This is a genomic window from Pseudomonas sp. EA_35y_Pfl2_R111, from assembly GCF_963970955.1.
GTDB lineage: Bacteria > Pseudomonadota > Gammaproteobacteria > Pseudomonadales > Pseudomonadaceae > Aquipseudomonas.
Window position 1 is genome coordinate 106702 of record NZ_CAXAOM010000001.1, and the last position, 57671, is coordinate 164372.

The 57671-nt window shown below is 62.3% G+C and carries 51 protein-coding genes and 1 pseudogene (2 of these 52 only partly in view); 27 read left to right on the top strand and 25 right to left on the bottom strand.

Annotated elements, in window-relative coordinates:
• The 4 genes from AACY25_RS00690 to aroC form a co-directional block, all read right to left on the bottom strand.
• Positions 1-142: the 5' portion of a PLDc N-terminal domain-containing protein gene (locus AACY25_RS00690; protein ID WP_275961538.1), read on the bottom strand. The gene continues 50 nt to the left of window position 1, outside the view; 142 of the gene's 192 nt are visible here — the first part of the coding sequence; it begins with the start codon at positions 140-142; its stop codon lies off the left edge, out of view.
• Positions 143-216: 74 nt separating this feature from the next.
• Positions 217-765 (bottom strand): acireductone dioxygenase, encoded by a 549-nt coding sequence (locus AACY25_RS00695; protein ID WP_339521908.1) that lies wholly within the window; start codon positions 763-765, stop codon positions 217-219.
• Positions 766-818: 53 nt separating this feature from the next.
• A complete protein-coding gene (locus AACY25_RS00700; RefSeq protein WP_339523774.1) occupies positions 819-1970 on the bottom strand; it encodes an MFS transporter in 1152 nt (383 codons plus the stop codon).
• A 58-nt stretch (positions 1971-2028) separates the two neighbouring features.
• Positions 2029-3120: a chorismate synthase gene (gene aroC / locus AACY25_RS00705; RefSeq protein ID WP_339521910.1), complete on the bottom strand. Its 1092-nt coding sequence runs from the start codon at positions 3118-3120 to the stop codon at positions 2029-2031.
• A gap of 162 nt (positions 3121-3282) precedes the next feature.
• Here aroC and AACY25_RS00710 point away from each other — a divergent pair, with 162 nt between their 5' ends.
• Both AACY25_RS00710 and AACY25_RS00715 read left to right on the top strand, forming a co-directional pair.
• Positions 3283-4275 carry an alpha/beta hydrolase gene (locus AACY25_RS00710; protein WP_339521912.1) on the top strand — a complete coding sequence of 331 codons (993 nt, stop codon included), beginning with the start codon at positions 3283-3285 and terminating at the stop codon, positions 4273-4275.
• Positions 4276-4339: 64 nt separating this feature from the next.
• Positions 4340-5131, top strand: a complete 792-nt coding sequence (locus tag AACY25_RS00715; protein ID WP_339521914.1) for a hypothetical protein — start codon at positions 4340-4342, stop codon at positions 5129-5131.
• On the opposite strand, the gene AACY25_RS00720 is transcribed toward AACY25_RS00715, so the two are convergent.
• Both AACY25_RS00720 and AACY25_RS00725 read right to left on the bottom strand, forming a co-directional pair.
• Positions 5128-5961 (bottom strand): helix-turn-helix transcriptional regulator, encoded by an 834-nt coding sequence (locus AACY25_RS00720; RefSeq protein WP_339521916.1) that lies wholly within the window; start codon positions 5959-5961, stop codon positions 5128-5130. The two genes, AACY25_RS00715 and AACY25_RS00720, sit on opposite strands and share 4 nt — an antisense overlap.
• A 3-nt stretch (positions 5962-5964) precedes the next feature.
• Entirely contained in the window at positions 5965-6534 is a 570-nt protein-coding gene (locus tag AACY25_RS00725) for a GNAT family N-acetyltransferase (protein WP_339521917.1), read from the bottom strand.
• Between the two features lie 243 nt (positions 6535-6777).
• Between AACY25_RS00725 and AACY25_RS00730 the strand changes: the two genes are divergently transcribed.
• Positions 6778-10254, top strand: a complete 3477-nt coding sequence (locus AACY25_RS00730; RefSeq protein WP_339521919.1) for a hybrid sensor histidine kinase/response regulator — start codon at positions 6778-6780, stop codon at positions 10252-10254.
• Here AACY25_RS00730 and prmB read toward each other — a convergent pair whose 3' ends face one another.
• Both prmB and AACY25_RS00740 read right to left on the bottom strand, forming a co-directional pair.
• A complete protein-coding gene (gene prmB, locus AACY25_RS00735; protein WP_339523776.1) occupies positions 10255-11163 on the bottom strand; it encodes a 50S ribosomal protein L3 N(5)-glutamine methyltransferase in 909 nt (302 codons plus the stop codon).
• Between the two features lie 109 nt (positions 11164-11272).
• Positions 11273-11407 (bottom strand): hypothetical protein, encoded by a 135-nt coding sequence (locus AACY25_RS00740; RefSeq protein WP_339521921.1) that lies wholly within the window; start codon positions 11405-11407, stop codon positions 11273-11275.
• A 157-nt stretch (positions 11408-11564) separates the two neighbouring features.
• Here AACY25_RS00740 and AACY25_RS00745 point away from each other — a divergent pair, with 157 nt between their 5' ends.
• The 4 genes from AACY25_RS00745 to folE all read left to right on the top strand — a co-directional run bounded on the left by AACY25_RS00745 (position 11565) and on the right by folE (position 13873).
• Positions 11565-12161 (top strand): cysteine hydrolase family protein, encoded by a 597-nt coding sequence (locus AACY25_RS00745; protein ID WP_339521923.1) that lies wholly within the window; start codon positions 11565-11567, stop codon positions 12159-12161.
• A 123-nt stretch (positions 12162-12284) separates the two neighbouring features.
• Positions 12285-12605 (top strand): hypothetical protein, encoded by a 321-nt coding sequence (locus AACY25_RS00750; RefSeq protein WP_339521925.1) that lies wholly within the window; start codon positions 12285-12287, stop codon positions 12603-12605.
• Positions 12606-12665: 60 nt separating this feature from the next.
• Complete coding sequence (locus AACY25_RS00755; RefSeq protein WP_339521927.1) at positions 12666-13238, top strand: Smr/MutS family protein; 573 nt, start codon at positions 12666-12668, stop codon at positions 13236-13238.
• A gap of 86 nt (positions 13239-13324) precedes the next feature.
• Positions 13325-13873 (top strand): GTP cyclohydrolase I FolE, encoded by a 549-nt coding sequence (gene folE, locus AACY25_RS00760; protein ID WP_339413745.1) that lies wholly within the window; start codon positions 13325-13327, stop codon positions 13871-13873.
• Positions 13874-14057: 184 nt separating this feature from the next.
• Here folE and AACY25_RS00765 read toward each other — a convergent pair whose 3' ends face one another.
• From AACY25_RS00765 to AACY25_RS00775, 3 genes are read right to left on the bottom strand one after another with little or no spacing between them, the layout of a single operon-like run.
• A complete protein-coding gene (locus tag AACY25_RS00765) occupies positions 14058-16259 on the bottom strand; it encodes a xanthine dehydrogenase family protein molybdopterin-binding subunit (RefSeq protein WP_339521929.1) in 2202 nt (733 codons plus the stop codon).
• Positions 16256-17245, bottom strand: coding sequence for an FAD binding domain-containing protein (locus tag AACY25_RS00770; protein ID WP_339521931.1), 990 nt, complete (start codon positions 17243-17245; stop codon positions 16256-16258). Before AACY25_RS00770 ends, AACY25_RS00765 begins: the two co-directional genes overlap by 4 nt.
• On the bottom strand, positions 17245-17751 hold the full coding sequence (locus AACY25_RS00775) for a (2Fe-2S)-binding protein (RefSeq protein WP_339521933.1): 507 nt from the start codon (positions 17749-17751) through the stop codon (positions 17245-17247). The genes AACY25_RS00770 and AACY25_RS00775 overlap by 1 nt, the downstream gene beginning before the upstream one ends.
• A gap of 205 nt (positions 17752-17956) precedes the next feature.
• On the opposite strand from AACY25_RS00775, the gene AACY25_RS00780 reads away from it, so the two are divergent.
• The 10 genes and pseudogenes from AACY25_RS00780 (at position 17957) to AACY25_RS00825 (ending at position 26625) form a co-directional block, all read left to right on the top strand.
• Positions 17957-18109, top strand: coding sequence for a PSPA7_2676 family Cys-rich small protein (locus AACY25_RS00780; protein WP_339521935.1), 153 nt, complete (start codon positions 17957-17959; stop codon positions 18107-18109).
• Entirely contained in the window at positions 18102-18959 is an 858-nt protein-coding gene (gene ku, locus AACY25_RS00785) for a non-homologous end joining protein Ku (RefSeq protein WP_339521937.1), read from the top strand. Before AACY25_RS00780 ends, ku begins: the two co-directional genes overlap by 8 nt.
• Positions 18960-18974: 15 nt before the next feature.
• Positions 18975-21497, top strand: a complete 2523-nt coding sequence (ligD, locus tag AACY25_RS00790) for a DNA ligase D (protein ID WP_339521939.1) — start codon at positions 18975-18977, stop codon at positions 21495-21497.
• A 17-nt stretch (positions 21498-21514) separates the two neighbouring features.
• A complete protein-coding gene (locus AACY25_RS00795) occupies positions 21515-22558 on the top strand; it encodes an acyl-CoA dehydrogenase (protein WP_445262104.1) in 1044 nt (347 codons plus the stop codon).
• A complete protein-coding gene (locus AACY25_RS00800; RefSeq protein ID WP_339521941.1) occupies positions 22555-23319 on the top strand; it encodes a PIG-L deacetylase family protein in 765 nt (254 codons plus the stop codon). Before AACY25_RS00795 ends, AACY25_RS00800 begins: the two co-directional genes overlap by 4 nt.
• On the top strand, positions 23316-23915 hold the full coding sequence (locus AACY25_RS00805) for a class I SAM-dependent DNA methyltransferase (RefSeq protein ID WP_339521943.1): 600 nt from the start codon (positions 23316-23318) through the stop codon (positions 23913-23915). Before AACY25_RS00800 ends, AACY25_RS00805 begins: the two co-directional genes overlap by 4 nt.
• Positions 23912-24592, top strand: a complete 681-nt coding sequence (locus AACY25_RS00810) for a glycosyltransferase (protein WP_339521945.1) — start codon at positions 23912-23914, stop codon at positions 24590-24592. The genes AACY25_RS00805 and AACY25_RS00810 overlap by 4 nt, the downstream gene beginning before the upstream one ends.
• Before the next feature lie 204 nt (positions 24593-24796).
• The gene (locus AACY25_RS00815) at positions 24797-25702 is read left to right on the top strand and encodes an SDR family oxidoreductase (protein ID WP_339521947.1); all 906 of its coding nucleotides are present in this window, start codon (positions 24797-24799) and stop codon (positions 25700-25702) included.
• A 78-nt stretch (positions 25703-25780) separates the two neighbouring features.
• Positions 25781-26105: pseudogene (locus AACY25_RS00820) on the top strand (thiamine pyrophosphate-binding protein); the annotation flags it as partial.
• A 148-nt stretch (positions 26106-26253) separates the two neighbouring features.
• Positions 26254-26625, top strand: a complete 372-nt coding sequence (locus tag AACY25_RS00825; protein WP_339413734.1) for a glutaredoxin family protein — start codon at positions 26254-26256, stop codon at positions 26623-26625.
• Between the two features lie 70 nt (positions 26626-26695).
• Here AACY25_RS00825 and AACY25_RS00830 read toward each other — a convergent pair whose 3' ends face one another.
• Both AACY25_RS00830 and AACY25_RS00835 read right to left on the bottom strand, forming a co-directional pair.
• Entirely contained in the window at positions 26696-27199 is a 504-nt protein-coding gene (locus AACY25_RS00830) for a cupredoxin domain-containing protein (protein ID WP_339521949.1), read from the bottom strand.
• Positions 27200-27281: 82 nt separating this feature from the next.
• Complete coding sequence (locus AACY25_RS00835; RefSeq protein WP_339521951.1) at positions 27282-27725, bottom strand: hypothetical protein; 444 nt, start codon at positions 27723-27725, stop codon at positions 27282-27284.
• 84 nt (positions 27726-27809) lie between these two features.
• On the opposite strand from AACY25_RS00835, the gene AACY25_RS00840 reads away from it, so the two are divergent.
• On the top strand, positions 27810-28211 hold the full coding sequence (locus AACY25_RS00840) for a hypothetical protein (protein WP_339521952.1): 402 nt from the start codon (positions 27810-27812) through the stop codon (positions 28209-28211).
• A 128-nt stretch (positions 28212-28339) separates the two neighbouring features.
• Here AACY25_RS00840 and AACY25_RS00845 read toward each other — a convergent pair whose 3' ends face one another.
• Together AACY25_RS00845 and fhuF are read right to left on the bottom strand one after the other, a co-directional pair.
• On the bottom strand, positions 28340-29218 hold the full coding sequence (locus AACY25_RS00845) for a YihY/virulence factor BrkB family protein (protein ID WP_339521953.1): 879 nt from the start codon (positions 29216-29218) through the stop codon (positions 28340-28342).
• A 218-nt stretch (positions 29219-29436) separates the two neighbouring features.
• On the bottom strand, positions 29437-30276 hold the full coding sequence (gene fhuF / locus AACY25_RS00850) for a siderophore-iron reductase FhuF (protein WP_339521954.1): 840 nt from the start codon (positions 30274-30276) through the stop codon (positions 29437-29439).
• A gap of 109 nt (positions 30277-30385) precedes the next feature.
• Between fhuF and AACY25_RS00855 the strand changes: the two genes are divergently transcribed.
• The 6 genes from AACY25_RS00855 to AACY25_RS00880 all read left to right on the top strand — a co-directional run bounded on the left by AACY25_RS00855 (position 30386) and on the right by AACY25_RS00880 (position 37582).
• Positions 30386-31606 carry an MFS transporter gene (locus tag AACY25_RS00855; RefSeq protein ID WP_339521955.1) on the top strand — a complete coding sequence of 407 codons (1221 nt, stop codon included), beginning with the start codon at positions 30386-30388 and terminating at the stop codon, positions 31604-31606.
• 62 nt (positions 31607-31668) lie between these two features.
• Positions 31669-33657 carry a TonB-dependent receptor domain-containing protein gene (locus AACY25_RS00860; RefSeq protein ID WP_339413723.1) on the top strand — a complete coding sequence of 663 codons (1989 nt, stop codon included), beginning with the start codon at positions 31669-31671 and terminating at the stop codon, positions 33655-33657.
• Positions 33658-33728: 71 nt separating this feature from the next.
• Positions 33729-34766 carry a FecCD family ABC transporter permease gene (locus AACY25_RS00865; protein ID WP_339413722.1) on the top strand — a complete coding sequence of 346 codons (1038 nt, stop codon included), beginning with the start codon at positions 33729-33731 and terminating at the stop codon, positions 34764-34766.
• Between the two features lie 2 nt (positions 34767-34768).
• On the top strand, positions 34769-35812 hold the full coding sequence (locus AACY25_RS00870) for a FecCD family ABC transporter permease (protein ID WP_339521956.1): 1044 nt from the start codon (positions 34769-34771) through the stop codon (positions 35810-35812).
• Positions 35812-36636 carry an ABC transporter ATP-binding protein gene (locus tag AACY25_RS00875; protein ID WP_339521957.1) on the top strand — a complete coding sequence of 275 codons (825 nt, stop codon included), beginning with the start codon at positions 35812-35814 and terminating at the stop codon, positions 36634-36636. Before AACY25_RS00870 ends, AACY25_RS00875 begins: the two co-directional genes overlap by 1 nt.
• A 4-nt stretch (positions 36637-36640) precedes the next feature.
• Positions 36641-37582, top strand: a complete 942-nt coding sequence (locus AACY25_RS00880; RefSeq protein WP_339521958.1) for an iron-siderophore ABC transporter substrate-binding protein — start codon at positions 36641-36643, stop codon at positions 37580-37582.
• Between the two features lie 134 nt (positions 37583-37716).
• Here the strand turns inward: AACY25_RS00880 and AACY25_RS00885 are convergent, their stop codons facing one another.
• The 10 genes from AACY25_RS00885 to AACY25_RS00930 all read right to left on the bottom strand — a co-directional run bounded on the left by AACY25_RS00885 (position 37717) and on the right by AACY25_RS00930 (position 55606).
• The gene (locus tag AACY25_RS00885) at positions 37717-39201 is read right to left on the bottom strand and encodes an amino acid adenylation domain-containing protein (protein WP_339521959.1); all 1485 of its coding nucleotides are present in this window, start codon (positions 39199-39201) and stop codon (positions 37717-37719) included.
• Positions 39198-43760, bottom strand: a complete 4563-nt coding sequence (locus AACY25_RS00890) for an amino acid adenylation domain-containing protein (RefSeq protein ID WP_339521960.1) — start codon at positions 43758-43760, stop codon at positions 39198-39200. The genes AACY25_RS00885 and AACY25_RS00890 overlap by 4 nt, the downstream gene beginning before the upstream one ends.
• Before the next feature lie 10 nt (positions 43761-43770).
• Entirely contained in the window at positions 43771-44529 is a 759-nt protein-coding gene (dhbA, locus tag AACY25_RS00895) for a 2,3-dihydro-2,3-dihydroxybenzoate dehydrogenase (protein ID WP_445261885.1), read from the bottom strand.
• 180 nt (positions 44530-44709) lie between these two features.
• Complete coding sequence (locus tag AACY25_RS00900) at positions 44710-47811, bottom strand: amino acid adenylation domain-containing protein (RefSeq protein WP_339521961.1); 3102 nt, start codon at positions 47809-47811, stop codon at positions 44710-44712.
• Positions 47808-48680: an isochorismatase family protein gene (locus AACY25_RS00905; RefSeq protein ID WP_339521962.1), complete on the bottom strand. Its 873-nt coding sequence runs from the start codon at positions 48678-48680 to the stop codon at positions 47808-47810. The genes AACY25_RS00900 and AACY25_RS00905 overlap by 4 nt, the downstream gene beginning before the upstream one ends.
• 13 nt (positions 48681-48693) lie before the next feature.
• A complete protein-coding gene (locus AACY25_RS00910; RefSeq protein WP_339521963.1) occupies positions 48694-50319 on the bottom strand; it encodes a (2,3-dihydroxybenzoyl)adenylate synthase in 1626 nt (541 codons plus the stop codon).
• Entirely contained in the window at positions 50316-51488 is a 1173-nt protein-coding gene (locus tag AACY25_RS00915; protein WP_339521964.1) for an isochorismate synthase, read from the bottom strand. Before AACY25_RS00915 ends, AACY25_RS00910 begins: the two co-directional genes overlap by 4 nt.
• Before the next feature lie 272 nt (positions 51489-51760).
• Complete coding sequence (locus AACY25_RS00920; RefSeq protein WP_339521965.1) at positions 51761-53695, bottom strand: DEAD/DEAH box helicase; 1935 nt, start codon at positions 53693-53695, stop codon at positions 51761-51763.
• 115 nt (positions 53696-53810) lie between these two features.
• Positions 53811-54413, bottom strand: coding sequence for a glutathione S-transferase family protein (locus tag AACY25_RS00925; RefSeq protein ID WP_339521966.1), 603 nt, complete (start codon positions 54411-54413; stop codon positions 53811-53813).
• 32 nt (positions 54414-54445) lie between these two features.
• Positions 54446-55606: an aminotransferase-like domain-containing protein gene (locus AACY25_RS00930; protein WP_339521967.1), complete on the bottom strand. Its 1161-nt coding sequence runs from the start codon at positions 55604-55606 to the stop codon at positions 54446-54448.
• Positions 55607-55687: 81 nt separating this feature from the next.
• Here AACY25_RS00930 and AACY25_RS00935 point away from each other — a divergent pair, with 81 nt between their 5' ends.
• The 3 genes from AACY25_RS00935 to AACY25_RS00945 all read left to right on the top strand — a co-directional run.
• Positions 55688-56119 carry a MarR family winged helix-turn-helix transcriptional regulator gene (locus AACY25_RS00935; RefSeq protein ID WP_339521968.1) on the top strand — a complete coding sequence of 144 codons (432 nt, stop codon included), beginning with the start codon at positions 55688-55690 and terminating at the stop codon, positions 56117-56119.
• 170 nt (positions 56120-56289) lie between these two features.
• Positions 56290-56901: a LysE family translocator gene (locus tag AACY25_RS00940; RefSeq protein WP_339521969.1), complete on the top strand. Its 612-nt coding sequence runs from the start codon at positions 56290-56292 to the stop codon at positions 56899-56901.
• Positions 56901-57671: the 5' portion of a benzoate/H(+) symporter BenE family transporter gene (locus tag AACY25_RS00945; protein ID WP_339521970.1), read on the top strand. The gene runs 426 nt beyond the window's last position; only the first 771 of its 1197 coding nucleotides appear in the window; it begins with the start codon at positions 56901-56903; the stop codon falls past the right edge of the window. Before AACY25_RS00940 ends, AACY25_RS00945 begins: the two co-directional genes overlap by 1 nt.

Consider the following 57671-nt stretch of genomic DNA (forward strand, 5'->3'; position numbering starts at 1 on the left):
CGATCACCGGCAGCAAGACGATCAGCAAGATCCACAACACCTTGATGCCCGTTTCTGCGTTGCTTTTGATGACACTGAGAATCGCCCAGATATCCAGCGCCAGAATGACCAGCCCCAATAAACCGTTGAATGTTGAACCCATTATTTGCCGCTCCTATGCGAAGGTTTCGCTTAACTAGGATAGACGCTAGTTATAAGAGTTCAGCGCTACGGCAATCAGCAGTCATCCAAGCCAGCAAACGCGGCCGCAAAATCACCGGCTAGCGGGGTAAAAACCGCTACCTGCGGACTATCAAACAGGCGCAATACCGCAAAGCGCGGGTGTTCACCGCCATCAAACCAATGCGCCGTGCCAGCTGGCAGCAGCAGCAAGTCGCCCTTCTCGCCCAACAGGCTGTAGACGTACTCGCCGATATGCAGCGCCAGCAGGCCGCGTCCAGCCAGGTAGTAATGCAGATGCGCCGGCTGACAGCTTTGCTCCACACGCAGGGCACGGGCCAGCTCACTGCCCTCGCCGCGCTCATCACATAGGCTCAGGGCCTCGGCGCTGGCATAGCCATGCTGGGTCATCAACTGGTCAGTCTGCACGCGGCTGGCCGCCAGCAGTTCATCACTGGCGGCGCCGGCCATGACTGGCTGCGCTACCGGCACCTGACTGAACTGCACGCCGACGGCGGCCAGGGTGCTGGCGATGTCTTCGACATGGGTCAGCAGCTTGTTCGGGTACTCGGGCGAGGACTGGTGGTAGACGGTCAGGCTGCTCATGGTCAGGACTCTCGTACGGTTTTAATTCAGGTGTTCAATTCGACGAATAAAAGCTAGGGCCGCTCATCACGCATATAGCACGCGGTGATCACCGCAGCCGCCAGGGCAATCACGCTGGCGATGGCAAAGGTCCAGGCGGCGCCGAGGCTGTGCCAGCTATAACCCGAATAGAGCGCCCCCAGCGCCCCGCCCACGCCCGCCAGCGCAGCATACAGCGCCTGGCCCTGGCCCTGCTGACGGTCGGCAAAGCTGCGTTGAACAAAATGCATGGCCGCTGCGTGGAAGCTGCCGAAGGTCGCTGCGTGCATCAGCTGAGCAAGCAGCAGCACCGGCAGATGTCCGGCCAGGTTGCCCAGCAGCAACCAGCGCAGTGCAGTAATCAGAAAACTCGCCAGCAGCACGGTACGCAGTGAATAGCGCGCCAGCAACCGGGCCATAACCATAAACAGCACGATCTCAGCAACCACGCCCAGCGCCCACAGCTGGCCGATCACCCCGCGCGGATAACCCAGGGATTCCAGGTGCAGGCTGAGAAAGGTGTAATACGGGCCGTTGCTCAGTTGCATCAGGCCGACGCTGAGGTAGAAGGCGAGAATCCCCGGCCGCCGCAGTTGCTGGAGAAAGCCGCCTTGGTCCTGGGTATTGGGGCGCATCTGCGGTTGCGCATTGGGCACCCACCAACTGCTCAGCACGATGCCGCCCATGATCAGGATCAGCGCCCAGGGATAGGCGTCCAGGCTAAGCACCTCGAACAGCTTGCCCAGGCCCACCACCGCGACGATAAAACCGATGCTGCCCCACAGGCGAATCTGGCTGTAGCGCGCGGCCTGCTCCTTGAGATGGGCGAAAGTAATCACCTCGAACTGCGGCAGCACCGCATGCCAGAAGAACGCATGCAGCGCCATGATCAGCGCCAGCCAAGCGTAACTCTGGCTGACAAAGATGCCGGCAAAGCACAGCAGCGTGCACAGTGCGCCGAAGCGCACGATAGCCAACCGCTGCCCGCTATAGTCACCCAGCCAACCCCAAATATTCGGCGCGATGCAGCGCATCAACATGGGAATGGCGATCAGCTCGCCGATCCGCGCCGCAGAAAAGCCCAGATGGTCGAAATACAACGCGAGAAACGGCGCGGTGGCGCCAAGCAGCGAGAAATAGAAGAAGTAGAAACCAGACAGGCGCCAGTAAGGCAATGCCGGGCTCATGCTGGGCATAAACCCGCAACCGTGCTGCGGGACGCGGTTGACCGCGCAGCAAGGCTAATCACAGCTGTGGCAGCACCGGCGTGCTGACCCGCACATCGGCATTCTGCGCGCGATGGCGCAGCAGGTGATCCATCAGCACGATGGCCATCATCGCCTCAGCGATTGGCGTAGCGCGGATGCCCACGCAGGGGTCGTGACGGCCCTTGGTGATGATATCCACCGCGTTGCCGTGAATATCAATCGAACGCCCCGGCGTGGTGATGCTTGAGGTTGGTTTGAGCGCCAAATGCGCAACAATCGGCTGCCCACTGGAAAGCCCGCCAAGGATGCCGCCGGCGTTGTTGGAGAGGAAACCCTCTGGGGTCATCTCGTCACGGTGCTCGGTGCCGCGCTGCGCCACGCTGGCGAAACCTGCGCCGATTTCCACGCCCTTGACCGCGTTGATGCTCATCAGCGCATGGGCCAGTTCGGCGTCCAGACGGTCGAAAATCGGCTCGCCCAGGCCCGGCATCACGCCTTCGGCGACCACGGTAATCTTCGCCCCGACCGAATCCTGATCGCGGCGCAACTGGTCCATATAGGCCTCCAGCTCTGGCACCTTGTCCGGGTCGGGACTGAAAAAGGCATTTTGCTCGACGGATTCCCAGCTCTTGAATGGGATTTCAATCGGCCCGAGCTGGCTCATATAGCCGCGAATCACGATGCCCTGGGACGCCAGGTACTTTTTGGCGATAGCACCAGCGGCGACGCGCATGGCGGTCTCGCGCGCCGAGCTGCGGCCACCGCCGCGGTAGTCACGCACGCCGTACTTGTGGTGATAGGTGTAATCGGCGTGGGCTGGGCGGAAGGAATCCTTGATCGCCGAGTAGTCCTTGGATTTCTGGTCGGTATTGCGGATCAACAGGCCAATCGAGCAACCCGTGGTCTTGCCCTCGAAGATGCCGGCGAGGATTTCCACCTCGTCGTCTTCCTGGCGCTGCGTGGTGTGGCGGCTGGTACCTGGTTTGCGTCGATCGAGATCACGCTGCAGGTCTTCCAGGCTAATCTCCAACCCCGGCGGGCAGCCATCGACAATGGCGACCAACGCCGGGCCATGGCTTTCGCCAGCGGTGGTGACAGTGAACAGCTTGCCGTAGGTATTGCCGGACATGTGCAAAACGCTCCGCGAAAATCAGCTCCGAGGCTACGCCAGCCGGCGCAAAACCCCACTTGAGTAAAGGCGGCGAGTATACCCGTGGCGTCCGTACAGATCATCCTCGAACCTTCAGGACGGATAAACGTCCAACTGGCTCACTCCTGGCAGTCCCTATCCATGACCCGAGTTTTTCTGTTGCCTCTGTTTCTCTGCAGCACCCTACTGCAAGCCGCTCCCGACACCACGCGCAGCAGCGCCCACAGCAGTGTGCAGCAAGCCATACGCCTACAGACAAACCAGGGCACGCTGCATGGCACGCTGCTCAAGCCCAGCAGCACCACCCCGGTGGCCGTTGCCCTGCTGATCGCAGGCTCCGGCCCCACAGACCGTGACGGCAACAACCCCGAAGGCGGCCAGAGCGACAGCCTCAAGCGCTTAGCCCAGAGCCTGGCCAAACAGGGCATTGCCAGCCTGCGTTACGACAAGCGCGGGGTGGCCGCCAGCCGCGCGGCCACCCCGAATGAGCGCGACCTCAGTGTCGAGGGTTATGTCAGCGATACGGTGGGCTGGGCGCAGCTGCTTAAGGCCAACCCGGCGTTTGACCGGCTGATTCTGATCGGCCATAGCGAAGGCGCTCTGATTGCCAGCCTGGCTGCCGAGCAGGCCCAGGCCGATGCTCTGGTGGCAATTGCCGGCAGTTCACGACCGATTGATCAGCTCTTACGCGAGCAGCTGGCCGCACGCCTTCCACCGCATCTGTTGGTGCAGAGCAATCAAATACTCGACCGCCTGCTGGCCGGGCAATTCAGCCCCAAGGTGCCCAAGCAGTTGCAGGTGCTGTTTCGCCCCAGCGTGCAGCCCTATCTGATCTCGCTGCTGCGGCAAAAACCCGGCGAGGCCTTTGCCCGGTTGCAGATCCCGGCGCTGATTGTGCAGGGCAGCCACGATATTCAGGTCAGCGTCGCCGATGCTCAGGCGCTGCAGGCGGCCAAGCGGGATGCCGAGCTGCTGATCATCCCCGGGATGAACCATATGCTGCGCATCAGCGCGTGGGATTTGCCGGCGCAACTGGCGAGCTATAACAATCCTCGGCTACCGTTGGCACAGGGGCTCGGCGAGCAGATCGCCCAGTTCATCCAGCGCAGCGGCCAAAAGCCACCCTCCAGTTAGCCGAGCGGCGGCCGATAAGCGCATCAGGCGACACCTGAAGATGTCGCGCACAGGATCGCCGTGTATGACCGACAGCCCCGCACCACAAACCGACCCTGACGCTGCCCCGCAGGCGGTCGTCGAGCAAGCCCATCCCTGGGCCGAGCTGGCCCCCGAGCACTTCAGCTTGTTACGCCTGGCCGCCCTGCCCACCGACCGCCACACCGGCGCGCGGCCCTTGCGCTTTATCCAGCTGGGCCGCGTCGAACGCCTGGGCAAACAGCACAGCCTGCTGCGCCTGACCCTGCAGCTGCCCGGCCAGCGCGTACGCAAAGAGCAGAACATCCTCGAAGTCTGGGCCGATCATCAGCAGCGCACGGTGCGCTTCGGCCCCGACACTGGCCTGCTGGTGCAGCCGGAAAACCGTGGCCTGGGACGTTTTATGCTGGCTCAGGGGATTAGCTGGGCACGTCAGCACTTCGCCAACTACCAGATAGAAAACACCCCACTGCAAAGCAAGGACGCCTTCAGCGATGAAGCCCGCGCCCGTCGCGACCATTGTCTGCAGGCCCAGGGCTTTGTGGTCGAATACCTCGACCCACTGAAAATCAAAGCGCAGTGTGGCGCGCCACGGGTTAGCTCGCTGCATGGCGACTGGCATACGGAAAAGGTCCAGATCGTCGAACTACTGGACGCTGCCAACATGTTGCAACAGGCCGATCAAAGCCTGCGCGAGCTGGAAGTAAAGGTGCGCAAGCTGGAAGCGCGCATTGATGTATTCAAACGCGAAGATGGTGGTTTGCGCTTTACCATCACCTGCCTGGTGGCCTTCTGCGTGTTTCAGGCGGGGTTGCTGATCTGGATTGCCACGCGCTAACGGATAGCGCTGGCCTGCCGATACTGCCCCGGCGCCACGCCATAGGCCTGTTTGAACTGCCGAGTGAGATGACTCTGGTCGGCAAAGCCCAGCTGCATTGCCACGCTTAGCGGCGCACAGCCATTTCTCAACAACGCCCGAGCCTGCTCCAGGCGGCGCTGCATCAGCCAGCTGTGCGGCGGCAAGCCGGTGGCGCGGCGAAACACCCGCGCGAAATGAAAAGGCGACAAACCCACCGCCTCGGCCAGTTGCTCCAATGACGGCGGTGCCGCCAATTGGCTGGCCAGTAATTCCTTGGCGCGAGTGACGGCATGCGGCTCATCACCCGGCACCAGCCCCTCAGGTAAGCGCGCATGGCGCTGAAACAGCAGCAGAATGGCCTCACGCCAGGCGGTTTGCAGTTGCAGCGCCGATGCTTGGCTATCCAGCAACTGATGCAGGGCGACAAACTGACGATGCAGCTGCGGATCATGCAACACGCTAAGGGCAAATGAGGGCATGCCCTGCTGACCTAACTCCAGCTCGGCCAGCACGCCACACACCTGCGCGTTGTCCGGGTAGAAACCGCGATAGTGCCAGCCCTGATCATGGGCCTTGGAGCCAGTGTGCAGCTCATCCGGGTTGATCAGCACCATGCTGCCAGCTGGCGCCAGATGATCACTACCGCGGTGGCGAAAGCGCTGAGCACCCTGCTCAATCACGGTAAAGACAAAGCCTTCATGCACATGGGGCGAAAAACGCTGCTCGATATAGTGCGCGTGCAGCAGCTCGATACCGCCCAGCTCGCGCGCCTGCCAGAAACGTGTTTGCTCGGTAGCCGCGCGTGCCATAGCTCAACCGCTGAAACGCGCCTCCAGCTGCAGCTTGATCGCCGGCCAGTCATGGTCGGTGATGCTGTAGAGCACGCTGTCGTCCAGACGCCCATCGGCGAGGCGACGGTGATTGCGCAGCAGGCCTTCACGCTGCGCCCCGAGTTTTTCGATGGCGCGTTGCGAACGCAGATTGCTGGCTGCGGTTTTCAGCTGTACGCGCACTAGCCCCCAGTTTTCGAACGCGTGCTTGAGCATCAGGTACTTGATGGTGGTGTTGAGGCCCGTGCCGTGCTGGCTACGATCCAGCCAGGTCCAGCCGATCTCCGCCGCAGGCAAGGTGTTCATAAAATCGCCGAAACGGGTGGTTCCCACCAACTGGTCGCCTAGGCGAATAACAAAGGGCAAGGCCTGCCCTTCACGCTGCTCGAGCAAGCCTTGGCGATACCAGTCGAGGCGCTGGCTGCCACTCATATAGATCAGCTCCTGGCGATTGGCTTCGGCAAGACTGATCAGGGCGGGAATATCGGCATCGACCATGGGTTCGATGCGTAATCCGCCACGTTGCAGGGTTATCAGTTGCGGCTTGAACATAGGGTCCCTCCTCGGACAGAGTCGCAGGCGCGACACGCTAACAGGGCCGGCATGTGTGCACAATCCACAACAGCAACACATTCTGCGCCAGTGCGACCTTGGTCGTACCTGACGCACCGTCACTTTGCTGCGAGACTGACACCCGTCATTTGCCGTGGGCGCTGATGCGGTAGGCTCTGGGCAGCCGCTGCGCCGCCAGATATGACCCCGGCAGCCCCCTATAAGTTTGTTTTCGGAGTTTGCATGACCCTGTCTAGCGGGCTGATCGCCGCGGTTGCGCTGATTTACATGGCCATTCTGTTCACCATCGCCTTCTATGGCGACCGCCGTGCCGCGCCCATGCCACCGAAAATTCGCGCCTGGGTGTATAGCCTTTCGCTGGCGGTGTACTGCACCAGCTGGACGTTTTTCGGCGCGGTAGGTCAGGCCGCCGAACAGCTCTGGTCGTTTCTGCCGATTTACCTGGGACCGATCATCATTCTGGTCTTCGCCCCCTGGGTGCTGCAGAAGATGGTGATGATCAGCAAACAGGAAAACATCACTTCAATTGCCGACTTTATCGCAGCGCGCTACGGCAAATCCCAGGCCCTCGCGGTGGTGGTGGCGCTGGTTTGCCTGGTCGGTGTATTGCCCTATATCGCCCTGCAACTCAAAGGCATCGTACTTGGGGTCAGCCTGCTCAGCGGTGCTGGCGCGGGCGCCAATGGCACTGGCGCCCAGGACACCGCGCTGATCGTCTCGCTGGTGCTGGCGCTGTTCACAATATTGTTCGGCACGCGCAACCTGGATGTCACCGAACACCACCGCGGTATGGTCTTGGCGATTGCCTTCGAGTCGCTGGTCAAATTACTGGCCTTCCTCGCTGTCGGCGCATTTGTCACCTACGGCCTGTATAACGGCTTTGGTGATTTGTTTAGCCAGGCCAAGGCCAGCACCGAGCTGGAGAGTTTTTGGGCCGAAACCGTCAACTGGCCGGCCATGATGACCCAGACGGGCCTGGCGATGATCGCCATCATCTGCCTACCGCGGCAATTCCATGTGACGGTAGTAGAAAACATCGAGCCCAAGGACCTGCGTCTGGCGCGCTGGGTCTTCCCCGCCTACCTGATACTCGCCGCGCTGTTTGTAGTACCCATCGCCCTGGCCGGGCAGATGCTGCTGCCGGCCGGCATCACCCCGGATTCCTTTGTGATCAGCCTGCCGCTGGCCGAGGCCCATCCCGCGCTGGCGATGCTGGCTTTTATCGGCGGCGCCTCGGCGGCCACCGGCATGGTGATTGTCGCTTCGGTGGCGCTCTCGACCATGATCTCCAATGACATGCTGCTGCCCTGGCTGCTCCGCCGGCAGAACACCGAGCGGCCCTTCGAGGCCTTTCGCCACTGGATGCTGAGCGCACGCCGGGTAAGCATCGTGGTGATTCTGCTACTGGCCTATGTGTGTTATCGCCTGCTGGGCTCCAATGCCAGCCTGGCGACCATCGGCCAGGTGTCTTTCGCCGCCATCGGCCAGTTGGCACCGGCGATGTTCGGCGCGCTGGTGTGGAAACAGGCCAACCGCCAGGGCGTGTTTGCCGGGCTGTTCGTTGGTGCGCTGATCTGGTTCTACACACTGGTCATGCCGCTGGTGGCACGTGGCCTGGGCTGGCCAACCGATGCTTTGCCAGGGGTGCAAACCCTGCTGTACGGGCCGATTGGTTTTCAGGTCGACCCGCTGACCCGTGGCGTGGTGCTGTCGCTGGCCGGCAACTTCCTGCTGTTTGCCTGGGTCTCCTACTTCTCGCGCACCCGGGTGGCCGAGCATTGGCAGGCTGGGCGCTTTATCGGCCATGACCTGGGCAACAAACCCAGCAACCGCAGCATGCTCGCGGTACAGGTTGGCGACCTGTTGCTGTTGGCCAACCGCTTTGTCGGCGAAGAGCGTGCGCGGCAGAGCTTTATGCGGTTTGCCTACCGCCAGGGCAAAGGCTTCGACCCCAACCAGACCGCCAACAGTGAATGGATCGCCCACACCGAACGCCTGTTGGCCGGCGTGCTCGGTGCATCATCGACCCGCGCGGTGGTCAAGGCGGCCATCGAAGGCCGTGAGATGCAGGTCGAGGACGTGGTACGCATCGTCGACGAAGCCTCGGAAGTGCTGCAGTTCAACCGCGCGCTGCTGCAAGGCGCCATCGAAAATATCACCCAGGGCATCAGCGTGGTCGACCAGTCGCTGCGCCTGGTGGCCTGGAACCACCGTTATATCGAACTGTTCAATTACCCCGACGGCCAGGTGTACGTCGGCCGGCCGGTGGCCGAACTGATCCGCTTCAACGCCGAACGCGGCCTGCTCGGCGGCGGCGATATCGAGGAACACGTCAGCAAGCGCCTGTACTGGATGCGCCAGGGCACTGCGCACACCTCAGAACGGCTATTCCCCAACGGCCGGGTGATCGAGCTGATCGGCAACCCCATGCCCGGCGGCGGTTTCGTTATGAGCTTCACCGACATCACCGAATTCCGCGAAGCCGAGCGTGCGCTCAAGGACGCCAACGAAGGCCTGGAACAACGGGTCGCCGCCCGCACCTTTGAACTGTCGCAACTGAATCAGGCATTGACCGAGGCCAAGGGCGTGGCCGAGGCCGCCAACCAGTCGAAAACCCGCTTTCTCGCCGCCGTCAGCCATGACCTGATGCAGCCGTTGAATGCCGCGCGACTGTTCTCTGCCGCCCTGTCCCACCAGGACGACGCCCTACCCGCCGACGCCCGCGAATTGGTGCGACATCTGGACAGCTCGCTGCGTTCGGCAGAAGACCTGATCAGCGACCTGCTGGATATCTCGCGCCTGGAAAACGGCCGTATCACCCCGGATCGCCACGCCTTTGTGCTGAACAACCTGTTCGACACCCTCGGCGCGGAATTCAAGGTGCTGGCCGCCGAACACGGCATGGACTTCCGCCTGCGCGGCAGCCGCCAGCGGGTCGACAGCGATATCAAACTGCTGCGGCGCATATTGCAGAACTTCCTGACCAATGCCTTCCGCTATGCCAAGGGCCGTGTACTGCTCGGCGTGCGCCGCAAGGGCCAACAGTTGCGCCTGGAAGTCTGGGACCGTGGACCAGGCATTCCCGACGACAAGCGCAAGGTGATTTTCGAGGAGTTCAAACGCCTGGACAGCCACCAGACCCGCGCTGAAAAAGGCCTGGGTCTGGGCCTGGCAATTGCCGATGGCCTATGCCGAGTGCTCGGTCACCAGCTGGAGGTGCGTTCCTGGCCGGGCAAGGGCAGCGTATTCAGCGTCACTATTCCTCTGGCCTTGCACGCCGAACCGCCCGTACTGGCCAGCCAGTCCGAACACAATGGCCAGGCACTGGCCGGCATTCAGGTGCTGTGCGTCGACAATGAGGACAGCATTCTCACCGGCATGCACAGCCTGCTGTCACGCTGGGGATGTCAGGTATGGACGGCGCGCAATCGACTGGAATGCGAACACCTGCTGAGCGAAGACGTGCGGCCGCAGCTGGCACTGGTGGACTTTCACCTGGATGACGGCGAAACCGGCACCGAGTTGATGGCCTGGCTGCGCACCCGGCTGGGTGAACCGCTACCGGGTGTGGTGATCAGCGCCGACGGCCGCCCCGAGCTGATCGCTCAAGTGCACGCCGCCGGCCTCGATTACCTGGCCAAACCGGTCAAACCGGCCGCTTTGCGCGCCCTGCTGAGCCGGCATCTGACATTACGTTGATCAACCATTCAGGCGCTGACGGAACAGCGCCTGGTGCTCACGGCATTGCGCGGCTGCGAGCAGGAATACGCCGTGACCGCCGCGCTCAAATTCCAGCCAGGTGAAATCGACTTCCGGGTACAGCGCCTCGACGTGCACCTGGCTATTGCCGACTTCAATAATCAGCAGGCCTTTTTCGGTCAGATGATCCGCCGCCTCGGCGAGCATACGTCGCACCAGATTCAAGCCATCTTCGCCACAGGCCAGGCCCAGTTCAGGCTCGTGCTGGTATTCGGCTGGCATATCGGCGAAATCCTCGGCATCCACATAAGGCGGGTTGGAGACGATCAAGTCAAAACGCTGGCCCGGCAGCCCGGCAAAACCATCGCCCTGCACGGTGTACACGCGCTCATCCAGGCCATGGCGCTCGATATTCTGGTTCGCCACTTCCAGCGCCTCAAACGACAGATCACCGAGCACCACTTCGGCCTCGGGGAACTCATAGGCACAGGCGATACCGATGCAACCCGAGCCGGTGCACAGGTCAAGAATCCGCGCTGGCTCCATCGCCAGCCAGGGCGCGAAATGCTGCTCGATCAGCTCGGCAATCGGCGAACGCGGAATCAGCACGCGCTCATCAACAATAAATGGCATGCCGCAGAACCAGGCTTCGCCCAACAGGTAAGCAGTCGGTACGCGCTCATCAATGCGCCGCGCGAGCAACGCGTGCAGGCACGTGTGCTCGTCGTCTTCCAGGCGGCAATCGAGGTAGCTGTCGGCAATTTCGTAAGGTAGATGCAGGGCGCCGAGCACCAGTTGGCGAGCTTCATCCCAGGCGTTGTCGGTGCCGTGGCCGAAGAACAGCTCCTCACCATGAAACCGACTGACCGCCCAGCGAATATAGTCGCGCACCGTGCGCAGGCGGGTTATGTGGGTATGTGTAGCGTCAGTCACGGTAGCTCTCCGCAGGAAAAGTCGCGCATTCTAGCCCATTGCACGCCCCGCAGAGCTCAACCCAAGCAGCATGAGAAAGCTGACCCTAGAGTCTGTTGCTGCGCGACTCATTGGGCGACGGTTCATCACGTTTGATACGCAGTTCGCGTAGCACAGCGATGGATATCGCCACGGCAAACAACAGCCAGAAATGTTCGGAAAACAGTGCAATCAGGTTCATATTGCAGCTCCTTTGCGTGTAATCGCCGGTCCTCGGCAGCCTCCCGATTCTGCTCGCCGCATAGGCAGCATGCAAGATCATCGACACCAAAGGTTCACAGCAGCGCAGCACAGGCGGACAATGGATGGACTGTCCATGCCAGCCTGGAGTTCCTGCCATGTCCGCCCCTAAAACGATGTTCGCCCTCACTGGCCGCAGCCATGCGCCCGCCAGCCTGAGCAATGCGACCTTGCTGATCATTGATGCGCAAGAGGAATACCGCAGCGGCGTGTTGCAATTACCGGGGCTGGATGCCGCGCTGGAGGAAATTGCCAAACTGCTGGCCGCCGCCCGTGAACGGGGTAGCGCCATCGTTCACGTCAAACACCTGGGCATTCCCGATGGCCTGCTCGACCCTCGTGGTCCACGCGGCTTGCACCTGCCGGAAGCAGCACCGCTGCCGGGCGAAATCATCGTCGAAAAACGTATGCCCAACGCCTTCAACGGCACTGATCTACATGAACGCCTGCAGGCCCTGGGGCATCTGGACCTGATCGTCTGCGGCTTTATGACCCATTCGAGCATCAGTACCACGGTGCGCGCGACCAAGGACTATGGTTATCGCTGCACCGTGGTCGATGCCGCCTGCGCCACCCGGGACCTGCCGACGCTCGACGGCCAGGTGATCAGCGCCGCAGAGATGCACCGCGCCGAAATGATTGCCCTGGCCGACAACTTTGCTGCCGTGGTGCCACACGCCAGCGCCTTGATCTGAATACGCGCCAGCGCACAGCAGTTCACAACTAGTCTATGAGCGCGAAGGTGCAGTTGAACCACGCTAACCCTGGCCGGTCATACCGCCGATAGCCACCGAGGAAATAGGCATGAGGAAATCGGAATGAAGCACTCCGATGGTTTTGATGCACGCCGTCTGCGCCCACGCACTACCGGCAACTGGCGCTTGCGCCTGGGCGCAGGCGTCGCGGCGTTGTTTGCCACGTTCGGCGTGTTGCTTAGTATGGCGGGCATTGCCACCTTTCTCGGCCGGCCGGCCTCGCTTGGCCCACTAAACGAATCGCCGGCCGCTGCCAGCATTGTGGTTATCAGCGGTCTGCTGTTGCTGAGTTTCGGCGTGATGCTCTGGCGCCGTTGCCGACGCCGCCTGCGCCGCACCAGCGATCTGAGCATGGCCCCGCATCTGATGAAAAAGCGCGACTAGCGCCAGGTAAACACGAGAGCCAGCAGCTTGGGTACACTAGCGGCCTTCGCGGAGGCCCTAATGCAAGACGATCCTAGAGACGATAACGAAAGCGCTTTGTTTAAAGCCGAGTTGCGCGGCGTTAAGCCAATCAAGCATGACCGCGCCGACACCGGTAAACCGAAACCCAACCGTGCCCAGCTGGCCACCCTGCGCCAAGCGGCCACCGCGCGCGTGGACTCGGTCAAAGTCGATGGCCTGTCCGACCAGTTCGTCATCGACGTAGGCGCCGAAGACCCGCTGTACTGGGCTGCCAATGGCGTGCAGGAAGGCCAGATGCGCAAGCTCAAGCTGGGTCAGATCAGCTTTGAAGGCAGCCTCGACCTGCACGGCATGAGTGTGGAAAAAGCCCGTGACACCCTGTGGGAATTTATCGCCGAGGCCAACAAGCTGGAGGTGCGCTGTGTACGCATCACCCATGGCAAGGCGGTGCGTATGGACGGCCGCAAACCAATGATCAAAAGCCACGTCAATACCTGGCTGCGTCAACACCCACAAGTACTTGGCTTTACCTCCTGCCTGGCCAAACACGGCGGCACCGGTGCGGTATATGTGATGCTCAAACGCACCATGATGGATGGTCGCGACGAATAAGCCCCTGTGGCTGGCGGCCTGCGCACTTGCCAGCCAGACCCTCGCGGCCTAACCTGCGCCCTTTAGAAAGACCTACGAGATTGTCCATGTCCCTGGAACAGAACTACACCGCGATCCTTGGCCAGCTCGGCGAGGACGTATCCCGCGAAGGCCTGCTCGACACGCCAAAGCGCGCTGCCAAAGCCATGCAGTACCTGTGCAAGGGCTACCAGCAAACCCTCGAAGAAGTCACCAATGGCGCGCTGTTCAGCTCCGATGCCAGCGAGATGGTGCTGGTCAAGAACATCGAGCTGTATTCACTGTGTGAGCACCATCTGCTGCCCTTTATCGGTAAGGCTCATGTGGCCTATATCCCCAAAGGCAAGGTACTCGGGCTGTCGAAGGTGGCGCGCATCGTCGATATGTATGCGCGTCGCCTGCAAATCCAGGAAAACCTCAGCCGGCAGATCGCCGAAGCCATCCAACAGGTCACCGGTGCCCTCGGCGTGGCGGTGGTGATCGAAGCGCAGCATATGTGCATGATGATGCGCGGCGTGGAGAAGCAGAACTCCTCCATGGTCACCTCGGTGATGCTCGGCGAATTCCGCGAAAACGCGGCTACACGTAGCGAGTTCCTCAGCCTGGTCAATAACTGATCAAGGCCTGCTGCATATAGAAACCGGCCCTGTGCCGGTTTTTTTATGCCTGCGCGCTTTGAGGCAAGCAGAGCAGCGAGATTACGCCCTGCTGACCCTGCCATCCCTGAGCGTCTTCGCATCTCGAGCCGGAAAAATCCACGAATATTCTGCTGAGACTAGCCAGACGCAGTAAGCCCATGGCTTAGGGTTCGAGCAGTTTGTCGAGGGTAATAGGCAACTGGCGGATGCGTTTACCTGTGGCGTGGTGAACAGCGTTGGCCACAGCGGCGGCGATGCCGACAACGCCGATTTCACCGACGCCCTTGGAACCTAATGGGTTGACCACCTGATCGTCTTCGTCAACGAAGATCACCTGAATTTCGCCAATATCGGCCTGCACCGGAATATGGTATTCGGCCAGGTTGTGGTTCATGCAGCGGCCAAGGGCATGGTCCACCTTGGCTTCCTCATGCAGCGCCATGCCTACGCCCCACACCACTCCGCCGAGAATCTGGCTACGAGCGGTCTTGGGGTTGACCACCCTACCAGCAGCCACGGCGCTTACCACGCGGGTCACGCGCACGCTGCCGAGGGCTTCATCCACCTCGACTTCAACGAAAACCGCAGAGTGTGTGGCACTGGCGAAGTGCTCGCGTAACTTTCCGGGCTGCGCTTGTACCTGTGCCTCCAGCGTTCCGTGGCGAGCGGCCAGAGCGCACAGTTCAATACTGCGCTGAGCATCACTGCCCTGCTGGATACGGCCACCTGTGCAACACAGTGTTCGCGCATCGCTAAACGGTGCATCCGCCAGTTGTCGGGCGGCTTCGCACAGGCGCTCGATCAAGGCGAGACAGGCTTCACGCACGGCGCTGCCAACCGAGGACACGGTAAACGAGCCGCCCTGCAGCGGTGCGTCAGGCAGGTCGGAGTCGCCCAGCCTGAATTCAACCAGGGCTGGGTCCAGCCCCAGGGTTTCTGCGGCAATCTGGGTCATGGCCGTGGCGGTACCCGGGCCGATATCGCAGGTGGCGCTGGAGACGATGATGCGGCCACTGGCCGTGAGCGTCGCGCGGGCACTGGCCGGCATCTGCAGGGCTTCCCAGACGCCGGTGGCCATCCCGTAGCCGACCAGCTGTTCACCCCTGCGCATGCTGCGCGGCTGCTTGCTGCGGCGCTCCCAGCCAAAGGCCTTGGCGCCCTGCTCGTAGCAGGCACGCAGCTCCTTGCTGGAATAGGGTTTGCTCTCGTTCAAGTTACTTTCGCTGTAGTTAATCAGGCGCAGCTCCACCGGATCGGTATTGGTGGCCCAGGCCAGTTCATCCATCGCCGATTCGAGCGCGAACAGTCCGGTGGCGGCACCTGGCGCGCGCATGTCCAGCGGCGTGTAGACATCCAACGGCACCAAACGATAGGCGAGCCGCAGGTGATCACAGTGATAGAGCATCCCCGACCACTCGGCGACATGTTCGGTGAAGTCCTCGAAGCGCGAGGTCTGGCCGATCACCTCATGCACCAAGCCATTGAGGCGACCATCACGCCAGGCGCCGAGCTGCAGACGCTGGAAGGTGCGCGGGCGATAGCCAAAGGTGAACATCTGCTGCCGCGTCAGGGTCACCCTTACGCTGCGCTTGAGCAGCAGCGCAGCCATCGCCGCCAGTGGCAGCTGATATTGCGGGCGCAGCCCCGAGCCGAAGGCGCCGCCGACGAAGGACGAGAGGACACGTACCTTGCTGGGCTCGAGTTTGAGCACACTGGCCAGGTACTGCTGGCTGTTCTGCGGGCCTTGCGTCTTATCGTGCACCAGCAGTTTGCCGTCTGCCTGGTAGATCACCGTGGAGGCATGCGGCTCCATGGGATTGTGGTACTCGTTGGGCAGCTCGTAGCTGAGGTCGAGCTGCACATCTGCAGCGGTGATGGCTGCGTCGGCATCGCCGCGATTGTTCGGCAGCTCAGCGGGCGCAGGATGGGCAGCGTCCAGCAGCGGCTGTAGATCGGTTTGATGAGGATGCGGCTCGTACTCGACCTGCACCAGCGACGCGGCATAGCGAGACAGCTCCAGATTGTCGGCCACGACCAACGCCACCGGTTGCCCGCTGTAGCGAATCCGGCCATTGAACAGCGGCCGAAACGGCGAGCCATCGGCCGCGTCGTCGTCCTCGTAGCTCTCGTCATCCTCGGCCAGCGGCGGACGGTTCTCATGGGTCATCACCAGCACTACGCCGGACAGTGCCAACGCCGCGCTGCTGTCGATAGCGCGGATGCGACCCCGGGCGATGGCGCTGCACACCACACTGCCATGCAGTAATGCCTCTGCCGGCTGGTCAGCGGCGTAGCGCGCCAGGCCTGCGACCTTGAGCGGCCCATCGACGCGATCAAGCGGTTTGCCAAGCATTGCGCTAGTCATGAGCTCACTCCTGCGGCTGCGTTGCTCAGCGCGCGCACGATGGCGCGGCGTGCCAGTTCGACTTTAAAGGCGTTATGCGCAAGCGGCTGGGCACCGTGCAGCATCTGCTCGGCGGCCTGGGCAAAGGCCTGCGTGACAGGACGCTGCCCCACCAGCACAGCTTCGGCGGCGGAGTTGCGCCAAGGCTTATGGGCGACTCCGCCCAGGGCCAGACGGGCCTCCAGGATGTTGCCGTCGGTATCCAGCTCCAGGGCGGCCGCCACCGAAACCACGGCGAAGGCAAAGGAGGCCCGGTCGCGTATCTTCAGGTAGGCGCTGTGGTCGGCGAAACCGCGCGCGGGAAGCTCCAGCGCCAGTATCAACTCATCATCGTCGAGCACAGTGTCCTGCTGCGCACGCTCGCCGGGCAGGCGATGGAAATCGGCAAAGGCGATGCGCCTTTCACCGCCCTGCCCGACCACCACAACCTGCGCATCAAGCGCGGCAAGCGCCACGCAAAAATCCGACGGATGCACGGCAACACATTGTTCGCTGGCACCGAACAGTGCGTGGTAGCGATTCAAGCCATCACGGGCCGGGCAGCCAGTGCCAGCCTCGCGTTTGTTGCAGGGCATCTGGCTGTCGTAGAAGTAATGGCAGCGCGTGCGTTGCAGCAGGTTACCGCCGACGGTCGCCATATTGCGCAGTTGCGGTGACGCGCCGGAAAGCAGCGCCTGAGCAATCAGCGGGTAACGTGCGGCTACCTGCGGGTGCCACGCCAGGTCGGCATTGCTCACCAGCGCGCCAATGCGCAGGCCGCCGTCAGCACTTGCCGCGACCTCGCGCAGTGGCAGCGCGTTGATGTCGATAAGCCGCTGCGGGCGCACGAGGTTTTCCTTCATCAGGTCGACCAGGTTGGTGCCGCCGGCGATAAAGCGGCTGTCCGGTCCGGCCAGACGCAGCGCTTCAGGGATGCTGTGCGGTTTGCTGTAAGCAAAGGGAATCATCAGCGGCTCACCTCGTCGCAGTCTGCCAGCACCTGCTCAATCGCGGCGAGGATGTTGGGATAGGCGCCGCAACGGCATAGATTGCCGCTCATGCGCTCGCGCAGGTCGCTGTCCTGATTGATATGCCCTTCGGCGATCATGCCCAGCGCCGAGCAGATCTGCCCTGGCGTGCAATAGCCACACTGAAAGGCGTCTTGCTCAATAAAAGCCTTCTGCATCGGGTGCAGTTCGCCGTTCTGCGCAAGGCCTTCAATGCTGGTCAGCTCATGGCCGTCGAGCATCACCGCCAATAGCAGGCAGGCATTGACCCTGCGCCCGTCGAGCAGAACCGTGCAGGCACCACACTGGCCGTGATCACACCCTTTTTTGGTGCCGGTCAGCTGCAGTTGTTCGCGCAGCAGATCGAGTGCGGTCACCCACGGATGGGCCTCGACTTGCACGGCTTGGCCGTTCAGGGAAAAGGCAATAGCTCGACGTTCGAAGCCGTCGTTACTGATCTCGCTCATGGGCCACCTCGGTCTGTCGGATGTCTTCTGCGTCCGTCGAAACTATGAGGTGCACGCTGCGCAAAACGTTCAGGTCAAACGAGGAGCGGTGGCTGGTAGCCGCTCTCGGTTCGTGCCACTTGGCATTTGAGTAAAACCTTCTGCGCCTGACCGCGGTCGACTGATTGAACAGACGCCGCGGCCATCCGGCCGTTGGAGGGAGAAAATGACCATTCGATGCTTGATCGCAGGTTGTCTCTGGTCACCAGGCACTGCCATGCGCATGGGCAGGGAAATCCTCCTGTGCCAGCGCTGCAGCCGTTGTGGCAGCTTCCATTATGTGCCGGAATCGCTGGCGGGAGACGACCACCATGCCTAGGGCCATCTGGAAAGGCGCCATCAGTTTCGGCCTGGTGCACATCCCTGTCGCCCTGACCTCCGCGACCATGACCCAGGGTGTGGACTTCGACTGGCTGGACAAACGCAGCATGGAGCCGGTCGGCTACAAGCGGGTGAACAAGGCGACCGGCAAGGAAGTGAGCAAGGAAAATATCGTCAAGGGCGTGGCCTATGAGAAGGGCCGCTATGTGGTGCTCAGCGCTGAGGAAATCCGTGCTGCTCACCCCGAGGCAACCCAGACCATCGATATTTTTGCCTTTGTCGACAGCGAGCAGATTCCGCTGCAGCACATCGACACGCCCTACTACCTCGCCCCCGATCGCCGTGGAGAAAAGGTCTATGCACTCTTGCGCGAGGCTCTGAGCAGCACCAACAAGGTGGCGCTGGCCCACGTGGTGCTGCACACCAAGCAGCATCTGGCCGCGCTGATGCCGCTTGAGTCGGCCCTGGTACTAGTGATGCTACGCTGGCCCAGCGAAGTGCGCAGTCTGGCGTCACTGGAACTGGGCGCGGCGGTGAGCAAACCGAAGCTGGCCAAGAGCGAGCTGGACATGGCCAAGCGCCTGATCAAAGACATGAGTGGCGACTGGCAGCCGGATGAATACATCGACGAATTTCAGAATCGCATCATGGAGCTGGTGGAACGCAAGGCCAAGGCCGGCAAGATCGAAGTGGTGGATCGCGTCGAGGGCGAAGACAGCCGCCGCAGCGCCGATGTCATCGACCTCACCGAACTGCTCAAGCGCAGCCTAGGTGGCAAGCCTGCGAGCAAAACAACGGACAAGAGCAGCGGCTCGCGCAAGCCAGCAGCCAAGACTAAACGCAACTAAGGCGGAGCGACGAGCATGGCCAAGGCGCAGAGTGACTACAACCGCAAACGCAACTTCGAGCAGACCAGCGAACCCCGTGAACAACCGCGCAAGCGTGGCAGCAAGGCCGGTGCCCTGCGCTTCGTGATTCAGAAGCACGATGCCCGTCATCTGCATTATGACTTTCGCCTGGAGCTCGACGGCACCCTGAAGAGCTGGGCGGTGCCCAAGGGCCCAAGCCTGGACCCACGCGACAAGCGTCTGGCGGTGCATGTAGAGGACCACCCGCTGGATTACGCCAGCTTCGAAGGCAGTATTCCCGAGGGCAATTACGGTGCCGGCGATGTAATCGTCTGGGATCAAGGCGTCTGGCAGCCACATGACGACCCGGCAAGTGCCTATACGGCCGGCAAGCTCAAGTTCAGCTTGATCGGCGAAAAGTTGAACGGCGACTGGGCACTGGTTCGCACCCGTTTGCGCGGCAGTGGCGACAAGGAACAGTGGCTGTTGATCAAGGAGCGGGACGACACGGCGCGCTCCAGCGATGAATACGACATCGTCAATGAACAGCCGCAGAGCGTTATCAGTGGCGCGCTGGTGGGCGGACTGAGCAAAACCGCCAAGGGCAAAAAAGCCGCGAGCACGCCAAAGCCCGCAGCCGCTGCCAGCGACTTTCCTGCCAGCCTGGCACCGCAGTTGGCCACCCTTACCGACCGGCCGCCGGAAGGCGACTGGACGTACGAGGTGAAGTTCGATGGCTACCGAATTCTCGCCCGCATCAGCAATGGCGAGGTGCGTCTGTTCACCCGCAATGGCCATGACTGGAGCGAACGCCTGCCGTTGCAGGCAGAGGCACTGGCCAAGCTGGGCCTGCACAACAGCTGGCTCGATGGTGAAGTCGTGGCGCTGAACGAGATGGGCCTGCCGGATTTCCAGCAGTTGCAGAACGCCTTCGATATCGGCCGCAACCATGACCTCGTCTACTACCTGTTCGACGCGCCATTTATCAACGGCGAGGATTTGCGGCAAACCCCGCTGGAGCAACGCCGCGCCCAGCTCAAGCAGCTTCTGCCGGGCTCGCGAAAAGGCCCGCTGCGTTTCTCCGCCGACTTCAACGCGCACCACCAGGACATTCTCGACAGCGCCTGCGCCATGTCACTGGAAGGTGTGATCGGCAAGCGCATGGGCAGCACCTACCTGTCGCGACGCAGTGCCGACTGGATCAAGCTCAAGTGCCGCCTGCGCCAGGAGTTCGTCATCGTTGGTTTTACCCATCCCAAGGGCAGCCGCAGCGGGTTCGGTGCGCTGCTGCTGGCGGTAAATGACGACACCGGCCTGCGCTATGCAGGGCGTGTGGGCAGCGGGTTCGGCGAGGCGGCGCTGAAGACGCTGCATCAGCGCTTGCAGAAACTGGCGCAGGCCGATTCGCCACTGGCGCAGAAACTCACCAGCGCGCAGGCCCGCGGGGTCAACTGGATCAAGCCGGAGCTGGTAGGCGAAGTGGAATTTGCCGAGTGGACGCGCGAAGGCATCGTGCGCCAAGCGAGCTTTATCGCCCTGCGCAGCGACAAACCGGCCAGTCAGATAATCCGTGAACATCCCCAGTGGCCTGATGCCAAGCCGGAAAAAGCCGCCGCGCCCGCCACCGCAAGCGCTGCCGGCAAGCCGCTGCTCGCCGGCGTGGCGATCAGCAATGCACAGCGGGTGATCGACCCGCAGAGCGGCACCAGCAAGCTGCAACTGGCGCAGTTCTACGAGAGCGTGGCCGATTGGTTGCTGCCGCATCTGGACGGGCGCCCGGTGTCGCTGGTGCGTGCGCCGGAGGGCGTTGAAGGCGAGCAGTTCTTCCAGAAGCATGCCGAGCACCTGGCCATTGCGCATATCAAACATCTGGACAAAAAGCTCGACCCCGGCCATGCAGCGCTGATGGAAATCGACAGCCTGCCAGCGCTGATCGGCGCCGCGCAGATGGGCTGCATCGAGCTGCACACCTGGGGCGCCAGCAGTACGCGCATCGACACGCCCGACCGCTTCGTCCTTGATCTCGACCCCGACCCGGCGTTGCCATGGCGCAGCATGCTCGAAGCCACCCACCTGACCCTGGGAGTACTGGACGAATTGAATCTGCAGGGGTTTCTCAAGACCAGCGGCGGCAAGGGCATTCATATTGTTGTACCGCTGGCGCGCCGTGCCGATTGGGACACCGTCAAGGCCTTCGCCAAAGCCATCGCACAGTTCATGACCAAACAACTGCCGGAGCGGTTTACCGCAACGTCAGGGCCGAAGAATCGCGTCGGCAAGATCTTCATCGACTACCTGCGCAATGCGCGCGGTGCCAGTACCGTCGCAGCCTACTCGGTACGTGCGCGCCCGGGGCTGCCGGTTTCGGTGCCGATCAGCCGTGACGAGCTGGACCAGCTTAGCAGCGCGCAGCAGTGGACAGTCGCCAACCTCATGCAACGCCTTGAGCAACTCGAACGCGACCCCTGGCATGGCTACACCCATCAGCAGCACCTCAACCGTGGCATGTGGGACAAACTTGGCGCCACCCCACCTTGATCCCCAGGAGCACAGCGGTGACCCATCAGGAATCTGTCCTTGTGGCCTTTGCGCAGCCCACACAACTGGATCGCACGCTAGACGAATTTAGCCGGCGTGCGTGCGAGCAGGCCAACGACGCTGTACCGCAACAGATGCGTGCGCTAATGGCGGCAGGCCTGGATAAGCTGCCAGCGCCGGGCCGGGGGGAAACTCTGCGGCGCTGGCAGATGCTGGCCAAGGTAGCGGCCGCGGACTTGTCGCTGCTCAAACTGTACGAAGCACACACGGATGCCAGGGCCATTCTGCAAGAGCTTGGCGCCAGCGACGCGGCGACGGGATTATGGGCCGTCTGGGCAGCAGAACCGCCTCAGGCGCGGGTGGAAATTGCCACACGCAACGCTGACTGCGTGACCCTATGCGGACGCAAAGCCTGGTGCTCGGGGGCCTTGCATGTCGACCACGCGCTGATGACGGTGTGGGACGAACAGGACCGCTCACAGTTGGTGGCGCTGGCGCTCAACCAGCCTGGCGTAACGGTGACCCGCGAGGGCTGGCAGGCGGTAGGAATGGCCGCGGCCGCCAGCTTCGAGATCCACCTCGATGGCGCCAGTGCCCTCTGTATTGGTGAGCCGGGGGCTTATACCGCACGCCCCGGCTTCTGGCATGGTGGCGCCGGCATTGCCGCCTGCTGGTACGGCGCCGGCGTGGCGATCGCCCGGCATGTGCAGCGAAACGTGCGCGACGACCCACATTCACTGGCGCACCTGGGCGCGCTGGATACGGCGCTAAGCGGCGCTCGGCAGGCTCTATATGCCTGCGCCAGCTGGATCGACAAGCAGCCCAGCGCGGCTGCCGAATACCCTGCCCGCCTGGTTCGCGCCCAAGTAGAGGCGGCACTGGATCGAGTCATGCGCCACGCGGGCCGCGCGCTGGGCGCCGCCCCTTTCTGCCGCGACCCGCACTTCGCCCGCTTGCTCGCCGACCTGCCGGTGTTTCTGCGCCAAAGCCATGCCGAACGTGATCTCGAACGCCTGGGTGAACTGCGGCTGCAGCGCGGCGACAAGGACTGGAATCTGTGAGCGAACACGTCAACCTGATTCAGGGCCAGGGCACATCAGCCCAAGCCTGGGCCAGCTCGCAGCGGCTGGCCGCGCTGCCGCTGGTTGCGCTCGACGAGCTGATTGCGCCAGGTGCACGACTGACCATTGTGGCGCCGCATCCGGACGATGAAGTGCTGAGCTGCGGCGGGCTACTCGCGCAACTGGCGGCGAAGAACGTACCGATCAAAATTGTCGCCGTCACCGATGGTGAAGGCAGTCACCCCCACTCCACGCTCTGGCCGGCAGATAGCCTGCGCGCAATCCGCCAGCAGGAAAGCCGCACGGCACTGCGGTGTCTGGGCCTCTCGGCGCAGCGCATCGAGTGGACGCGGCTGCATCTGCCCGATAGCAAGGTGGCGCACGACGAGCCACGCCTGTGCGCGCACCTTGAGCAGGTGCTGCAAGGCTGCAGCCATGTGATCACCACCTGGCGCGCTGACGCTCACTGCGATCATGACGTGGTCGGGCGCGTCACCGCCGCTGTTGCCCAGACCACAGGCGCGAGGCTTTATGAGATGCCGGTCTGGGCATGGCACTGGGCGACGCCAGAAGACTCGCGCATCCCCTGGGAACGCGCCTGCAAGTTCCGACTCGACGAGCAGACCTTGGCCCGCAAGCGCCTTGCCCTGCGCGCGCACCGCTCGCAGCTGCTGGCCGACCCGTCTACCGGGGCGGCGCCGATACTCACCGAGCGCACTCTTGCGCGTTTTACCCAGCCCTATGAGGTGTACTTTCGATGAGCCTGCCTGCCGATTATTTCGACGCGCTGTACGCCGCCAACGACGATCCCTGGCACTTTCGTAGCCGCTGGTACGAATCGCGCAAACGTCAGCTGACGCTCGCCTCCCTGCCGCGCCAGCGTTATCAGCGGGTTTTTGAGCCGGGCTGCGCCAACGGCGAGCTGAGCGCAGGGTTGGCGCAACGCTGCGAGCATCTGCTGTGCTGTGATGCCAGCCAACGGGCAGTCGCGCTGGCCCGCGAGCGCCTGACCGATTATGCCCATGCACAGGTCTACGCGGGGCAGCTGCCGCAGTGCTGGCCAGAGCAGCGCTTTGATCTGATCGTGATCAGTGAAGTTGGCTATTACCTTGACCAGCAGGCGCTGGACGATCTGCTGCAACACTGCATCGCCAGCCTTAGCCGCAGCGGTCATCTGCTCGCCTGTCACTGGCGCCATCCCATCGAAGGCAGCCCGCTCGACGGCGAGCAGGTGCATCAGTTGCTGCGGCAGACGCTGCCGTTCGAACAAATCGTCTTTCACCAAGAGAAAGACTTCGTGCTGGAGCTTTGGAGCGCCTCACCGTTCGCCATGAATTTGCACGAGGTCACCCTGTGATCGGCGTCGTGGTACCCGCCCACAATGAGGAAGCACTACTGGGCCGTTGTCTGCAATCGCTGTACAACGCTGCCCGCCACCCCGAACTGCATGGCGAGCCGGTGTGCATCGTGGTGGTGCTGGATGCCTGCACCGACGCTTCGGCACAAATCACCCAGCAGCATCAGGTCATCAGCCTGAGCATTGCGGCGCACAACGTCGGCCTCGCCAGACGCGCTGGCGCAGCCCACTGCATCGCCCTCGGCGCACGCTGGCTGGCCTGCACCGATGCCGACAGCTGCGTGGCTACGGACTGGCTGGTGCAACAGCTGCGACACGAGGCAGACGTAGTCTGCGGCACGGTCCACCTGGACGACTGGGAAGGCTACGACGACGCCGTCCAACACGCGTATCACCAGCGTTACCAGCCAGGCGACAATCACCGCCATATACACGGTGCCAACCTTGGCATCTGCGTTGAGGCCTATAACCGTGCCGGCGGGTTTCCACCGCTGCGCGCCCATGAGGATGTGCGGCTGATCGAGTCGCTGAACAACATTGGCGCGCGCATCGTCTGGAGTGGCAGCAATAGCGTGGCCACCAGCGCTCGCCGCGATTCCCGCGCGCACGGCGGCTTTGGCGACTACCTGCAGCGTCTGGCGCAATCGCTGGAAGCGGATCGCTGCGGCCAGCGCTGAAAACTCGCAGAGCGAAACCGATCAGCGATGGCGACGCCATCTGCCTGTAATCAACAAGCGGCGCGTGGCGCTACCGCTGCTCAGAAGGTGTGAACTTCGCGGCAAGGCTGTTTCTCCTAAATAGTGACTCCAGTCGACCCTGCGGCCAGAGGCTTTGCGTTTCTGGCGGCTGCAGGTTACAGCCACTAACCAAGGAGAACTGCCATGAAACGTTATGCTGGCAACCAATACAGCATGCAGAACCCCCTGACGCAGTACCCACAACCGGAGTTCCCGGCGCAGCACCAGCCCGAGCCAGGACTGGACAGCAAAATGAGACCCGAACCGGATCACGGCGAAGCAAGCTATGTGGGGTTCGGCCGGCTAAAAGGCCGCAAAGCCCTGATCACGGGTGCCGACTCTGGCATCGGCCGAGCGACGGCCATTGCCTATGCCCGTGAAGGCGCCGACATCGTGCTCAACTATCTGCCCGAAGAGGAATCCGACGCTCAGGAGGTCGTGGCGCTGATCACTGCCGAAGGTCGTCGAGCTATCGCTCTGCCCGGTGATTTGAAGAGCGAAGCGTTCTGCAAGTCCCTGGTCGGCAATGCCGTAGAGGCGCTGGGCGGGCTGGATATTCTGGTTAACGTCGCCGGCAAGCAAATCGCCCAACAACACATCAGTGAGCTGAGCAGCGAGCAGTTCGACCACACCTTCAAGACCAATGTCTACGCGCTGTTCTGGCTGTGCAAAGCCGCCGTGGCCCATATGCCACCGGGCGCCACGATCATCAACACGGCGTCGATCCAGTCCTACGACCCTTCTGCAACGCTGCTCGATTACGCCTCGACCAAAGCCGCCATCGTTGCCTTCACCAAGGCGTTGGCGTCGCAGGTGATCGATCAGGGCATCCGCGTCAACGCCGTTGCGCCGGGGCCGATCTGGACCGTATTGCAACCCACCGACGGCCAGCCCGCGGAAAAAATCCCCACGTTCGGTGCGCATGTGCCGATGAAGCGGCCGGGTCAACCGGCCGAATGCGCGCCGCTGTATGTGCTGCTGGCCTCCCAGGAGTCGAGCTACATCACTGGCGAAGTGTTCGGCGTTACCGGCGGCAACCCGCTGCCTTGAAAAGCCGGGGCACGGGCAGCGACACGACTCACGTTATCCAGCCCCGCCTTTCGGGGCTGAAGATCGAGCGAATTTGCCATAAGCACAACAGTTGCAGTGTTCATCGTTGAACGCCTTTAGCAGTGGAGCGCGCGATATGTATGGTTATCCCCGTGACGGCATCAACGGCATGTTCGGCGCGCTAGCGAGCGCCGAAGGCGAGATCCGCTTTACTCAAGCGCATGATGAGGAGATGGCGACCTTTACAGCCGACGCCAAGCTTTCCGCCGAACTGGGCGTCGGCATCGCAACTTCCGCTCCTGGTGCCGCGTACATGCTGACCGATCTCTACAATGCGCGTATGGATCCTATGCCGGTGCTGGCCATCGTCGGCCAACAAGCACGCAACGCCCTTGGCGGCCACTAGCCACCTGGTTGATCGCAGCATTCGCACAGTGCTGGAGCGCTACCAAGCTGATCGCGCTTTGCCGTTGGGCGCAGCCGCTACGCCAAGGCGGGGAAACTCGGGTAAGCTGCGCGCCCCTGTTTATCGACTCAAGGTTTGCTCCCGCATGATTATCAAGGCACTGCGCATCGGCCTCGGCCAGTTGATCGTCTTCCTCGATTGGATCAGCCGCCCGGCCAAACTCAAACGCACCAGCGAAGCTCAGGCTGCGGTCGAGAAAAACGCCAGCAACCTCGCGCTGTATCAGTTCCACGCCTGCCCGTTCTGCGTGAAAACCCGCCGCACCCTGCACAAGCTGAATGTGCCCGTGGCCCTGCGCGACGCGAAAAACGACGCCCAGGCGCGCAGCGAGCTTGAGCAACAAGGCGGCAAGATCAAGGTGCCGTGCCTGCGTATCGAAGAAAACGGCCAAAGCACCTGGCTGTATGAATCCAAGGCGATCATCGCTTATCTCGACGAGCGCTTCGCGGCAGCCTGAACAAACAACCGGGGCCGCTAAGCGGCCCCGGTTGTTTCAGCGATATGGTTGATCACTCAACCCAATGTATTCAGTTCGCCAACACCCGCACCTTACCCACCATACCGGCCTGGTAGTGGCCGGGAATCAGGCAGGCAAAGTCGAATTCACCAACACGGTTGAAGGTCCAGATAACCTCCTCCCGCTGTCCCGGTGCAACATGCGTCATATCCGCTGATTCATGCTGCATGCCTGCTGATGTCACCATCATCGCAGCATGCTCCTGCAACTCAGCCAAGGTACCGAGCACAAACTCGTGCATTACCTGCCCTTCATTGCGATGGATAAAGCGAATGGTTTCGCCCTGCTTGACTTCAAGCTGGTCGGGGCTGAAACGCATCTGATCACTCATGCTGATCTCGATGGTACGGCTGACCTGCGCCGCTTCTCCGACAATACCCCAGGCTTTCTGCTGTTTGGCCGGCGCTGCCGCGTGATGTGCGCCGTGATGTTCGCCAGCAGCCAGCGCAGCATCGGCGGCCAACAGAAGGCCCAGACCCAACAGCAACGCGACAGAATATGAAGATGCATTCATGGTTACGTTCTCGAATTAGAAGCTGAATAAACGCTGTGAGCAGACCGCTCCACAGAGCTAGCCGCACACATCAAGACAATCTTCAGACGAGAAATAACCGCGGCGGACGTTCGAGGGGATCGCTGATAAAGCCGATAAATTCATCCAGCCGCCCCAGAGAGGGCTCGACCGCTTGCAGTGGGGTATTACTGGTAACCCCAGTGCTCAGTGCCAACGCACCGACACAAAAGGCGCAGAGGCTGCACAGACTGTTATCGGCGGCAGACACAGACTTACTGGAGCTGTCGCTGGGATGGTGTTCACCATAAACAGAAGCCTCGGCAGCTTGAACCATGATCATTGTGCCGGGATGATACGCCGCCATCTGCGGGTCAGCCTGGGCCATCAACCCGCTCTGCTGGGTTACCGCGCATAATTGCATGCTGATGGCAGCCATGCTCTGCGCCGGAAGGGCGAGCATCAGCATCCAGATCAGAGCGGTACGCAGTGAGCACATAGCAGCGGAGGTTATCGTGGACAGTGGCATGGAGGCGGATTATCCGCCCAACAGGCTATTTGTCCACACCCGAGCATGGGCAAAAGCCCCCGTAGCTGGCTATGATCGGAGCCCATGACCAACACCCCACCCTTGCGTCAACCCTGCCCACCCGGTGCCTGCGATTGCGGGCGCGAGCAGCTGTTGCAGCAAGCCGGCAGTGATGTGCGCATCCTGTTACTCACCCGCAACGAGGAAAAGCGCCTGCTAGAGCGCCTGGAAAATCTGGAAAGCCTGGCGGACCTGGAAAAGCTGCAGCGGCGCATCTACGAACAACTCGGCGTGCGCGTCGCCGTCGCCCCTGGCTTTAATGAGGTGCGCAGCATGCGCGGCATCGCCATCCAGATCGATGAACTGCCGGGGCTGTGCCGCAAAACTCGTCAGGCGATTCCTACCGCCATTCGGCGCGGTTTGGAAAAACGTCCGCAGATTGCCTACGACTTGCTTAACGCCCATGACTTGTTTCGGGATATTTGAAGTTATGGTTGGGTCGCGGATGCTTGTAACCACATACCTCCCTGTTTGCACGGCGCGCCGATTAATGCGTCTAGTGAGAGCCAACAAGTGTTAGTTGCCATTTCTTCTCGATTCTCAGCACTAAACAATCACGACGAAATAGTCTTCTCGCCCTCATCCTTGCCCTCGCGGGAAAGATGCTCAATTACCGCATTCATCTCCGCGCCGAACAGCAACACCGCCGAGGAGATATACAGGTACATCAGGAAGATAATGATGGCGCCGATGCTGCCGTATGTGGCGTTGTAGTTGGCGAAGTTCTGCGCGTAATAGCCAAAGCCCAGAGACGCCCCTATCCATACCACTACCGCGAGCACCGAGCCGGGAGTGATAAACCTGAACTCCTGCTGCACATCCGGTGCAACGTAGTAAACCACCGCCACCACCAGCATCAGCATCCCCACCACCAGCGGCCAGCGCAGCCACGTCCAAATCTCGATAACCAGCTGTTCGATACCGAAATAATGCGCCAACCAGCTCAGCACCTGCGGCCCCAATACCATAAAGCCCGCCGCCAGCAGCAGGGTTGCGGCAATCACCACCGTGTAGAGCAGCGACAACGGCAAGCGCTTCCAGGCCGGCCGCCCCTCCTTTACTCCATAGGCCTTGTTGGTTGCGTCCATCACCGAACGCACCGCCGCAGACGCCGTCCATAGCGCCAGCAAGATACCCAGGGAAAACAGCCCTATCTTTTGCGTTTGCAGTTGTTCGATGACTGCGTCAATCAGCTCCATCGCCGTCTGCGGCATCACCAATGCGGCTTGCTGACGCAGCCAATCGAAGAACGGTTGCAGATCCAGCACGCTGATCAACGCGACCAGAAACAGCAGGAAGGGAAATAGCGAAAAGAACAGTTGAAAGGCCAAGGCCGCGCTATAGGTCGGCAGCTCATCCTTGATGAAATCGGCCACCGTGCGCTTGATTACCGTGCCAAATTTGATGCCCTGTAAATCTGGAAAAAAACGCATACCGCCTCCCAAAAATCGCCTGATCGCGCGCTGCTCACTAGATTTTGGAACGGACCGGACGCCACTGAGTTCAGAGCATATCTAGCAGGCAGCCAGGCTTGCTGATTAAGTGCCAGCCAAACCGCTGAACACCCCGCACGGCATAGCGACAGACGTTTATCCAATCGATTACCGCCCCCGACACCACCCACGACCTGCTGCGTGATGCATAGCACGTGCTACTTAGGCTGCTTAAGTCGTGGACAGTTGGGGCACAGCTCTACCCCAGGCAGCACATAGCGGATGCAGCACATACGGCGCTGCCGCCACGGGCGCACCTGACCGTCGGCGTGCTCGATATCGATATAACGGATCGGCGCGTACAGCGGGTTGCGCGAGCCATCTGGGCGCTGCGCGGTGCTCAGCAAGCGCTCGCCATCAAGCAGTAGCTGTGGCTGATCGCTGCGTTTTTGCAGCTGCCCAAGCCAGGCCTCGAAATAGTTGCCGGCATTGCTCCAGAGCACCTTCGCGGATACCCCGGTATGGGCACAGAGCGCCTGGATAAACGGCTGCAGATTGTCATCCAGCAGATGAGCAAAGCGTTCAAAGGGATTTTGCGGCGATGGCAGCGGCTCACATGGCCCGGGCAGCTTGAACACCAGCGGTAAGCCTTCGCTGTCAACGACGATCGACAGCTGCTCGAGCTGCAGCGGCATGCGCTGATCCAGTAACAGCGCCGCACTGATCACCGGTGGAAACAGACGCATAAAGTATTGATTGGCCCAGATCGAGGCCAAGCCGCGCTGATCTGCCGCGGCGAATTGTGGACGGAAGCGCGCCATCAAGGCACTCAACGTCTGTGGCTGTAGAAATTCCACGCCACTGATGGCCTCACGCGGGTCATCCGCCGCCACCAAAACATTGCGGTAACGCGCCAGATCACCACTGAACAGCGTGGCCAGCCCGGACAGCATCTCCCCTGCCACGTGGGTATCCGTTGGGGTCGCTTGGTCAGGCATAACAGACAAACGCTGCGGCTCAGGCGCAGCGTTGTTCTCGGGAAAATCCTTGGCGCGCAATGCCTTTACTCGTCAAAAAGGCCAATAGTAACGCTAACGATTAGCGTTTGCGAAATACTGTTTCATTACTTAAGATGCAGCCCGCGCCAAATCTAGAGCAGTTAGACCCATGGATGACGTAGGACACCCGAAAGCAGCTGTGCATCTGGCGATGCTGATCAACCTGCTTTCCATCGGCAGCCTGATGATGGTGATGCCTCTCGGTCCGGACCTGGTTCGTCACCTCGGCATGCAAGCCAGTCATGTCGGCTATATCAGCGGCGGTGCCACGCTCGCATCGGCCCTGAGCATGGCCCTGGCCGCCCCCTGGCTGGATCGCCTAAAACGCAAACAGGCGTTGGTGGTCCTTCTGACCCTGCGCTTCGCCTTGCTGATGGCCTGCGCCCTAACCAGCAACGCCGAGCAACTGATTCTGTTGTTTGTGCTCTCCGGCCTGGTTGCCGGGCCCATGGGCGCGCTGCTGATGGCGAGCATGCTCGACCTTATTCCGCCAGCCGAGCGCGGGCGAAAACTTGCCTATATCGGCATGGGCTTTTCCCTCGCGGCCATTGTGGTGGTGCCCCTGGCTCTAGAACTGGCGCTGCGCTGGGCGTGGCAAGCGCCCTTTATCATCTTCGGCGGCCTGGGCCTGGCGTTGGCGTTGCTGTGTCACCTGCTGTTGCACATCCCGGTCAGCAACGCGCGCCCCAGCGGCTCGGTTTTTCCGCTACTGAAATCACCGCTGTGCCTGGGTGCCCTGGCGATCACCGCGCTGCAGGTATTCGGTCATTTTCTGCTGGTGCCGCATTTCTCCAACTACTTCCAGTTCAATCTGAGTTTTCCGCGTGAGCAGATCGGCCTGCTGTTTCTCTATGGCGGCCTGGCCAGCCTGGCGGCCATGCGCCTGGGCGGTATCTGGATTGACCGTGGTCACGCGCTGACGGTGATTCTGCTCAGCAGCTTCGGCTTAGCCCTGACCACGCTGCTGGGTTTCGCCACGCCCATTGGCCTGTCGATTTATCTGGTCTTCGTCGTGTTTATGGCTGCCAGCGCCGTGCGCACCAACAGCAGCATGACCATCGCTGCGGCGATCCCCCCGCCGCATCAGCGCGCCGCGTTTATGGCGTTTCAGGGCACCGTCAGCAATGTCGCCGCCGGGCTCGGCAGCCTGTTCTCGGCGTTCTACCTGAGCACCGGAGTGGACAACCAGCTGCAAGGTTTCGAGCAACTTAGCGGCGTCTATGTCGTCGTCGGCTTATTCACGGGGGCGGGCATGTGGCTGCTCCAACGTGGCATCAAGCGACGCGAGGCTGTCGACCACCAAGCACACATAACAACACAGGCGGGCTGAACCCGCCGAGCACCAGTGATCAGCTGCAAACGAGCCAACATTTACTAAAAATGGAACCTGTCATGTCTCTTGTCAGAAACATCAATCGTCGTCACGCCATCTCTGTCGGCGTGCTCGGCGGTCTGTTGCCGTTCGCGGCACTCGCCGACAACACCGTCAAGCTGGAAGACAGCGTCGTTACCGCCTCGCAAACCGCGCACAGCCAACTCAGCGCCCCAGCCAGCGTGTCCGTCGTGACCCGCGCCGAGCTCGACAAAATGCCGGTCTATGACCTGGCCGATGCGGTGAAGCGTTTGCCCGGCGTACATATCAACACCTCCTCGGCCTATGGCCGCAAGGAGATCAAACTGCGCGGCATGGATTCGGACTACACCCTGCTGCTGGTCAACGGTCGGCGCATAAACTCGCGTGACGCCCTGACCTCCAACTACGCCAACGACTTTGATTTGTCGTCGATCCCGATGGCCGCCGTCGAGCGCATCGAAGTGATCCGTGGCCCGATGTCCTCGCTGTATGGCGCCGACGCCCTGGGCGGCGTGGTCAACGTGATCCTGCGTCAGCCCACCAACACAACCGCAGCCGGTGTGGCGGCAAGTTATGAGAACCCTACCAAGGGTGAAGAAGGTGACAACCTGAAGACCAGTGGCTACCTCAGCGGTGCACTGATCGAAAACACCTTGCTCGGCAACCTGATACTCGAGTCCACCGACCAGGAGGCCTGGCAGAGCAGCCAGCTCAATCTCAAAGGCACCGATGCAGCCGAAAAACGCCGCGGCACTAACGCGCTGGGCTCGCTGAGCTGGCTGCTTGATGAGCAACAAAGCATCGACCTTGACGTCAGCCATCGCGAGGACACCCGCAAGGCGCGCTGGGACAACGCGACCGCCCCTGCCGCATCACGTCTGATCACCAACATCCAAGAAATGCAGCGCACCACCTTTGGCCTGAGCCATAACGGCAATTGGGACAGCTTCAACTCCCGCGTGCGCTACTACTACGAAGACGTCGAGCTGACTGACGACTCGCAGATCATGACGACACTACGTGGACGCGTGGGCGAAGTGGAACAAAAGAACCACACCCTCGACGGCCAGATCTCGACCACCCTCGGCAGCCATCTGCTTACGGCAGGCGGTGAGTACCGCCGAACTACCCTGGAACACAACCAGAACCTTGGCACAGAGACCGAAGTCGATCAGCAGGCGGTCTATCTGCAGGATGAGTTCTCTCTGGGTGCACTCGATATCACCCTTGCCGGACGCTGGGATGACCATGAAACCTTCGGCGGCAAATTCAGCCCACGCATCTACGGCGTCTATAACCTGACCGACAACTGGGTGATCAAGGGCGGGGCCGGCAAGGCGTTCAAGGCACCGGACATTCCTCAATCCGACGAAACCTACAGCGTGTTGGCCTGCCGCGGCATGTGCCAGATCGTCGGCAATCCAGACCTGAAACCCGAAACGTCCGTCAGCTATGAGCTGGGCACCCAGTATCAGAACGAGCGTCTGCAAGCCGGGATCATGTTCTTCAACAATGACGTCGAAGACATGATCGTCAGCGACAGCTGGAACCCACCAGCAGGTTACAGGCCGCCAGTGATGACTTACACCAACGTCAGCAAGGCACGTATCCAGGGCTACGAACTGCAAGGCCGTTACGCCTTCAACGACGCTCTCGCCGCGCGCGCCAACTACACCTACTCCGACGCCGAGAATCGCGATACTGACGAGCCGCTGAATTACACCCCACAGCACATCGCCAATATCGGCCTCGACTGGCAAGCCACGGCTCAGCTTGGCTTCAACCTGGACTACCAATACACCGGCAGTCAAATGCTGGTAGTCGTGCGCCCGGGCGTTAATGGCAGCTTCGAATCAGGGGCGTATTCCACTCTAAGCCTGGGCAGCAACTTCCAAGCGACCAAAGAGCTCACGCTCAAGGCCGGCCTGAACAACATGACCAACACCAAGCGTGATGAAGTTGCACAGTCAGCCGACCATATCCTGATGGGCCGCACCTTTTACCTTGGCTTTAGCTACGACATCTAACACCCACTGCAACAACCCGTACCCCGGCGACGCTTGTCGCCGGGGCTACCCGAATTCTCTGTGACGGCCCCATGAACAAACGCCCCCACGGCTTCGATACCCGCCAGCGCATTGCAGTGATCGCCGGCAGCGTCCTGCTGCTCGCTCTGCTGGCGCTGTCGCTGGCCACGGGCGCGGGCCAGTACGGCGCGGCGGATGTGCTCGGCTATCTACTGGGCGACCCTACCCGCTTACTCGATGACAAGCTGGCCATGGTGGTGGACAGCCTGCGCCTGCCGCGCACCCTTGCCGCGCTGCTGGTCGGTGCCAGTCTCGCGCTAGCCGCCACCCTACTGCAGAGCGCCACACGTAACCCGCTCGCCGAACCCGGCCTGCTCGGCGTTAACGCCGGCGCGGTGTTCGGGTTGGTGATCGGGCTGATCTACTTTGGCGTCGAGTCGACCCAGGGCTATTTGCTCTGGGCCGGTGCCGGGGCGCTGCTGGGTAACCTGCTGGTGCTTGGCATTGGCGTAATGCTCGGCCAGGCCAGCCCGCTCAAGCTGATCCTCGCCGGCATGGCGCTGGCGGCGGTGTTCGGCGGCATCGCCAACTTTCTGCTGCTCTCGACCCGCGTCGCATTAGAGCAGTTTCGCTATTGGAATCTGGGCTCGCTGTCGGCTTCCGAGCTGTCAGCCGTGATCACAGTCAGCCCCATGGCCCTGCTCGGCCTGGTACTCGCGATTCTGCTGTGCCGGCAACTGACGCTGATGCAGATGGGCGACAGCCAGGCCCGCGCCCTGGGCATTTCCACCACCTGGGTGCGCATCGGCGTGCTGCTCGCCGCCACCCTGCTAACCGCCTGCGCCATCGCCCTGGCAGGTCCAATTGGCTTCGTCGGCTTCCTCGCGGCCTACTGCGCGCGGCTGCTGGAACCGGTGGCGCTGCTGCGCCAGCTGCTGTTCTCCAGCCTGTTCGGCATGCTCTTTCTACTCGCCGCCGACATCCTCGCGCGCTGGCTGGTGCAACCCTTTGAGCTGCCAGTCGGCACCCTGCTGGCTGCGCTCGGCGCGCCGGCCTTGATCGCCATCGTGTTACGCGGCGGCTTCCGTTCCTTGCTGGCGGTGAAATAGACATGTCATCGAAGCATCCTTCCGGACTCTGGCACCTGCGCCTGGGGCCAGTCAGCCTGCTGCTGCACCGGCGCACCTGGCTACTCAGCCTGCTGGTGCTGGCGGTGTTACTTGCGTTGGTAGTCGCGGCCATCAGCCTCGGTTCCGGGCGCATGGGCGTGACCGATGTGCTGGCCACCCTGGGCGGCCAGGGCAGCAAGCTCAATGACATCATGGTGTTCAAGATCCGCATGCCACGGGTCGCCGCCGTAGTGGTCGCCGGACTTGCCATGGGCATGGCCGGTTGCCTGATCCAGACCCTGGTGCGCAACCGTCTGGCCACTCCGGACATGATCGGCGTCAACGAAGGTGCCTCGCTGGCGGTGATCGGTTTCGCCCTGTATCTGACCGTCGGCAGCTGGCCCTGGTGGGCCTCGCCATTGGGGGCGGCACTGGCCGCCGTGGCGTTGTTCGTCTTGTGCCGCCGCCCCGGTGAGCAAGGCTATCTGTTTATCGTGATAGGCATCGCCCTGTCGGAACTGCTCGGCGCCATCGGTGACTTTATGATGGCCACGCAGCCGCTGGTACACCTGGGCAGCATCTACCTGTGGAGCATGGGCCATTTCGCCGGGGCCAGCTACGCAACGGTCGCCCCGATTGCGCTGATTCTGCTGGCGCTGTGCCCGCTACTGGCTTGGCTCAACCGCCCGCTGGCGCTGCTGCGCTTCGGTGAAGCCACGGCGCAGAACCTCGGCATCAAGGTCGCGGCGCTGCAACTGGCGGTACTCGGCGTGGCGATTCTGGTGGCCGCGCTGGGCACGGCCATCGGCGGTCCGGTGGTGTTTATCGCCATGGCCGCTCCGATCATCGCCTCCTGGCTGGCCCGCGATCACCTCGCGCCAATCTGGCTAGCCGCCCTATGCGGCGCGGTGTTGCTGGTAGGCAGCGACACCCTGTCGCGCCTGCTGGCGCAACCCGAGGAAATCCCCACCGGAATCATGACCCGCCTGCTCGGCGGTGTGCTGTTGCTGATTCTGTTGCTCAAAGACCGCAAGGGTTCCGATTGATGACGCCGTTAACCCCGCCTTTACCTGCGCAGTTGCGCGTACACAACCTGAGCTTTGCCTACCCGGGTAAAAGCGTGTTGCAGGACATCTCGTTCGAGCTACCGAAAGGCAAGCTGATCGGCATTGTCGGGCCCAACGGCAGCGGCAAATCCACCCTGCTCAAACTGCTGGCGCGACAACTGCCGCTGCAAGGCGGTGAGGTCGAACTCAACGGCACGCCACTGCACCGCTTCGCAATGAAGGCCCTCGCCCGCGAGCTGGCCTTTCTACCGCAGCGCCCGGTGATGGCCGAAGGCATTCGCGTCGAACAATTGGTGCAATACGGCCGTCATCCGCATCAGGGCTGGTTCAACCAGTGGAACGAAGAAGACGCCTTGCAAGTCGCCCGTGCTCGCGACGCCATGCAACTGCAGGACATCTGGCAACAGGTCGCCTCTTCACTGTCCGGCGGCCAGGCCCAGCGGGCCTGGCTGGGCATGATCCTGGCGCAGAACACCGAGCTGGTGCTGCTCGACGAGCCCACCAGCGCCCTGGATATCGGCCACCAGGCCGAGGTCATGGAGGCGGTGGTCAATATCGTCGCCGAGGGCCGCACCGTGCTAATCGTGATTCACGACCTGGGCGTGGCCGCGCGCTACTGCGATGTAATCATCGCCCTCGACAACGGCCGCGTCGCCGCCATGGGCCGGGCCCGTGAGGTGATCAATAAAAACCTGATCGACCAGCTCTACCACACCAATGTCGACATCCTCACCGCCCCCGATGACGGTGCGCCGGTGGTCGTCCCGCGTCGGCGCAAACCCATCCACTCTGCACAGGACTAACCCGATGACTACTGTATTGCGCTGGAGCCTACCCCTGCTGCTAGTCAGCCAACTGCTGACCACGGCCGCCGTGGCCGACACCCGTCAGATCGAAGATGCCTTCGGCAACCCGGTGACGGTGCCGAGCGCGCCACAACGGGTGATCACCCTCAGTGAGCTGGATCTGGATGCCGCCCTGGCCCTGGGCATCACCCCGGTGGGCACGATCAACGGCCGTGGTCAGGCTGCGCCACCACGCTACCTGGACAACCAGGCCGTGGCCGCAATCAAGGTGGTCGGCGATATCGACAACCCCAACCTGGAAACCCTGCTGGAGCTGGAGCCCGACCTGATCCTTACCGGCCCGGTAAAACCCGAGCAATTGGCGATCCTCAATGAAATCGCCCCCACGGTGATCACCTTCGGCTGGGCCAAGCCCTGGCAGGAAAGCCTGCAACGCACCGCCAACGCGCTCAACCAAAGCGCTGCCGCCGAGGCCTTGCTTGCGCGCTACAACGCTCGCGCAACTGAGGCCCGCGAACGCCTAAAAGCGCATCAGGGTGAGACCTTTAGCATCGTGCGCTGGAACCCCAAAGGCCCGTCCTACATGTTCAAGGATGCCTTTGCCAGCAGCGTGATCAGCGACGTCGGCCTGGTGCGCCCGAGCTATCAGCAAGACCCCGGCCACACCCACTCCATGGCCCTTAGCCTGGAATCGCTGCAACTGCTGGACGCCGACTGGCTGGTGATCGGCACCCTAAGCACCAGCGGTGAAGCCGTGGAAGCCCTGCACCAGGCCGAACAGACACCAGCGTTCAAACAGCTCTCGGCCATCCAGGGCAAACGCTTCGGCGCCGTCGACGGCTCGCTGTGGACCTCCCTCGGCGGCCCGCAAGCGGCCTTGCAGGTGATTGCCGATATCGAACAATTGCTCGGCAAAGCCGACGCTCAGCCGATCAAGCGCTGAGTGAGCGAACCAACCGTTAATGGCACAGATTTTTAGGATGGGTTGAGCGCAGCGATACCCATCGTGACCAAGCCAGTGATGGGTATCGCAAGCTCAACCCATCCTACGGCCCCTCCTAACACCTCACGCAGCCACTACATACCCTCTGGAGCCGGCAGGCTTTTGCGATCCAACTTGCCGCTGGCGGTTTTTGGCAAGCTATCCAGCACGATAATGCGCGCCGGGATCATGTAATGCGGCAGTCTTTGTTGCAGCGCACGGCGGATTTTCATACGACCTAAACCGCCACCCTCGCGCAGCTCCACATAGGCCACCAGGCAGGCCTCATCGCCGCTGCCGTACAATCGCACTGCCGCATCCTGCACACCTTCAATACAGCGCAAACTGACTTCAATCTCGCCCAGCTCGATGCGAAAACCTCGCAGCTTGATCTGCTCGTCGCGCCGGCCGAGATAACGGTAGGCGTCCTCGCCAACCCGCTGCACACGGTCACCGGTGCGGTACAACTGGCGCCCTTGCCAGGCAATAAAACTCTGTGCGCTCAGGTCGTCACGCGCCCAGTAGCCGCTGGCCAGCGATGGCCCCTCAATACACAGCTCGCCCTCGCCGCCAATGGCCAACGCAGCGCCCGCCTCATCCAGCACCCAATGGCGATAACCTTCCAGCGACTGACGCAGCAACACGCCCTGCTCGCCCAGAGGTAACTCGACCCGGGCCATCAGCGACCAGACGGTGGCCTCGGTGGGGCCGTAGCAATTCCACAGCTGGCCGACCAAGGGCGCCAGACGCTCGGCCAGGGTTGTATCCAGGGCTTCGCCGCCGCACAGCGCGACAAGCCCGGTGCGCCCCGGCCAGCCGGCCTTGAGCAGCATGCGCCAATACGCAGGGGTCGCCTGCAGGGTGTTGATCTCGGGGTGCGCGGCCAAGAGCGCGAGCAGCGCATCGGGGTCTTTGTGTGCGGGGCTGCCGACCACTTCCAGTGCACCGCCGGCCCACAGTGGGCCGAGCATTTCCAGCAGGGAAATATCGAACGCCGGGGTGGTGATAAACAGCCAGCGGGTAGCGCTGCTCAGCTGTAAACGGCGACTGGCGGCGCTGAGGAAGTTGGCCAAGGCGCGGCGACTGATCACCACACCTTTGGGCCGCCCGGTGGAGCCCGAGGTAAACATCATATAAGCCGGCAGTTGCTCATCCAGCGCCGGCCAATTCAGCTCACCAGACTCGCCCGCCCGCAGATGCAGGCTGGGCATGGCGAAGCTGCCCTGGCCTTCGGCATCCTGCAGCACCAGCGCCAGCTCGGCGTCGCTGGCGATCCCCTGCAAACGCTCAAGGGGGAACTCCGGGTCCAGCGGCACAAAACACAGGCCGTTATGCAGGCACGCCAGCGTGGCGGCCAACAGATCGGCCGAACGCTGCAAGTACAGGCCGACCCGCGCGCCGGATGGCACGCCTTGAGCGGTTAGCTGCGCGGCAATCGCCGCCGTACGCGCGGCCAGGCGGGCATAGCTGTATGCCTCGCCTGCCCAGCCCAACGCCAAGGCCGGCGCCTGCTCGCTGAACACCTGCCCCAGGTGTGCACCCAGCAGCGGTACGCCGAGGTTGTGCTGCATCACACTCATGCCGGCACCTCCACGGCCAGCCTGGCCAGCTCACTCAAGTGCTGACGCACACGCTGCAGCAGCTGCTCGCTAAGGTCGCCACGCAGACAGCCGATCTGGCGCAGGGTCAGACGACCATCGAAAATCCCGCCATGCAGACTGACCAGCTCCGCCGAGCGGTTGTTCGCCGCGCTCGGGCGGCCCGGCGCGACGGGCAGTGGCTGCCAGTCGCCCTGGCCACTGCGGGCGCTGCCCAGGTAGTTCAACGCCACCGGCGGCAACGGCAAGGGGCTGGGTTCCGTCAGGCTGGCACGCAGCGGCATATAGCCGACGCCGTTATCCGGCACCTGACGCAACTGCTCGCTGCAATGGCTAATCAGCTGCGCCCAATCCGCCTGATCATCCAGCACCAGCGGGTACATGCTGGTGAACCAGCCCAGAGTGCGGCTGACGTCCAGGCTCGGGTCAATCGCCTCGCGGCCGTGGCCCTCCAGCAGAATCCACTGGCGCTGGCCCAGGCCCATCTCGCTCAGCGTGCGGGTCAAGGCGGCCAGCAGCAGGCTGCGCATCTCGCCAGCAAACATCTGGGTAGCATGCTGACTCAACTGCTGGGTCAGTTCGGGTTCCAACTCGAGCAAATGCACCTGGGTTGGCTCGTTGCTGATCCAGTCCGGCGCTATTGGATAATCCATACCGGCCATGCGCTCGCGCCAGTAACGCAGCTGCTCACCGGCCTGCAGCACGTAGCGGGTCAAGCCCTGGCCCCACTGGCGATAACTGCTGGTCTTGGCTGGCAGCGCTTCACCACGGTGCAGGCGCGCCAGGTCATCGGCGAGGATGCGCCAGGACACCGCATCGACCACCAAATGGTGACAGGCGATAAACAGCGCGCGGCCCTGCGGCAGGTTGTCCACCACGCCCCAGCACAGCGTGCGCCCCAACATCGGCTCAAAATGGCTTTGCAGTTTGGTTAACGCCAACTGCAAACCGCTGTCGCCCAGCTCGCGGTAATCCAGCAGCGCAGGTGAGCCCAATGGCAGGTTCTCCAGGTAACGCTGGCCACGCTCCGTCACCGCCAGGCGCAAGGCATCGTGATGCTGCAACAGCTGTTGCAGATAACTGCGCAGCTGCGCCACATCAACGTCCTCGGGCAAACGCAGGAGCACGCCCTGGTTCCAGTGTTGCGGGGTGGCCAACGGTTGCTCATAGAACCAGCGCTGAATCGGCTGCAAGGCAAACTCACCGGTGAGCACGCCCTGCTCGGCCTGCAGCGCGATCTCTTCGCGCTTGCTGCCCAGCACCCGGCACAGGCGGCGCACGGTCTTGGCCTCGAATACCTCTTTGACCGAGCAGACATAGCCGGCGTCGCGCAGGCGCGTGGTCAGCTGAATACTCAGGATGGAATCGCCGCCCAACTGGAAGAAGTCGCTCTGCACACCCAGCGGCTGATTCAGCACGCGCTGCCAGATGGCCAGAATTTCCGCCTCAAGGGCGGTGGCCGGCGGCGTGTGTTCGCCGCCATCGGCCAGGTCGATTTTCGGCAGCTGGCGCAGGTCGAGCTTGCCGTTGGGCGTCAGCGGCATCTGCTCGAGCAGCACCAGCTGGCTCGGCACCATATATTCCGGCAGGCGCTGCGCCACGTCGTGCAGGATCGCGTCGAGCAGCGGCGCAGCCTCGCTGGGTTTGACTGCGGCGTAGGCCACCAGCGCCTGGCGCTGACCATCGCGTTGCACCAGCACCTTGACCTGTTGCAGCGCCGGGCAGCTAAGGCTCAGCTGGGTTTCGATCTCCCCCGGCTCGATGCGATAACCGCGCAGCTTGATCTGCTCATCGAGCCGCCCGAGGTATTCGTAGTCGCCATTGCCCAACTGCCGTGCGCGGTCGCCGCTGTGGTACAGGCGCAGGGTAACGCCGGCCACCCTGTGTTCGCGGAACACCGCAGCAGTGCGCTCCGGCTGGTTCAGATAACCACGGGCCAGGCCCAGGCCGGCCAGGCACAGCTCGCCCGGCACACCGACCGGGCAGAGGTTACCCAGCTCGTCGAGAATCAGCGCCTGCATGCCGTCGATGGGCGTGCCGATGGTCAGGCTGCTGCCGGGCAGCAGGTGCTTGCACAGCGCAGTCACCGTGGCCTCGGTCGGGCCATACATATTGATCAGGCGCACGCGCCCGGCCCAGCGCTCGACCAGCCCGGCCGGGCAGGCCTCGCCACCGAAGCCGATAGCCTGCAAGGCCGGTAACGCGCGCTCGGGCAGGGTTGCGAGCAAGGCTGTGGGGCAGATCATATGGCTGCTGGCGCTGCGTTCGAGCTGCTCCAACAGGCCCTCGTCCGGGTCGCCCCACACCAGGCTGGCGCCCTGGGTCAGCGGCAGCAGCGCGCACATATTGCCGGCATCGAACGACAACGACATGCAGTTGAACATGCGTGCCTCGCAGCCCAGTTGCAGGCGCTGGGCATGGTCCTGCAGCAGGTTGACCAGGCCACCCTGCTCGACCATCACACCCTTGGGCAAGCCGCTGGAGCCGGAGGTGTAGATCACCTGGGCGAGCTGCTGCGGGTCGTGGCCGAGGGCCGGCGTGGTCGGCGCCATGGCGTCCAGTTGCGTTTGCAGGCTGGCGTCTTGCAAATCAATCCAGCGCACTCCGGCGTCCAAGGCAAAGGGTGGCTCGCCCTGGGCGACGATCAGCTCGATGCCGGCGTCGCCGAGAATGTGCTGCAAGCGTTCGCGCGGGTACGCTGGGTCCAGCGGCACGTAGGCGGCGTTGATTTTCCAGATGGCCATCACCGCCACCGCAAAAGCATTGTCGCGGCGCGCCAGTACACCCAGCAGCGCACCCGGACCGCAGCCCTGGCTGAGCAGCCAATGCGCCAGGCGGTTGGCCCGCGCATCGAGTTCGGCATAGCTCATGGCCGCGTCGCCAAAACCGAGCGCCGGACGCTGCGGATGCAGCCGCGCCATGTCCTCGAACAAGCCTAGCGCCGTGCGCCGGTTGGGGTATTCGCGCGGCAGCACCGCCAGGCGTGCGGCAGTCTCCTGTAACTGCGCCTGCTCAAGCAGCGGCAGCGCCCAGATATCCATTTCTGGCTGTTCGACCACCGCCTGCAACAACAGCAGCAGGCGCTCGGCGTAACGCTCGAGCGTGGCGTGCTCGAACAGCGCCGTGGCGTACAGCCAGTCGACCCGCACCGAGTCCATCAACTCGGTGACCTTGACCGAGATATCGGTCTTGGCCGGCAGCACCGGCGAGGTTTCCTCGACCGCCTGACAGCCAGGAATCAGGTCGTTGAAATCGACCCGCGCCTGGTACACCAGCATGATCTGAAAGATCGGATTAATCGCCGTATGCCGGTCCATACCCAGCGCCTCGCTGAGCGCCTCGAAGCGGTACAGCTGGTGGTCGAAAGCTTCCAGGTCATCCTTGCGGCAGGCTTGCAAGTACTCGGTAAAACTCTGCCGCTCGGGCAGCTGAGTACGCAGCACCAGGGTGTTGACGAAGAACCCCACCAACGCCTCGATATCCGGGCGCTCGCGGTAGGCCAACGGCGTGCCGATAACGATGTCACGCTCGCCGCTGTGACGTGCCAGCAGCAGCGCAAACACGGCATGCAGGCCGATAAAGGGCGAGGTGTTGTGGCGTTGGCACAGCTGTTTGAAGCGCGCCCACAACTCATTGTCGATGGTCGAGAACACCAGCTCGCCGCCGCTGGCCTGGTGTGCCGGGCGCGGTTTGTCCAGCGGCAGGCTGTGCACATCGGCGATGCCGCGCAGGCGCTCGACCCAGAAGGGTTTGAACTGCTCGTGGTAGTCACGGAACAGCGGCGAATTAAACCAGCTGGCGTAGTCGATATAGTTCAACGCCGGCGCCGGCCAGTTCAATGGCTGACGATTCTGGAAGGCCAGAAACGCGGTCTTGATATCGGCAAACATGTTCTTCACCGACCAGCCGTCGGAGATGATGTGGTGCTGGGTGATCAGCAGCACATGCTCGCGCGCATCGAGGCGCAGCAACTGCACGCGGGTCAGCTCGCCCGTGGTGAGGTCGAACGGCCGGTTGATTTCCTCGCGTACGCGCTGCGCCACCCGCGCTTCGCGAGCCTGCAGCTCAAGCGCCGAATAATCCTCAACCTCCAGCTGGAGTGGCCGCTGCGGCAGAATCTGCTGCTCGCCGCGGCCCTGGGCATTGCGCACAAAACGCGTGCGCAGGCTGGCGTGGCGCTGCGCCAGCGCGTCAAAGGCGAACGCCAGCGCCGGCACATCCAACTCGCCGGTCAGGCGGAAGTACACCGGCATGTTGTACAGGTGCGAGCTTTCTTCGTACTGTTCGATAAACCACAAGCCGCTTTGCGATGACGACAGCGGGCCGCTCTCGGTGTGCTGCGCCTGGATCGGCGCGGCGAAGGCGCTGGCCGCCGCCAGACAGCTGACGATGGCGTCGCGGTTGTCACGAATCAGCTGGCCCAGCGCCGGGGTGATGGCGTCCTTGCTCGACTGCGAAACCAACTGGCCCTGGGCGTTCAGACTCAGCTGCACGCCCTGGCGGGCCAGCTGGTTCAGCAAGCCGATGATATTAGTGTCCATAACTATCCTCTCAGTCGGTCAGACTTGCGCCGCCGTCGACCACGATGTCTTGCAGGGTGATATGGCTGGCCAGGCTGGAGGCCAGAAACAGCACGACGCTGGCGACCTCGTCCGGGGTGGCGATTTTCTGCAGCGGGATGCCCAGCTTGAACTGCTCGGGAAAGCCGGCAATGGTGCGCGCCGGGGCGTCACTGCTGTGCCACATGCCGCGTTGCATCGGCGTGTCGGTGGAGCCCGGCGACACCAGATTGCAGCGCACGCCATGGGTCGCCAGTTCCAGCCCGGCGGTGCGGATCAGGCTGCTCAGCGCCGCCTTGGATGCGCTGTAGGCAGCCATCTGCATGCGCGGTACATGCGCCGCGTTGCTGCTTACCGCCACCACTGCGCCACGTCGCCAGGCCTTGAAGCGCGGCATCAGCTCGCGCAACAGGTAAAACGGCCCGGAGACATTCACCCGCAGACAGGCGTCCCAGTCCTCCAGCGCCAGCTCCTCAATCGGTGCCAGGCGCAACACACCGGCGACACTGGCCAGCACATCGATCACGCCATGGGCACCCAGCAGCTCGGCGCAGGCCTGCTGCACCGCCTGGGCATCACCGATATCCAGCACGAACGGTGTGAAGCCGTAATCCTGCTCGGGAAAATTCAGGTCGAAGCCAATCACCTGTCCGCCCAACTGGGCGAAGCCCTCCGCCACGCTGCGGCCGATGCCCTGGCCGGCTCCGGTGACCCAGATGGTCTGGCCGCTGAAATCCATTTGTCTATTCATTTGCATGCTCCTTAGAGCCTGTTCACTATCTCGCGAGCTAGAGCGATACAAGGCGCTACGTAGTAACCGCCTCCGGCGGGTCAAAACAGCAAGGAAGCGGAATTTACGAGTGGTAAATGAGCATTCCGAGCTTGTTTTTAACGCAATAGCGCCGACGCGCAGCAGATCGTGAATAGGTTCTTACCAAACCTGTTCCACCTGCGCTTCACCCTGCAGCACGCGGCTGTCGAGGAAGTGGCAGAAGTCCGCCAGCCGTGGGTTATCGAAGACATCGGAAACCTTCACCGCCGTGCCAAACTCGCTGGCCAAACGGTTGACGATCTGAATGGTCTGCAGCGACTGCCCACCCAGCTCGAAAAAGTTGTCGCCAGCCTGAATCGCACTGACGCCGAGAATCTGCTGCCAGATGCTGCGCACCCGTTGCTGGGTCTCGTCGTCCAGCGCCTGCTCGCTTGAGCCTTGCAGGTACTGCGCTTGCAGGCGCTTGCGGTCGAGCTTGTTGGTGGCGGTACGTGGTAACGCCGGGTAGTGCCGGTAGTCGGTCGGCACCATGGCGGCCGGCAGCAGCTTGGCCAGTTCCTGGCGAATGCCGCGCAGGTCATCACGCGGGCCGGCGACAAACGCCACCAGTCGGCGCAAGCCGCCGCCCAGTTCCAGGCCCTGCACGCAGGCCTCATCGACGCCATTCAGGGCCAACAGACGCGACTCGACCTCGCCGGGTTGAATGCGGTAGCCGCTGATCTTGAACTCGTTATCCAGGCGGCCGAGGTAGACCAGCCGACCTTCCTCTATCCGCACCCGGTCACCAGTGCGGTAGACCTGTGTCTGCTGCGCGCCTATCAGCAGGCTGGCAAAGGCTTGCGAATCGCTGCCAAGGTAGCCGTTGGCCAACTGCGCACCGCACAGCACCAGCTCGCCCTCCTCGGCCGGACGTTCGCCACGACCCAGCACCAGCGTCGTTACGCCAGCCAGCGGCTGACCAATCGGCAGGCTGTCGCCATCCGCTGTCAGCTGCTGCAGGTCGCAGGTACTCGCCACTACCGTGGTTTCAGTGGGGCCATAGGTGTTGATCAGGCGAACCGCTGGCGAGGCCATGCGCTGCCAGGCCGTCAGTTGTTCGGGATAGACCGCCTCGCCGCCGATGATCACGCTCTTCAGCCCGCTCGGCACCCGCACCAGGCCTGCGCGCAAGGCCACCACCCATTCATTCCAGAACGCGGTCGGCAGGTCGAGCACAGTGATTGCAAGCTGCTCCAGACCTTCGACAAAGGCGCTGATCGACTCCAGCAGTGCATCGGTACGCAGCACCAGGGTCGCGCCGGCGCTGAGGCTGACAAACACCTCCTCGATACTGGCGTCGAAGTTGAACGGGGCAAATTGCAGCATGCGATCCGTGCCACCCACGCCATAGCGCAAGCGCGCCGCCTGGATAAAGTGATCCAGCGCGCGATGGCTTATTTCCACACCCTTGGGCGTACCGGTGGAGCCGGAGGTGAACATCAAATAGGCCGCCGCCTCACCCTGGCGCGGCGCGCAGAGGCGCTTGGCGCTGTGCAGCACGCCAGCCAGTTCAATCGGGCCGCTGTAACTGTCGGCCAGGCGATGACGGAACACCGCCTCGGTAACCACCAAGGCCAGCTGCGCGGTGGTGCAGATTAGGCGCTGACGTTCGCCAGGCTGCTCCGGATCGAGCGGCACATACACTGCCCCCGCCAGCAACACGCCAAGTTGCACAACAATCGCCTCGGGGCTGCGGCTGAGCATCACCCCAACCCGCTCGCCCGGCTGTACGCCACGCTCGCTCAAGGCAGCGGCGATGGTTTCGGCCTGCGCCTGCAATTCGCCGTAAGTGAGTTGACGCTCACCCTGAACAAGTGCCAAGTGCTGCGGCCGGCGTTCGGCCTGAGCGCGAATGGCCTGCAGCACGCTGCCGACTTCGGCCATGGCTGCCTGCTCGGCGGTCGGCGCGCTGAGCAAATGTTGCGCGCGGTACTGTGCACTCCAGGCGCTCAGCAACTGATCACGCGGCTGTTGCGGGGCCTGCAACCAGGCGGCCAGCAGGCTGAACAATTCCTCCTGCAGCGCGCGTACCTGCGCCTCGCTGTAGCACGCCGGGTTGGCGTCGTAATCCAGCAGCGGCACACCGTTAGCACCCAGGTGCACTTCCAGGGTCAGGTCTTCCACCGGGCCGGCGCTCAAGCTCAAGGTGCGCGCCGGGCAGTCGCCAAACATCTGCGGGCGATCGAACGGCATGATATTGATCAGCGGGCCGAACAGACGCTGCTCGCCGCCGACCCGGCCGAGATCGCGGCGCAGCGATTCGTAGCGGTAATGCTGATGCTTACGGCTGCTGCGACGCAGCTTGCCGATGCTCTGGGCGGCCTCAATCAAGTTCGCCTGATCGCTTAGGTCGAGGCACAGCGGCGCGATGTTCATTTGCATGCACGGCACGTTGAACGAGGCCGAACCCATGCGATTCATCACCATCAGACCGAGCACTTGAGCGGCGCTGCCACTGACCTGACGCAGCTGCGCCGATAACGCGGCCAGCAGCAGGTCCGGCCAGCCGATTTTATGGGCCTCGGCCAGTTGATTTAGCGCCTGCCATAAGCCCGACGGCAACGCTGCCGAATGGCGGAGAAAGCTCGCCGAAATTGGCGCAACGCGCTCGCTAAAACTGACCGCCTCGGGCAGCGCGCCGAGTTGTTCGCGCCAGTAATCTTGCGCCGTGGCCGTACGGCCCTGACTTTCGCGCTCGGCATCTTCAGCCAGCACGGCGGTGTAATCGCCAAACTCACAAGGCGCAGCCGGTTCACCGCGCAGCGCCGCGCCGTACAGATCAGCGACGCGCTGATACAGCAGGTTGCTGCCATAGCCATCGAGGGCGATGTGGTGAATGCAGCCGTAAAGAAAATCCACCTGCTCGCCCTGCAACAGGGTGAAGCGGCACGGCCGCTCGCGCTCCAGGTCGAACGCCTGGCGAATATCCGTCATACCCCATTGATGCACCCAAGCCTGGGCGTCCACCCCAGTTGGAATGTGCAACTGCGCCACGCTTAGCGGCAACTCGACAGGGTTGAACAACACCTGTTCGCCATCCACCACAAAGTGCCCGGACAGCGCCTCGCACTCGCTCACTGCTTGGCGTAGCGCCGCAATCAGCGGCTCTGCCTGGATCTTGCCGGCGAAGGCGATGCATTCGGCGGTGTTGAACATGGCGCGGTCTTCATTCAGCACATAACCGTGCCACAGGCCCTGCTGGGCGACACCTAGCGCCCTCATGCGGCACCGCCATGTTGTTCGATCAGGCTCCACCAACCATTCAGGGTCGGCGTTTTGGCCAGGTCGGTAAAGCTCAGCTCCAGACCTTGCGCGCGCCACTCGCTGAGCAGCGCCATCACCTGGATCGAGTCCAGGCCGTAATCCATCAGGTTCTCGTCGGGGTCGAAGGGCTCGTCCAGCTCATCCAGCAAGCTCAGCAACCGCGCCTGCAAGGCGGCGCGGGTCCAGGCCGGTGCGGTGGCGCGGCCCAGGCCGAGTACGTCGGCACAGCCAATCACCTGGCCGCAGCGGGTAGCTACATAGTTAAGCGCCATCTGGTGGTCGGCCTGATTGAAGTCGGCCACGCCATCGGCCAGCAGGAACGGCTGGATGTCGCGCATAAAGGCGTCGCAGGCGGTCATCAGGCAGCCGATATGGGCGTAGATCCCGCCAATGATCAGTTGATCGCGACCAAGCTCAGTCATCATGTGCTCCAGCGGCGAGCGCTGAAAGGCGCTGTAGCGCCACTTCACCAACACCGTGTCGTCGGGCTCCGGGGCCAGCCCAGCGATGATCGCCTGACGCTCGGGATGCTGGGTAATGCCCGGCCCCCACATGTCGTTGAGCAGGGCCCGCTCGGCGTCGCTTTGCACGCCGGGCTGGGCGGTGTAGACCACTGGAATGCCCAGCGCCTTGCACTGCGCGCGTACCGCTGCGAGGCGCTCAACTAGGGCACTGACAAAGGCGCTGTCGGCCTCCCAGAAGCCAGCGAAATATGCCTGCATATCGTGAATCAACAGCACCGCACGGGCTGGATCAAGGGTCCACTTGACCTTGTTCGGCGTCCATTCGCTGGGGGTTTGGTAGGGCTGCAGAGCCGGAATAGCCATGAAAATAAAATCCTTATGCAATAGAGGTCAGGTGCGCGGCGATACGCTGGCGCAAACGGGTCTTGTCGACCTTGCCGACGGCGGTCATGGGCAGCTGGTCGAGTTGCTCGAAACGGTCGGGCAGCTTGTAATCAGCCACGCCCAGGCCGCGCAGAAATTTGCGCAGAGCGATGCTCTTGAGCGCCGGGTCACGGCTGACCACGAAGGCGCAACTCTTCTCGCCCAGGGCCATATCAGGCATGGCCACCAGTGCCGCGTGGGTGATCGCCGGATGGGCCATCAATAGGTTCTCGACCTCTTCGGCGGCTATCTTCTCGCCGCCGCGGTTGATCTGATCCTTGATCCGCCCAACCACCTCCAGGTAGCCATCGGCACGCAGCCGAACCAGATCGCCGGAGCGATAAAACCCCTCGGCATCGAAAGCCTGAGCGTTGTGCGCCGGACTCTGGAAGTAACCGCGAATGGTGTAAGGGCCACGGGTCAGCAGCGCACCGACCTCGCCAACCGCCACCGGGTTGTCGTCGCGGTCGAGTACGCGCACTTCATCCGCCGGGCTCATCGGGCAACCCTGAGTACCAAAGACATGCGCGTCGTCATCGTCGAAGCGGGTGTAATTGACCAAGCCTTCAGCCATGCCAAACACTTGCTGCAATCGGCAGCCAAGCTCACTGCCAATACGCCGCGCTTGAGCTTCTGGTAAACGCGCGCCACCGACCTGCAACAACTGCAGGCTGGCCAGTTCGGCCCGCTGTTCGGCAGCGGCCTGCAGCCACAGCGACAGGGCCGGCGGCACCAGAGCGGCAACACTTACCCGATGGCGGGCGATCAATGGGAAACAGGTAGCAGCTCCCGGATCGGCCGCCAGCACCACACAACCGCCGGCATAGAAAACACCCAGCGCGCCGGGCGAGCTCAGGGCAAAGTTGTGCGCCGCCGGCAGCGCGCAGAGGTAGCGGGTGTCGCGGTCGAACGCGCAGATCTCCACGCTACGGCGCACGCTGTAGGCGTAGTCGTCATGGGTGCGCGGAATCAGTTTCGGCGTGCCGGTACTGCCACCGGACAGCTGGAAGAACGCTACCTGGTCCGCGGGTGTTGGCGCATAAGCGTGCAGCGCGGCAGCCGGCTCCAGCCAGGCGCTTAGCGACCGCGCAGAGTCGGCATCGCCATCAAGCAGCATCGTGCCGAGCTCAGGAATAGCGGCCTGTAATTCATCGAGAAAACTGTCATCGGCAAACAGCGAATGCTGGCGACTGCCAATAAACAACCGGGGCCGTACCTGCCCGGCGTAGGCGAGCAGCTCCAGGCGGCTATGGCTGAACAATGCGTTGACCGGAGCAATGCCAACCTTGAGTAGCGCAAAGAAGACCACGTAAAACTCAGCCTGATTGGGCAACTGCACCAGCGCTCGATCACCGTGGGCGAACCCCTGATTGGCTAGGCGTTGAGCCAGGTGAGCGGCTTGCGCGTTGAGTTCGGCGTAGCTGATTTGCCGCTCGCCACAGATCAGCGCAATCGCCTCGGGCTGCGCCTGTACCTGCTTCTCCAGCAATTGCGTCAGCGGCTCACCGCGCCAGTAGCCAGCCTGGCGATAGCGCGCGGCAAATTCCGCCGGCCAGGGTGTGAAAGGCACCAGACTCATAGCGCCTCCCGCTCTAGACCGAAGGCCGAGAGCATGGTGCCCAACTTGTTGCCGGTCTCCAGCCACTCGGATTCCGGACAAGACGCGGTCACCAGCCCTGCGCCAGCAAACAGGCGAACCCGCGTGTGCTCGACGATGCCGCAACGAATCACCACCGCCCACTCGCCATTGCCATCGGCATCACTCCAACCGACGATGCCGCCAAACACGCCACGGTCAAACGGTTCCAGTTCGGCGATCAGCTGCTTGGCCGCAGCGGTAGGAAAACCACACAGCGCTGGCGTCGGGTGTAATCGGCACGCCAGGCTCAGCGCGGACGCCGGCACAGCCAACTCACCGGCGATTTGCGTCGACAGATGCCAGAGCCGTGCGGTCTTCAGTAGCGAAGGCCAATCGGCGACATTCAAACTGCGGCACAGCGGGCGCAGCTGACGGTCCAGTTCCTCGATCACCAGACGGTGCTCGTGCAGGTCCTTGGTCGATTGCAGCAACGCCTGCGCCACCCGCGCATCGGCAGCCGGGTCAGCCAGGCGTTTGGCTGAGCCGGCCAGCGGATTGGAGGTGAACTGGCAGCCCTGCTGACGCAGCAACAGTTCAGGACTTGCGCCAATCAGCACGCCGCCATCCGGTAAGTCCATGGAGAAATGGTAAGCCTCGGGGTTCTGCTGACGCAGCCCCTGAAACACTGTGGCAGCGCAGGGTGCGTGATCGAATTCCAGTTGCAACAACCGCGACAGCACCACCTTGCTCACCTGCCCCCCGCGCAACACCTCGACCGCGCGACTGACCGCCTGCTTGAATCCGTGCTGATCCGGCTGCTCGGTGCACTGCCTGGCCTTGCCACAGGGCAAACCGCAGACTTTCGTTGGTGGCGCGCCCGGCAATAGGCGCGAAACATGGCGCGGGACAAACAGGCTAGACGGTTGCCGTTTGTCGAAGGGAATCACCCCAACCACCATCGGCTGACTTAAGCCGGCCACCCTGGCTTCGGCAAAGGCGGCTTCGACCGCCCGCTCAACCCCATGACCATCATCGCCCGCCGGCGTTTCGATAGCCTGGAAACAACCGCTGGCCTCAACCCCACCTTCGGGAGAATAGAACCGATAAGTGGGCGCATGGATACCGCTCCAAGGGGAGCCCCCACGAGCGATACGCGTCAATGCATTCACTCCAACCTCCATATTTAACGCTAATACGAATAATTAGCATTCATATAAGGAGGGCAAAACTAACCACTCGCAGAAGTTGCGTCAATTTATTTCTAAGGCTCTAGCCCGAGGGTTACTGAGACGAAATGGCGCGACTTGTCGCCATCCGCGGCGAACCTGCTGCTCGCGCGCGGCTTTGGTCGACAAGTGCGGCGATCCCATTCGGATGAACGGAGTAGCGGTTTTAACTAATCTGCCAACGGCATCGCAGAGCTGACACCGCAAGGGAACTTTTACCGCCCCCGCTCCGCCAGGATGCGCGTTGCGCCCTGGGTTTTCTGGCAGTACCAGAACACCCGACTGACCCCACGGGTGACCGCTACATAGGCCAGGCGCAGACTTTCATCCTGCATGGCCTGGTCGTAGCTGTTGCTGAAGAAGCCCGAGTAGGCGTACAGCGCATTGCGCAGCGGGTGCGGTTCGGACGGTTGGCAGTCGTCGAGGATGATCGCCACTTCGGCCTGCAAACCCTTGGCGCGGTGAATGGTGTAGGCCTTGACCGGCAGCTTCTTGTCCAGCTGCGCGGTGATGGCCTGCAGCGGTTCGTTGCGCCGGCTGAGCAGCAATACCGCGTTGCGCTCACGGCTGTTGCGCCCGGCGGCATAGGCGCACTGTTCGCTGATCTGCTTAAGCAGTTCCGGTAGACGCACCCTGCTGTCGAAACGCTGGATCAGGCGCACGCCATGATCACCCGGCTGGGTGGCTTTGATCGCCTGACTAGCCTTCGCCTGTTTGTGCTGCACGGCGCCCAGCAGCGTTTCAGCATCACGGATGATCGCTTCAACTGAGCGATAGTTATTGGCCAGGGCCAGCACGGCGCTGTGCTTGGCTTTACCTTTGCCTGGAAAGTGCCGGTCGAAGTCGAGAAACAGCTCCGGCGAGCTTCCGCGCCAACCGTAGATCGACTGCCAGTCATCGCCAATGGCCATGAGGCTGACGGTGCCGCCCTGCCCGGCTTGAGCACGTTGCACGGCCTGCAGCCACAGAACGATTTGCGGCGAGATGTCCTGAAATTCATCGATCAGCAGATGGCTAAATGGCGCCAGCAGCTCCGGTGCAACGTTCTGCTCGCTGGCATTTAGCCGCGCCGTTAGCTGGGCAAAGGCAGCGTTAAAGGTCATCACACTCTGTTCCTGCTGGCACTGCTCGAAATACGGCCAGAACAGCAGCAGGGCCTCGCTAAACTCGCGTACAGCTGCCGACCCAGCCAGGGCCCGCGGCTGCAGGGTCGCGACAGTGATGCCAATACTTTCAGCAAAACCGGCCTGGACGTAGAACGCCTCATACAGCGGAGCAGCACTGAATTCGCCTGGCAGCTTGTAGGCATCCAACGGCGCCTTCGGTAGACGCTTACTCTCGGCCAAAGGCAAGGGCAGCTGCAACAGAGCGTGCACCCGCTGGCGAAATACCGGCTGCTCGGCATAGCACTGCTGATAGGCCTGTTTAAGCAGACGCTGCTGGACAGGTCGCAGGCGTCCGGCGCTCAGCGGGTTATCCAGCTCGCGGTCAGCCGCCTGCTTATCATCCAGTTGCTCAAACCAGCGTGGGTTATCCAGCAAGCTTTTGGCCATAGCTCCCATGGCCGAATGAAAAGTGCGTACACATTGCCGCGCCTGAGCGGCATCGAATGGGTAGTTGAAGAAGCCCAGCACCTTGAGCAGCTGTTCGCGCAGCTCGGCGCAAGAGGCATTGGTAAAGGAAATCACCGTCAGCTGCTCAGGCTTGATACCCAGGTGACAGAGCATGAATGCCACTCGCAGAACCAGCGTGGTGGACTTGCCCGAACCGGCACCAGCGAAAATGCGTGTCAGCGGGTGATTGCTGAGAATCATCGCCCACTGCTCATCCGAAGGTGCGCTGAGCAAACCTGCCGTCACCGCCCGCGTTACCTGCTCGCGCATGGCCTGACCTTGCGCTGCATCGAGCGGCAGCATGGCCGGCCCATAAATGCCCTGAGTGCTGGGTTTACTGGTAGCGCGGCGTAGTTTGCCCTGCGTCTGCACACTGCCACGCTTGGACTTGGCGGCCGCTTTTTTGGCCAGTGGTGCAGGCTTTTTCAGCGCTGCAGATGCGTCACGCTCGGCACGCAGATAGGCAGTGGTATGGGGGAAATAACGCGCCAGAGCAGCGGATAAGAGCCGCTTGTAGCGCTGAACAGCAGATGGCATTCGCGACCCAGCCTGGAGATAGATCGTTGAATGATAAGTGCTTTTTACCGCGAGCCGGCGACTGAGCGGTGAGAAAATGCAGAGCCTCTCACCGCTCATCTAGCCCGCTGAGCTGTCAGTCGAGCATACCGACATAACGCGGATGGCTGGCGGCCCGATCCAGCCAGGTGCGGATGGCCGGGTACGGGGTCAGGTCGAAGCCGCCTTCGTCCGCCACATGGGTGTAGGCATACAAGGCGATATCGGCAATCGAGAACTCTTCACCCACCAAGTAAGACGTGCGCTGTAGCTGTTTCTCCATCACCTTGAGCGCCTTGTAACCGCGCGCATGGCACTCCTCGTACTCGCTGCGCCGAGCCTCTGGCAGCCCCTGATACAGCTGAATAAAGCGCGCCACCGCCACATACGGTTCATGGCTGTACTGCTCGAAGAACTGCCACTGCAGCACCTGGGTGCGCAAACGCGGCTCGGTTGGCAGAAACTCCGTGCCATCAGCGAGGAAGTTGAGGATGGCATTGGACTCCCACAAACAGGTGCCGTCTTCCAGCTCCAGTACCGGGATCTTGCCATTGGGGTTCTTAGCCAAAAACGCTTCGCTCTGGGTCTCGCCCTTAAGGATATCGACCGCTATCCATTCGTAGGGCTGATCCAGCAGGTGCAGCATCAGCTTGATCTTGTAGCAGTTGCCCGAACGGTAATCGCCATAGACCTTGTACATATCACCCTCCTCCCAAATATGTCTGAAACCACTCAGCTGCTTGCTTGCGCCTGACGAATCACCTCGGCCAGACGCTTGAGGCCTTCGCTCAAACGCTCAGGTGCGACGTGGCTGAAGTTAAGCCGCAAATGACCGGGGTTGGCGTCCGGGTCGACAAAGAACGGCTCGCCCGGCATAAACGCCACGTTCTGCGCCAGCGCCGGCGCCAGCAGCGTGCGAGTGTCCAGCGGCTGTTTGAGGGTCAGCCAGAAGAACAGCCCGCCCTGGGGAACCTGCCAGTCGGCCAGATCGCTAAAGTGCTCTTCCAGCACCGCCTGCATGGCATCGCGGCGGATGCGATAAAAATCGCGCAGCTCGGCCAAGTGGCCACGGTATTTCTCGCTGCCCAGCCACTGCAGCGCCTGCCACTGGCCAATGCGGTTGGTGTGTAAATCCGCCGATTGCTTGAGGCGTAGCAGGTAGGGGAACAGGTCCGGCGTGGCGATCAGGTAGCCAACGCGCAGGCCCGGCAGCAGGGTTTTCGACACAGTACCGGTGTAGATCCAGCTGGCCTTCTGCAGGCGGCTGACAATCGGCGTGGCGCTGCCTGCGTCGAACACTAGCTCGCGGTAAGGTTCGTCTTCGATCAGAGTCACGCCAAACTCGTCGAGCAGCGCCGCCACGGCGTCACGCTTGGCTTCGCTGTAGCGCACCGCCGACGGGTTCTGGAAGGTTGGGATCAGGTAGGCGAAGGCCGGCTTGTGGTTTTCCAAGCGCTGACGCAAAGCATCAATCTGCGGGCCATCGGCTTCCTGCGGTACGGCGATGCAGTCAGCACCGAACAGCTGAAACGCTTGCAGTGCAGCCAAGTAAGTCGGCGCTTCGAGCAGCACTTCGGTGCCCGGATCGATAAACAGTTTGCTGGCCAGATCGAGCGTCTGCTGCGAGCCGCTGACGATCAGCACCTGGCTGGCGTCGCAAGGTACTCCGAGGGCGCGTGCTTCGGCAGCAATCGCCTCACGCAGCGCCGGCTCACCTTCACTCATGCCATATTGACCCATGCTTGCGGGCATTTCAGCCCACTCAACCTTTGGCAGCATCGGTTCAGCGGGCAAGCCACCGGCGAAGGACATGACTTCCGGACGCTGCGCCGCGGCGAGGATTTCACGGATCAAGGAGCTTTTCAGGCGGGCAACACGTTCGGAGAAGGCCATGGATACACCGGTAGCAAAGGCAAATAAAAATAGGTCAAACTGTTTGACCGAAACTACGACGACCCATACGGATACGTCAATATGCCTGACCTAAAAAACCCGGCCATTCAGCAGACCGCCATGGAAGCCTTCTTCTTTGGCTACCAGGCGTTTACCGCCAAGGCCGATGAGATACTGGCGCGCCGCGGCCTGTCGCGGGTACATCACCGCATCCTGTTCTTTATCGCCAAGTACCCAGGGCTGAGCATGAAAGAACTGCTCGCTTACCTGGGCGTGAGCAAGCAGGCGTTGAGCACCCCGCTGCGTCAGCTGCTGGAAATGGACTTGGTGCAAAGCCTGACCGCTGAGGACGACAAGCGAAAACGCCTGCTCGGCTTTACTGCCGAAGGTGCAAAGCTGGAACAGGCCCTGCGCCGTGAACAGGCCAAGCTGCTGCAGCGGGCCTTTGGTGAAGTGGGTGACGACGCAGTACAGGGCTGGCTCATGGTCAACCAGGCACTGGCTGGGCGCTGAAGCGCTCTCGACCGACCATTAGAGCCGACTGTACTGTTATTTCAGAGAAACTGTATTGGTCTTTTCCAAGAACACTTTAAAACTGTTACGTCCATTGCCAGCGTCGCTGTACCGCGACGGCCTGCCCATCTCCCCCTAGGCTGATCAGCACTGCCCCTGAGTGCTGCGCCATGACCACCGAACTGCTGCTCGCCTTTATCGCCTTCGCCTTTGTCACCTCGGTGACGCCGGGGCCGAACAATATGATGCTGCTCGCCAGCGGAGTTAACTTCGGGCTGCGCCGCAGCCTGCCGCATATGTTCGGCATCAGCCTGGGCTTTATGCTGCTGGTGGCCTCGGTCGGCCTCGGTCTTGGCCAGTTGTTCGAGCAGGTACCGCTGCTGTACAACGTGCTGCGCTATCTGGGCGCAGCCTACCTGCTGTACCTGGCCTGGAAGATTGCCGGCTCTGGTGCGCCGCAGGATGGCGGAAAGCCGGTGGGCAAGCCGTTTACCTTTCTGCAGGCAGCTGCCTTTCAGTGGGTTAACCCGAAAGCCTGGATCATGGCCATCGGCGCCATCACCACCTACACCCCGCAGGAAAACTTCGTGGTCAATGTGCTGCTGATCGCGGCGCTGTTCGCTTTGGTCAATTGCCCTAGCGTCGGCCTGTGGACGGTGGCTGGCAGCCTGCTGCGCAACTGGCTGAGCAACGCACGCGCCCTGCGCGTGTTCAATATCGGCATGGCCCTGCTGCTGGTAGCCTCGCTGTACCCCATCTTCGCCGATACCGGACTGCTCTGATGCACGACCTGCCGCAAGCCCGCCTAAGGCCGCTGGCCGACACGTCGACCTCGGCAGTAGTCGCCGGGTTTATCGCCATGCTCACTGGCTACACCAGCTCGCTGGTGCTGATGTTCCAGGCTGGCCAGGCCGCCGGGTTGACTAGCGGACAGATTTCATCCTGGATCTGGGCGCTGTCGATTGGCATGGCGCTCTGCTGCATCGGCCTGTCGCTGCGCTACCGCGCGCCGATCATGATCGCCTGGTCCACCCCCGGCGCGGCGCTGTTGATCACCAGCCTTCCCGGTGTTCCGTTCAGCGAAGCCATTGGTGCCTACATCTTCGCCTCCGGCCTGATCGTGCTGATCGGCCTAACCGGCACCTTCGACCGCCTGATGCGCCGCATCCCCGCCTCCATCGCCGCGGCGCTGCTGGCCGGTGTGCTGTTCAAGATCGGCCTGGAAATCTGCGTGGCCGCCGAACAGCAGCCGCTGCTGGTGGTGGCGATGCTGGTCGCCTACCTGCTGGGCAAACGCCTGTTGCCCCGCTATGCCGTGCTCGCCGCCTTGATCGTCGGCAGCGTGCTGGCCGGGGTCTTCGGTCTGCTCAACTTTGAACACTTCGAGCTGCAACTGGCCGTGCCGGAATGGACCACACCGAGCTTCTCCCTGGCAGCAACGATCAGCATCGGTATTCCGCTGTTTATCGTCGCCATGGCCTCGCAGAACTTGCCGGGCATGGCTGTGCTGCGCGCCAATGGTTATGACGTGCCGGCCAGCCCGTTGCTCACC

Excerpts from the sequence above, each read along its gene's own strand:
- AACY25_RS00900 (WP_339521961.1), bottom strand. The coding sequence starts at position 47,811 with ATGAGGGCGCTAGGTGTCGCCCAGCAGGGCCTGTGGCACGGTTATGTG.
- AACY25_RS00920 (WP_339521965.1), bottom strand. The coding sequence starts at position 53,695 with ATGCCATCTGCTGTTCAGCGCTACAAGCGGCTCTTATCCGCTGCTCTG.
- AACY25_RS00815 (WP_339521947.1), top strand. The coding sequence starts at position 24,797 with ATGAAACGTTATGCTGGCAACCAATACAGCATGCAGAACCCCCTGACG.
- AACY25_RS00715 (WP_339521914.1), top strand. The coding sequence starts at position 4,340 with ATGACCGACAGCCCCGCACCACAAACCGACCCTGACGCTGCCCCGCAG.
- AACY25_RS00925 (WP_339521966.1), bottom strand. The coding sequence starts at position 54,413 with ATGTACAAGGTCTATGGCGATTACCGTTCGGGCAACTGCTACAAGATC.
- AACY25_RS00710 (WP_339521912.1), top strand. The coding sequence starts at position 3,283 with ATGACCCGAGTTTTTCTGTTGCCTCTGTTTCTCTGCAGCACCCTACTG.
- AACY25_RS00740 (WP_339521921.1), bottom strand. The coding sequence starts at position 11,407 with ATGAACCTGATTGCACTGTTTTCCGAACATTTCTGGCTGTTGTTTGCC.
- AACY25_RS00855 (WP_339521955.1), top strand. The coding sequence starts at position 30,386 with ATGGATGACGTAGGACACCCGAAAGCAGCTGTGCATCTGGCGATGCTG.
- aroC (WP_339521910.1), bottom strand. The coding sequence starts at position 3,120 with ATGTCCGGCAATACCTACGGCAAGCTGTTCACTGTCACCACCGCTGGC.
- AACY25_RS00890 (WP_339521960.1), bottom strand. The coding sequence starts at position 43,760 with ATGGACACTAATATCATCGGCTTGCTGAACCAGCTGGCCCGCCAGGGC.
- AACY25_RS00730 (WP_339521919.1), top strand. The coding sequence starts at position 6,778 with ATGACCCTGTCTAGCGGGCTGATCGCCGCGGTTGCGCTGATTTACATG.
- AACY25_RS00840 (WP_339521952.1), top strand. The coding sequence starts at position 27,810 with ATGACCAACACCCCACCCTTGCGTCAACCCTGCCCACCCGGTGCCTGC.
- AACY25_RS00720 (WP_339521916.1), bottom strand. The coding sequence starts at position 5,961 with ATGGCACGCGCGGCTACCGAGCAAACACGTTTCTGGCAGGCGCGCGAG.
- AACY25_RS00825 (WP_339413734.1), top strand. The coding sequence starts at position 26,254 with ATGATTATCAAGGCACTGCGCATCGGCCTCGGCCAGTTGATCGTCTTC.
- AACY25_RS00845 (WP_339521953.1), bottom strand. The coding sequence starts at position 29,218 with ATGCGTTTTTTTCCAGATTTACAGGGCATCAAATTTGGCACGGTAATC.
- AACY25_RS00830 (WP_339521949.1), bottom strand. The coding sequence starts at position 27,199 with ATGAATGCATCTTCATATTCTGTCGCGTTGCTGTTGGGTCTGGGCCTT.
- folE (WP_339413745.1), top strand. The coding sequence starts at position 13,325 with ATGTCCCTGGAACAGAACTACACCGCGATCCTTGGCCAGCTCGGCGAG.
- AACY25_RS00745 (WP_339521923.1), top strand. The coding sequence starts at position 11,565 with ATGTCCGCCCCTAAAACGATGTTCGCCCTCACTGGCCGCAGCCATGCG.
- AACY25_RS00910 (WP_339521963.1), bottom strand. The coding sequence starts at position 50,319 with ATGAGTCTGGTGCCTTTCACACCCTGGCCGGCGGAATTTGCCGCGCGC.
- AACY25_RS00700 (WP_339523774.1), bottom strand. The coding sequence starts at position 1,970 with ATGAGCCCGGCATTGCCTTACTGGCGCCTGTCTGGTTTCTACTTCTTC.
- AACY25_RS00905 (WP_339521962.1), bottom strand. The coding sequence starts at position 48,680 with ATGGCTATTCCGGCTCTGCAGCCCTACCAAACCCCCAGCGAATGGACG.
- ligD (WP_339521939.1), top strand. The coding sequence starts at position 18,975 with ATGGCCAAGGCGCAGAGTGACTACAACCGCAAACGCAACTTCGAGCAG.
- AACY25_RS00750 (WP_339521925.1), top strand. The coding sequence starts at position 12,285 with ATGAAGCACTCCGATGGTTTTGATGCACGCCGTCTGCGCCCACGCACT.
- AACY25_RS00940 (WP_339521969.1), top strand. The coding sequence starts at position 56,290 with ATGACCACCGAACTGCTGCTCGCCTTTATCGCCTTCGCCTTTGTCACC.
- AACY25_RS00930 (WP_339521967.1), bottom strand. The coding sequence starts at position 55,606 with ATGGCCTTCTCCGAACGTGTTGCCCGCCTGAAAAGCTCCTTGATCCGT.
- AACY25_RS00880 (WP_339521958.1), top strand. The coding sequence starts at position 36,641 with ATGACTACTGTATTGCGCTGGAGCCTACCCCTGCTGCTAGTCAGCCAA.
- AACY25_RS00775 (WP_339521933.1), bottom strand. The coding sequence starts at position 17,751 with ATGAGCGAGATCAGTAACGACGGCTTCGAACGTCGAGCTATTGCCTTT.
- ku (WP_339521937.1), top strand. The coding sequence starts at position 18,102 with ATGCCTAGGGCCATCTGGAAAGGCGCCATCAGTTTCGGCCTGGTGCAC.
- AACY25_RS00770 (WP_339521931.1), bottom strand. The coding sequence starts at position 17,245 with ATGATTCCCTTTGCTTACAGCAAACCGCACAGCATCCCTGAAGCGCTG.
- AACY25_RS00870 (WP_339521956.1), top strand. The coding sequence starts at position 34,769 with ATGTCATCGAAGCATCCTTCCGGACTCTGGCACCTGCGCCTGGGGCCA.
- AACY25_RS00755 (WP_339521927.1), top strand. The coding sequence starts at position 12,666 with ATGCAAGACGATCCTAGAGACGATAACGAAAGCGCTTTGTTTAAAGCC.
- AACY25_RS00835 (WP_339521951.1), bottom strand. The coding sequence starts at position 27,725 with ATGCCACTGTCCACGATAACCTCCGCTGCTATGTGCTCACTGCGTACC.
- AACY25_RS00765 (WP_339521929.1), bottom strand. The coding sequence starts at position 16,259 with ATGACTAGCGCAATGCTTGGCAAACCGCTTGATCGCGTCGATGGGCCG.
- AACY25_RS00695 (WP_339521908.1), bottom strand. The coding sequence starts at position 765 with ATGAGCAGCCTGACCGTCTACCACCAGTCCTCGCCCGAGTACCCGAAC.
- AACY25_RS00865 (WP_339413722.1), top strand. The coding sequence starts at position 33,729 with ATGAACAAACGCCCCCACGGCTTCGATACCCGCCAGCGCATTGCAGTG.
- AACY25_RS00725 (WP_339521917.1), bottom strand. The coding sequence starts at position 6,534 with ATGTTCAAGCCGCAACTGATAACCCTGCAACGTGGCGGATTACGCATC.
- AACY25_RS00780 (WP_339521935.1), top strand. The coding sequence starts at position 17,957 with ATGACCATTCGATGCTTGATCGCAGGTTGTCTCTGGTCACCAGGCACT.
- dhbA (WP_445261885.1), bottom strand. The coding sequence starts at position 44,529 with ATGAATAGACAAATGGATTTCAGCGGCCAGACCATCTGGGTCACCGGA.
- AACY25_RS00860 (WP_339413723.1), top strand. The coding sequence starts at position 31,669 with ATGTCTCTTGTCAGAAACATCAATCGTCGTCACGCCATCTCTGTCGGC.
- AACY25_RS00875 (WP_339521957.1), top strand. The coding sequence starts at position 35,812 with ATGACGCCGTTAACCCCGCCTTTACCTGCGCAGTTGCGCGTACACAAC.
- AACY25_RS00935 (WP_339521968.1), top strand. The coding sequence starts at position 55,688 with ATGCCTGACCTAAAAAACCCGGCCATTCAGCAGACCGCCATGGAAGCC.
- AACY25_RS00885 (WP_339521959.1), bottom strand. The coding sequence starts at position 39,201 with ATGAGTGTGATGCAGCACAACCTCGGCGTACCGCTGCTGGGTGCACAC.
- AACY25_RS00805 (WP_339521943.1), top strand. The coding sequence starts at position 23,316 with ATGAGCCTGCCTGCCGATTATTTCGACGCGCTGTACGCCGCCAACGAC.